The sequence below is a fragment of the Caulobacter sp. 17J80-11 genome (genome assembly GCF_014349105.1).
Classification (GTDB): domain Bacteria; phylum Pseudomonadota; class Alphaproteobacteria; order Caulobacterales; family Caulobacteraceae; genus 17J80-11.
This window is the reverse complement of the sequence record NZ_JACSJI010000001.1, coordinates 109,175-162,473: the sequence shown is the minus strand read 5'-3', so window position 1 is coordinate 162,473 and position 53,299 is coordinate 109,175. Positions and strand designations below refer to the sequence as shown.

General features: G+C 70.8%; 61 protein-coding genes, 1 other RNA gene and 1 pseudogene (2 of these 63 cut by a window edge). 38 read left to right on the top strand and 25 right to left on the bottom strand.

Translation table 11 applies throughout. From position 1 onward, the window contains the following. The 5 genes from H8B08_RS00855 to H8B08_RS00835 form a co-directional block, all read right to left on the bottom strand. Positions 1-374, bottom strand: partial view of a TIGR00282 family metallophosphoesterase gene (locus tag H8B08_RS00855; RefSeq protein WP_187448331.1) — the 5' portion only. 463 nt of this gene lie to the left of the window's left edge; 374 of the gene's 837 nt are visible here — the first part of the coding sequence; the start codon lies at positions 372-374; its stop codon lies off the left edge, out of view. Continuing rightward, a complete protein-coding gene (locus tag H8B08_RS00850) occupies positions 375-965 on the bottom strand; it encodes a 5-formyltetrahydrofolate cyclo-ligase (protein WP_187448330.1) in 591 nt (196 codons plus the stop codon). Between the two features lie 51 nt (positions 966-1,016). Next, positions 1,017-1,180: non-coding RNA, 6S RNA (gene ssrS, locus H8B08_RS00845), on the bottom strand. 182 nt (positions 1,181-1,362) lie between these two features. After that, positions 1,363-1,689: a cell division protein ZapA gene (locus H8B08_RS00840; protein ID WP_163259276.1), complete on the bottom strand. Its 327-nt coding sequence runs from the start codon at positions 1,687-1,689 to the stop codon at positions 1,363-1,365. A gap of 4 nt (positions 1,690-1,693) precedes the next feature. After that, complete coding sequence (locus H8B08_RS00835) at positions 1,694-1,960, bottom strand: DUF4164 family protein (RefSeq protein ID WP_187448329.1); 267 nt, start codon at positions 1,958-1,960, stop codon at positions 1,694-1,696. 157 nt (positions 1,961-2,117) lie between these two features. Here H8B08_RS00835 and tkt point away from each other — a divergent pair, with 157 nt between their 5' ends. Next, entirely contained in the window at positions 2,118-4,070 is a 1,953-nt protein-coding gene (tkt, locus tag H8B08_RS00830; RefSeq protein ID WP_222934261.1) for a transketolase, read from the top strand. Positions 4,071-4,147: 77 nt separating this feature from the next. Then, on the top strand, positions 4,148-5,347 hold the full coding sequence (purT, locus tag H8B08_RS00825) for a formate-dependent phosphoribosylglycinamide formyltransferase (RefSeq protein ID WP_187448327.1): 1,200 nt from the start codon (positions 4,148-4,150) through the stop codon (positions 5,345-5,347). Here the strand turns inward: purT and H8B08_RS00820 are convergent. Beyond that, entirely contained in the window at positions 5,322-6,305 is a 984-nt protein-coding gene (locus H8B08_RS00820) for a S41 family peptidase (RefSeq protein WP_187448326.1), read from the bottom strand. The genes purT and H8B08_RS00820 overlap by 26 nt on opposite strands. Positions 6,306-6,376: 71 nt before the next feature. After that, positions 6,377-7,348, bottom strand: coding sequence for a bifunctional helix-turn-helix transcriptional regulator/GNAT family N-acetyltransferase (locus tag H8B08_RS00815; protein ID WP_187448325.1), 972 nt, complete (start codon positions 7,346-7,348; stop codon positions 6,377-6,379). A 296-nt stretch (positions 7,349-7,644) separates the two neighbouring features. Here H8B08_RS00815 and gap point away from each other — a divergent pair, with 296 nt between their 5' ends. The 4 genes from gap (at position 7,645) to H8B08_RS00795 (ending at position 11,734) form a co-directional block, all read left to right on the top strand. Next, a complete protein-coding gene (gene gap, locus H8B08_RS00810) occupies positions 7,645-8,652 on the top strand; it encodes a type I glyceraldehyde-3-phosphate dehydrogenase (RefSeq protein ID WP_187448324.1) in 1,008 nt (335 codons plus the stop codon). 72 nt (positions 8,653-8,724) lie between these two features. Next, complete coding sequence (gene pgk / locus H8B08_RS00805) at positions 8,725-9,918, top strand: phosphoglycerate kinase (RefSeq protein ID WP_187448323.1); 1,194 nt, start codon at positions 8,725-8,727, stop codon at positions 9,916-9,918. Between the two features lie 55 nt (positions 9,919-9,973). Beyond that, the gene (locus H8B08_RS00800) at positions 9,974-10,993 is read left to right on the top strand and encodes a class I fructose-bisphosphate aldolase (RefSeq protein WP_187448322.1); all 1,020 of its coding nucleotides are present in this window, start codon (positions 9,974-9,976) and stop codon (positions 10,991-10,993) included. Between the two features lie 114 nt (positions 10,994-11,107). Further along, positions 11,108-11,734, top strand: coding sequence for a DUF2799 domain-containing protein (locus H8B08_RS00795; RefSeq protein ID WP_187448321.1), 627 nt, complete (start codon positions 11,108-11,110; stop codon positions 11,732-11,734). 40 nt (positions 11,735-11,774) lie between these two features. Here H8B08_RS00795 and H8B08_RS00790 read toward each other — a convergent pair whose 3' ends face one another. The 3 genes from H8B08_RS00790 to H8B08_RS00780 all read right to left on the bottom strand — a co-directional run bounded on the left by H8B08_RS00790 (position 11,775) and on the right by H8B08_RS00780 (position 13,208). Beyond that, complete coding sequence (locus H8B08_RS00790) at positions 11,775-12,341, bottom strand: TspO/MBR family protein (protein ID WP_187448320.1); 567 nt, start codon at positions 12,339-12,341, stop codon at positions 11,775-11,777. A gap of 167 nt (positions 12,342-12,508) precedes the next feature. Continuing rightward, positions 12,509-13,009, bottom strand: a complete 501-nt coding sequence (gene bfr, locus H8B08_RS00785; protein ID WP_187448319.1) for a bacterioferritin — start codon at positions 13,007-13,009, stop codon at positions 12,509-12,511. Positions 13,010-13,022: 13 nt separating this feature from the next. Beyond that, on the bottom strand, positions 13,023-13,208 hold the full coding sequence (locus tag H8B08_RS00780; protein WP_163259265.1) for a (2Fe-2S)-binding protein: 186 nt from the start codon (positions 13,206-13,208) through the stop codon (positions 13,023-13,025). A 153-nt stretch (positions 13,209-13,361) separates the two neighbouring features. On the opposite strand from H8B08_RS00780, the gene thiE reads away from it, so the two are divergent. From thiE to H8B08_RS00760, 4 genes are all read left to right on the top strand, one after another. Then, on the top strand, positions 13,362-14,027 hold the full coding sequence (thiE, locus tag H8B08_RS00775; RefSeq protein WP_187448318.1) for a thiamine phosphate synthase: 666 nt from the start codon (positions 13,362-13,364) through the stop codon (positions 14,025-14,027). Between the two features lie 57 nt (positions 14,028-14,084). Further along, complete coding sequence (locus H8B08_RS00770) at positions 14,085-15,767, top strand: HAMP domain-containing sensor histidine kinase (protein WP_187448317.1); 1,683 nt, start codon at positions 14,085-14,087, stop codon at positions 15,765-15,767. A 118-nt stretch (positions 15,768-15,885) separates the two neighbouring features. Beyond that, complete coding sequence (gene efp, locus H8B08_RS00765; protein ID WP_187448316.1) at positions 15,886-16,452, top strand: elongation factor P; 567 nt, start codon at positions 15,886-15,888, stop codon at positions 16,450-16,452. Between the two features lie 54 nt (positions 16,453-16,506). Then, positions 16,507-17,313 (top strand): inositol monophosphatase family protein, encoded by an 807-nt coding sequence (locus H8B08_RS00760; RefSeq protein ID WP_187448315.1) that lies wholly within the window; start codon positions 16,507-16,509, stop codon positions 17,311-17,313. Between the two features lie 13 nt (positions 17,314-17,326). Here the strand turns inward: H8B08_RS00760 and H8B08_RS00755 are convergent, their stop codons facing one another. Both H8B08_RS00755 and H8B08_RS00750 read right to left on the bottom strand, forming a co-directional pair. After that, positions 17,327-18,301, bottom strand: coding sequence for a glycosyltransferase (locus tag H8B08_RS00755; protein WP_187448314.1), 975 nt, complete (start codon positions 18,299-18,301; stop codon positions 17,327-17,329). 80 nt (positions 18,302-18,381) lie between these two features. Further along, entirely contained in the window at positions 18,382-20,220 is a 1,839-nt protein-coding gene (locus H8B08_RS00750) for an ABC transporter transmembrane domain-containing protein (RefSeq protein ID WP_187448313.1), read from the bottom strand. Positions 20,221-20,325: 105 nt separating this feature from the next. Between H8B08_RS00750 and rpmE the strand changes: the two genes are divergently transcribed. The 3 genes from rpmE to H8B08_RS00735 all read left to right on the top strand — a co-directional run bounded on the left by rpmE (position 20,326) and on the right by H8B08_RS00735 (position 23,960). Continuing rightward, positions 20,326-20,550, top strand: a complete 225-nt coding sequence (gene rpmE / locus H8B08_RS00745; RefSeq protein WP_163259259.1) for a 50S ribosomal protein L31 — start codon at positions 20,326-20,328, stop codon at positions 20,548-20,550. A 137-nt stretch (positions 20,551-20,687) separates the two neighbouring features. Beyond that, complete coding sequence (locus tag H8B08_RS00740) at positions 20,688-22,328, top strand: murein L,D-transpeptidase (protein WP_255500603.1); 1,641 nt, start codon at positions 20,688-20,690, stop codon at positions 22,326-22,328. A 93-nt stretch (positions 22,329-22,421) separates the two neighbouring features. Further along, positions 22,422-23,960 carry a murein L,D-transpeptidase gene (locus H8B08_RS00735; RefSeq protein ID WP_222934243.1) on the top strand — a complete coding sequence of 513 codons (1,539 nt, stop codon included), beginning with the start codon at positions 22,422-22,424 and terminating at the stop codon, positions 23,958-23,960. Between the two features lie 6 nt (positions 23,961-23,966). On the opposite strand, the gene H8B08_RS00730 is transcribed toward H8B08_RS00735, so the two are convergent. Both H8B08_RS00730 and H8B08_RS00725 read right to left on the bottom strand, forming a co-directional pair. Continuing rightward, positions 23,967-24,482 carry a DUF1465 family protein gene (locus H8B08_RS00730; RefSeq protein WP_240454710.1) on the bottom strand — a complete coding sequence of 172 codons (516 nt, stop codon included), beginning with the start codon at positions 24,480-24,482 and terminating at the stop codon, positions 23,967-23,969. Between the two features lie 76 nt (positions 24,483-24,558). After that, positions 24,559-24,765: a DUF1192 domain-containing protein gene (locus H8B08_RS00725; RefSeq protein ID WP_163261878.1), complete on the bottom strand. Its 207-nt coding sequence runs from the start codon at positions 24,763-24,765 to the stop codon at positions 24,559-24,561. Between the two features lie 68 nt (positions 24,766-24,833). Here H8B08_RS00725 and H8B08_RS00720 point away from each other — a divergent pair, with 68 nt between their 5' ends. The 5 genes from H8B08_RS00720 (at position 24,834) to H8B08_RS00700 (ending at position 29,021) form a co-directional block, all read left to right on the top strand. After that, the gene (locus H8B08_RS00720; protein WP_255500602.1) at positions 24,834-25,820 is read left to right on the top strand and encodes an NAD(P)H-quinone oxidoreductase; all 987 of its coding nucleotides are present in this window, start codon (positions 24,834-24,836) and stop codon (positions 25,818-25,820) included. Between the two features lie 137 nt (positions 25,821-25,957). Further along, entirely contained in the window at positions 25,958-26,299 is a 342-nt protein-coding gene (locus H8B08_RS00715) for a hypothetical protein (RefSeq protein ID WP_187448312.1), read from the top strand. Positions 26,300-26,355: 56 nt separating this feature from the next. Then, positions 26,356-27,471 carry a 2OG-Fe(II) oxygenase gene (locus tag H8B08_RS00710; RefSeq protein ID WP_187448311.1) on the top strand — a complete coding sequence of 372 codons (1,116 nt, stop codon included), beginning with the start codon at positions 26,356-26,358 and terminating at the stop codon, positions 27,469-27,471. A gap of 37 nt (positions 27,472-27,508) precedes the next feature. Then, positions 27,509-28,282: a DUF72 domain-containing protein gene (locus H8B08_RS00705; protein WP_187448310.1), complete on the top strand. Its 774-nt coding sequence runs from the start codon at positions 27,509-27,511 to the stop codon at positions 28,280-28,282. Between the two features lie 88 nt (positions 28,283-28,370). Then, positions 28,371-29,021, top strand: a complete 651-nt coding sequence (locus tag H8B08_RS00700) for a cell cycle transcriptional regulator TrcR (RefSeq protein ID WP_187448309.1) — start codon at positions 28,371-28,373, stop codon at positions 29,019-29,021. Positions 29,022-29,025: 4 nt separating this feature from the next. Here the strand turns inward: H8B08_RS00700 and H8B08_RS00695 are convergent, their stop codons facing one another. After that, complete coding sequence (locus H8B08_RS00695) at positions 29,026-29,202, bottom strand: YdcH family protein (protein WP_187448308.1); 177 nt, start codon at positions 29,200-29,202, stop codon at positions 29,026-29,028. Positions 29,203-29,312: 110 nt separating this feature from the next. On the opposite strand from H8B08_RS00695, the gene H8B08_RS00690 reads away from it, so the two are divergent. The 3 genes from H8B08_RS00690 (at position 29,313) to H8B08_RS00680 (ending at position 30,661) form a co-directional block, all read left to right on the top strand. Continuing rightward, positions 29,313-29,903, top strand: coding sequence for a UbiX family flavin prenyltransferase (locus H8B08_RS00690; protein ID WP_370545365.1), 591 nt, complete (start codon positions 29,313-29,315; stop codon positions 29,901-29,903). Positions 29,904-29,905: 2 nt separating this feature from the next. Continuing rightward, a complete protein-coding gene (locus H8B08_RS00685) occupies positions 29,906-30,370 on the top strand; it encodes a TIGR02444 family protein (protein ID WP_187448607.1) in 465 nt (154 codons plus the stop codon). A gap of 66 nt (positions 30,371-30,436) precedes the next feature. Continuing rightward, the gene (locus H8B08_RS00680) at positions 30,437-30,661 is read left to right on the top strand and encodes a YdcH family protein (RefSeq protein ID WP_163261872.1); all 225 of its coding nucleotides are present in this window, start codon (positions 30,437-30,439) and stop codon (positions 30,659-30,661) included. Positions 30,662-30,853: 192 nt separating this feature from the next. Here the strand turns inward: H8B08_RS00680 and H8B08_RS00675 are convergent, their stop codons facing one another. After that, positions 30,854-31,447, bottom strand: coding sequence for a GGDEF domain-containing protein (locus H8B08_RS00675; protein ID WP_187448307.1), 594 nt, complete (start codon positions 31,445-31,447; stop codon positions 30,854-30,856). Positions 31,448-31,664: 217 nt separating this feature from the next. Between H8B08_RS00675 and purE the strand changes: the two genes are divergently transcribed. From purE to H8B08_RS18985, 3 genes and pseudogenes are all read left to right on the top strand, one after another. Further along, the gene (purE, locus tag H8B08_RS00670) at positions 31,665-32,156 is read left to right on the top strand and encodes a 5-(carboxyamino)imidazole ribonucleotide mutase (RefSeq protein WP_187448306.1); all 492 of its coding nucleotides are present in this window, start codon (positions 31,665-31,667) and stop codon (positions 32,154-32,156) included. A gap of 5 nt (positions 32,157-32,161) precedes the next feature. Beyond that, positions 32,162-33,244 (top strand): 5-(carboxyamino)imidazole ribonucleotide synthase, encoded by a 1,083-nt coding sequence (locus H8B08_RS00665; protein ID WP_187448305.1) that lies wholly within the window; start codon positions 32,162-32,164, stop codon positions 33,242-33,244. A gap of 11 nt (positions 33,245-33,255) precedes the next feature. After that, positions 33,256-33,342: pseudogene (locus H8B08_RS18985) on the top strand (hypothetical protein); the annotation flags it as partial. An 8-nt stretch (positions 33,343-33,350) separates the two neighbouring features. Here H8B08_RS18985 and H8B08_RS00660 read toward each other — a convergent pair. Next, positions 33,351-33,995 carry a COQ9 family protein gene (locus H8B08_RS00660; protein ID WP_187448304.1) on the bottom strand — a complete coding sequence of 215 codons (645 nt, stop codon included), beginning with the start codon at positions 33,993-33,995 and terminating at the stop codon, positions 33,351-33,353. A gap of 160 nt (positions 33,996-34,155) precedes the next feature. Between H8B08_RS00660 and rpsU the strand changes: the two genes are divergently transcribed. Next, positions 34,156-34,398: a 30S ribosomal protein S21 gene (gene rpsU, locus H8B08_RS00655; RefSeq protein ID WP_163261867.1), complete on the top strand. Its 243-nt coding sequence runs from the start codon at positions 34,156-34,158 to the stop codon at positions 34,396-34,398. Positions 34,399-34,540: 142 nt separating this feature from the next. Here the strand turns inward: rpsU and H8B08_RS00650 are convergent, their stop codons facing one another. After that, positions 34,541-35,953, bottom strand: a complete 1,413-nt coding sequence (locus tag H8B08_RS00650) for an ABC transporter permease (protein WP_222934258.1) — start codon at positions 35,951-35,953, stop codon at positions 34,541-34,543. Between the two features lie 5 nt (positions 35,954-35,958). Next, positions 35,959-36,879, bottom strand: a complete 921-nt coding sequence (locus H8B08_RS00645; RefSeq protein WP_187448302.1) for an ABC transporter ATP-binding protein — start codon at positions 36,877-36,879, stop codon at positions 35,959-35,961. 244 nt (positions 36,880-37,123) lie between these two features. Between H8B08_RS00645 and H8B08_RS00640 the strand changes: the two genes are divergently transcribed. Beyond that, complete coding sequence (locus tag H8B08_RS00640; protein WP_187448301.1) at positions 37,124-37,546, top strand: hypothetical protein; 423 nt, start codon at positions 37,124-37,126, stop codon at positions 37,544-37,546. 138 nt (positions 37,547-37,684) lie between these two features. Here H8B08_RS00640 and H8B08_RS00635 read toward each other — a convergent pair whose 3' ends face one another. Together H8B08_RS00635 and H8B08_RS00630 are read right to left on the bottom strand one after the other, a co-directional pair. Beyond that, positions 37,685-38,326, bottom strand: a complete 642-nt coding sequence (locus tag H8B08_RS00635; RefSeq protein WP_187448300.1) for a DUF2987 domain-containing protein — start codon at positions 38,324-38,326, stop codon at positions 37,685-37,687. A gap of 42 nt (positions 38,327-38,368) precedes the next feature. Beyond that, positions 38,369-39,421 carry an aldo/keto reductase gene (locus H8B08_RS00630; RefSeq protein WP_187448299.1) on the bottom strand — a complete coding sequence of 351 codons (1,053 nt, stop codon included), beginning with the start codon at positions 39,419-39,421 and terminating at the stop codon, positions 38,369-38,371. Between the two features lie 142 nt (positions 39,422-39,563). On the opposite strand from H8B08_RS00630, the gene H8B08_RS00625 reads away from it, so the two are divergent. The 10 genes from H8B08_RS00625 to H8B08_RS00580 all read left to right on the top strand — a co-directional run bounded on the left by H8B08_RS00625 (position 39,564) and on the right by H8B08_RS00580 (position 46,759). Next, complete coding sequence (locus H8B08_RS00625) at positions 39,564-39,803, top strand: aa3-type cytochrome c oxidase subunit IV (protein ID WP_187448298.1); 240 nt, start codon at positions 39,564-39,566, stop codon at positions 39,801-39,803. 91 nt (positions 39,804-39,894) lie between these two features. Next, a complete protein-coding gene (locus H8B08_RS00620) occupies positions 39,895-41,028 on the top strand; it encodes a Re/Si-specific NAD(P)(+) transhydrogenase subunit alpha (RefSeq protein ID WP_187448297.1) in 1,134 nt (377 codons plus the stop codon). Between the two features lie 61 nt (positions 41,029-41,089). Next, the gene (locus H8B08_RS00615) at positions 41,090-41,401 is read left to right on the top strand and encodes a hypothetical protein (RefSeq protein WP_187448296.1); all 312 of its coding nucleotides are present in this window, start codon (positions 41,090-41,092) and stop codon (positions 41,399-41,401) included. A 1-nt stretch (position 41,402) separates the two neighbouring features. Next, positions 41,403-41,726 (top strand): proton-translocating transhydrogenase family protein, encoded by a 324-nt coding sequence (locus H8B08_RS00610; RefSeq protein WP_187448295.1) that lies wholly within the window; start codon positions 41,403-41,405, stop codon positions 41,724-41,726. After that, the gene (locus H8B08_RS00605) at positions 41,723-42,019 is read left to right on the top strand and encodes a hypothetical protein (RefSeq protein ID WP_187448294.1); all 297 of its coding nucleotides are present in this window, start codon (positions 41,723-41,725) and stop codon (positions 42,017-42,019) included. Before H8B08_RS00610 ends, H8B08_RS00605 begins: the two co-directional genes overlap by 4 nt. A gap of 80 nt (positions 42,020-42,099) precedes the next feature. After that, positions 42,100-42,453, top strand: coding sequence for a hypothetical protein (locus H8B08_RS00600; RefSeq protein WP_187448293.1), 354 nt, complete (start codon positions 42,100-42,102; stop codon positions 42,451-42,453). Positions 42,454-42,537: 84 nt separating this feature from the next. Beyond that, complete coding sequence (locus tag H8B08_RS00595) at positions 42,538-43,956, top strand: NAD(P)(+) transhydrogenase (Re/Si-specific) subunit beta (RefSeq protein WP_187448292.1); 1,419 nt, start codon at positions 42,538-42,540, stop codon at positions 43,954-43,956. Position 43,957: 1 nt separating this feature from the next. Further along, positions 43,958-44,794, top strand: coding sequence for an alpha/beta hydrolase (locus H8B08_RS00590; RefSeq protein WP_187448291.1), 837 nt, complete (start codon positions 43,958-43,960; stop codon positions 44,792-44,794). A gap of 61 nt (positions 44,795-44,855) precedes the next feature. Next, positions 44,856-45,572, top strand: coding sequence for a hypothetical protein (locus H8B08_RS00585; protein WP_187448290.1), 717 nt, complete (start codon positions 44,856-44,858; stop codon positions 45,570-45,572). Between the two features lie 245 nt (positions 45,573-45,817). After that, positions 45,818-46,759, top strand: a complete 942-nt coding sequence (locus H8B08_RS00580; RefSeq protein ID WP_187448289.1) for a M23 family metallopeptidase — start codon at positions 45,818-45,820, stop codon at positions 46,757-46,759. Between the two features lie 4 nt (positions 46,760-46,763). Here H8B08_RS00580 and H8B08_RS00575 read toward each other — a convergent pair whose 3' ends face one another. Together H8B08_RS00575 and H8B08_RS00570 are read right to left on the bottom strand one after the other, a co-directional pair. Continuing rightward, positions 46,764-48,113 carry an AarF/ABC1/UbiB kinase family protein gene (locus H8B08_RS00575; RefSeq protein WP_187448288.1) on the bottom strand — a complete coding sequence of 450 codons (1,350 nt, stop codon included), beginning with the start codon at positions 48,111-48,113 and terminating at the stop codon, positions 46,764-46,766. 3 nt (positions 48,114-48,116) lie between these two features. Next, on the bottom strand, positions 48,117-49,910 hold the full coding sequence (locus tag H8B08_RS00570) for a M3 family oligoendopeptidase (protein WP_187448287.1): 1,794 nt from the start codon (positions 49,908-49,910) through the stop codon (positions 48,117-48,119). Between the two features lie 82 nt (positions 49,911-49,992). On the opposite strand from H8B08_RS00570, the gene H8B08_RS00565 reads away from it, so the two are divergent. Beyond that, positions 49,993-50,406, top strand: a complete 414-nt coding sequence (locus H8B08_RS00565; RefSeq protein ID WP_187448286.1) for an META domain-containing protein — start codon at positions 49,993-49,995, stop codon at positions 50,404-50,406. A gap of 123 nt (positions 50,407-50,529) precedes the next feature. Then, the gene (locus H8B08_RS00560) at positions 50,530-51,990 is read left to right on the top strand and encodes a sigma-54 dependent transcriptional regulator (protein ID WP_187448285.1); all 1,461 of its coding nucleotides are present in this window, start codon (positions 50,530-50,532) and stop codon (positions 51,988-51,990) included. Here the strand turns inward: H8B08_RS00560 and H8B08_RS00555 are convergent. Continuing rightward, positions 51,987-53,027, bottom strand: a complete 1,041-nt coding sequence (locus H8B08_RS00555; RefSeq protein ID WP_187448284.1) for a hypothetical protein — start codon at positions 53,025-53,027, stop codon at positions 51,987-51,989. The genes H8B08_RS00560 and H8B08_RS00555 overlap by 4 nt on opposite strands. Positions 53,028-53,076: 49 nt before the next feature. Beyond that, positions 53,077-53,299, bottom strand: partial view of a hypothetical protein gene (locus H8B08_RS00550; protein WP_187448283.1) — the 3' portion only. 122 nt of this gene lie beyond the right edge of the window; only the last 223 of its 345 coding nucleotides appear in the window; the start codon falls outside the window, past its right edge — the gene reads right to left on this strand; its stop codon occupies positions 53,077-53,079.

Here is a 53,299-nt window from a genome sequence, read left to right as displayed (position 1 = left end):
TCCATGTGCACGCGGCCGAGCGCGTTGATCACCAGCACCCGCTTGCCCGACTGGGTCTCGTACAGGTTCGCGCCGCGCCCGGGCGCATGCGACAGGCGCGGATAGTTGGCCGGGCGGATCAGACGGGGCTCACGCACGATGTAGGTGAGCGCCTCCTTCTGGTCCCAGGAATGGTTGCCGAGCGTCAGGCAGTCGGCCCCGGCCTCGAACAGGTCGCGCGCGGTGGCCTCGGTGATGCCGAAGCCGGCCGCCGCGTTCTCGGCGTTGATCACCACGAACTCGAGGCCCAGGCGGCGACGCAGGGCGGGAAGGTGGTCGGCGAGACCCTCGCGGCCGGAGCGGCCCACGACGTCTCCGAAAAAAGCGATACGCATTCAGTCGTCCTCTCGGACCGCAATATAGCCGAGCTCGGTGACGACGCCGTCCAGTTTCTGGTCGTGCGCGTCCAGCGGCGTTTGGTCGATCTCCTGGGCGGCGTAGGCCAGGCCCACCGCCACCACGGGCTTGAACGCGCGCAGGGCCTCCAGGGTCCGGTCGAAATGACCCGCGCCGTAGCCCAGCCGCCCGCCGAAGCGGTCGAAGGCCAGCAGGGGCACGATCACCAGGTCGGGGACCACGACGGGGGCGTCCTCCAGCGGCTCGTGCACCTTGAAATGCCCGGGCGCGAGCTCGGCCTCGGGGCGCCACAGGCGGAAGGTCAGCGGGTCGTGCGAGCCGCGCGGCGGCGTGGCCGGCAGGGCTGCGCGCGCGCCCAGCCGCATCAGCCGGCGCATCAGCGGGCGCGGGTCGATCTCGGTGCGGAACGGCCAGTAGCCGGCCACCACCGCGCCCGGCGCGGGGATCCAGAAGGCCGGAAACAGGGCCGCCGCGGTCTCGCCGGCCATCGGGTTCAGCGCGAAGGCGCGCGCCCGCGCCTCGGCGGCGTCGGCCCTGGCGGCGGATTTCGGGTCGGGGAAATCGGTCATCGGCGCGTTCGGCGAAGCTGTACGCCCGGAACGCACCGGGAAGAAGAGGGTGGCGGCGCCGCGTAGAACCGTGAAGGCAGTTTCAATCCCCTCGGACCTGGATAGCCAGGTGGGCGCCGTGTGCGCGGGTCCACGGACCCGAACAGGGACAGCTCCCTTCGAGGATGATTAAGGTCCCCGGGATGTGAAGCCTTCGACGCGAGCCGCAGCAAGACCCGCCGGATGTCCAAGGTAGGGGGCGGGGGAAACGATCACAACCCTGCGCGCTGTCGCAATTGAACTTCCGTCATCCCGGCCGCAGCGCAGCGAAGAGCCGGGCTCCAGCAAGCGCATGCTTGTTGCAGGCCCCCGCGCAGCGTCGAGGTCGAACTTTCCGGGATGACGGGCCTTTTTGAAACTACTCCGCCAGCAGCTTCTCGAGCCGCCCGGCCGCGGCGTTCAGGGCGTCGGCGGCGCGCTTTTCCACGGTTTCGGAGCCGGCCATGGTCCGGTCGTGCTCGGCGCGCAGGCGGTTCAGCTGGGTGCGGATGTCGCTGAGCTCGTCGGCGACCAGCAGGGCGGCCATCAGGAACAGGCGGATGTCGCCGACGTGGCCGACGTCCTGGGCCACCTGGCGGACGTTGTCGTCGAACTGGCGGGCCAGGGCGCGGACGCGCTCCTCCTGGCCGTCGGCGCAACCGACGTTATAGGGGCGCCCGTTGATCTCGACGGTGACGGTGGCCACGGGACTATTCCTCGGCGGTCAGGATCAGACGGACGTGTTCGGCGGCGCGACCCAGCGCCGCGGACGCCTCGGCGGCGGCGTCCTCGAGATCGCGGGCGCGGGCCCTGGCGCGATCGAGGTCCTCGGCCAGGCGTGCGCGGTCCTGATCGAACAGATCGCCCTCGCCGCCACGGCTCTGCGCCTTGAGCGCACGGAAGCGCCCCTCCAGCGCGGTGAGCGCCTGGTCAAGCCGGCCGGCCGCGGCGTCCAGTTCACTGGTCGAGTCCGCCATCACGCCCCTCCACCCAAATCCTGACACGAATCTGTATAGAACGCGCGCCGTGCGTCAGGTAAAGCGCGCGCGCCCTGTTTTCCTCGTCTCCGGAGTCCGTTTCATGGCCGACGACCTCGTCCGCGCCCCCGCCCGCACGTCGGTTTCGACGCAGCGCATGGCCGACGCCATCCGCGTGCTGTCCATGGACGGCGTCGAACAGGCGGCCTCCGGCCACCCCGGCATGCCGATGGGCATGGCCGACGTCGCCACCGTGCTGTTCACTCGCTTCCTGAAGTACGACGCGCGCAAGCCCGAGTGGCACGACCGCGACCGCTTCGTGCTGTCGGCCGGCCACGGCTCCATGCTGATCTACTCGCTCCTGCACCTGACCGGGGTGAAGGAAGTGACCACCCAGGAGCTGAAGAACTTCCGCCAGTGGGGCTCCAAGACCCCGGGCCACCCCGAGTACGGTCACACACCGGGCGTCGAGACCACGACCGGCCCGCTGGGCCAGGGCCTGGCCACCGCCGTCGGCATGGCCATGGCCGAGCGCCACCTGGCCAACCGCTTCGGCTCCGAGCTGGTCGACCACCGCACCTGGGTGATCGCCGGCGACGGCTGCCTGATGGAAGGCGTCAGCCACGAGGCCATCGGCCTGGCCGGCCGCTTCAAGCTGAACAAGCTGACCGTGCTGTGGGACGACAACGAGATCACCATCGACGGCGACGTCCGCATCTCCGAGACCGGCGACCAGCTGGCCCGCTTCAAGGCGTTCGGCTGGGCGGTGAAGCGCATCGACGGCCATGACGAGGGCCAGATCCGCCGCGCGATGATCTGGGCCACCCGCCAGGACCGCCCGACCCTGATCGCCTGCCGCACCCGCATCGGCAAGGGCGCGGCCACCATGGAAGGCAGCCACAAGACCCACGGCGCAGCGCTCGGCGCGGCCGAAGTGGCCGCCACCCGCCAGAAGCTGGGCTGGACCCTGCCGCCGTTCGAGCTGCCGGAAGACATCGTCGACGCCTGGCGCAAGGCCGGCCGCAAGGGCGGCCGCGCCCGCCGCGCCTGGGAGGACCGCCTGAAGGGCTCGGAGAAGTCGGCCGAGTTCCTCCGCGCCATGAAGGGCGACCTGCCGGCCGAGGCCTTCGCCGCCATCGACGCCGAGATCGTCAAGCAGACCGAGGCCAAGCCGGCCGCCGCCACCCGCGTCTCCTCGGGCTCGGCCCTCGAGAACCTGACCCCCTACATCCCCGAGATGATCGGCGGCTCGGCCGACCTGACCGGCTCGAACAACACCTTCGTCAAGGGCATGAAGGCGTTCGACTATCCGGACTACAGCGGCCGCTACGTCCACTGGGGCGTGCGCGAGCACGGCATGGCCGCGGCCATGAACGGCATGGCCCTGCACGGCGGGATCATCCCCTACTCGGGCACCTTCCTGGTGTTCTCCGACTACAGCCGCCCGGCCATCCGCCTGGCCGCGCTGATGGGCGTGCGCGCCATCCACGTGCTGACCCACGACTCGATCGGCCTGGGTGAGGACGGCCCGACCCACCAGCCGGTGGAGCACCTGGCCGCCCTGCGCTGCATCCCGAACCTGCTGGTGTTCCGCCCGGCCGACGCGGTCGAGGTGATGGAGTGCTGGAAGGCCGCTCTGGAAGCCAAGACCTCGCCGTCGGTGATGGCCCTGTCGCGCCAGAAGACCCCGGCTGTGCGGACCGTTCGGGCCGAAGAGAACCTGTCGGCCCGCGGCGCCTACGAACTGGCCGCGGCCGAGGCCGGTCCCGCCCAGGTCACCCTGTTCGCCTCGGGCACCGAAGTGGCCATCGCCATGGCCGCCCGCGCCCAGCTGGAAGCGGAAGGCGTCGGCACCCGCGTGGTCTCCACCCCCTGCTGGGAGCTGTTCGAGGCCCAGCCGGCCGCCTACCAGCGCAAGGTGATCGGCAAGACCACCGTGCGCGTCGCGGTCGAAGCGGCGGTGAAGTTCGGCTGGGAGCGCTTCATCGGCGACGACGGCGTGTTCGTCGGCATGAAGAGCTTCGGCGCCAGCGCGCCGTACGACCGGCTGTACCAGGAGTTCGGCATCACCCCGGAAGGCGTGGTCGCCGCGGCCAAGTCGCAGCTCTGATCCCGACGTCCTGATCAACGACCAGGGCCCGTTCCGTCCAAGGCGGACGGGCCCTTTTTCTGTCAAAGGATATTCCCATGCGCCTCGGCACGCCGCTGTCGCCCACCGCCACCAAGGTCATGCTGCTGGGCTCGGGAGAGCTCGGCAAGGAAGTGGCGATCGAGCTGCAGCGCCTGGGCGTCGAGGTGATCGCGGTCGACCGTTATCCGAACGCGCCGGCCATGCAGGTGGCTCACCGTTCGCACGTGATCGCCATGACCGATCCGGCCGCCCTGCGCGCCGTGATCGAGCAGGAGCGTCCGCACCTGGTGGTGCCGGAAATCGAGGCGATCGCCACCGACGTGCTGGCCGAGGTCGAGGCCGCGGGCCTGGCCACGGTCATCCCGACCGCGCGCGCCACCCAGTTGACCATGAACCGCGAGGGTATCCGCAAGCTGGCGGCCGAGGAGCTGGGCCTGCCGACCTCGAGCTTCGCCTTCGCATCGAGCCGCGACGAGCTGGCCGCCGCCGCCCGCGACGTGACCGGCTTCCCCTGCTTCGTGAAGCCGGTGATGTCCTCCTCCGGCAAGGGCCAGAGCTATCTGGAAAGCCCCGAGGACGTTGACGGCGCCTGGACCTATGCGCTGGCCGGCGGCCGGGTCGAGCAGGCCCGCGTCATCGTCGAGGGCAAGGTCGAGTTCGACTACGAGATCACGCTCCTGACCGTGCGCGCGAGGAACGCCGCCGGCGAGATCGAGACCCGCTTCTGCGCGCCGATCGGCCACCGCCAGGTGAAGGGCGACTATGTCGAGAGCTGGCAGCCCCAGCCGATGAGCCCGAAGGCGCTGGAACGCGCCCAGGACATCGCCGCCGAGGTCACCGGCGCGCTGGGCGGCCAGGGCGTGTTCGGCGTCGAGCTGTTCGTGAAGGGCGACGAGGTCTGGTTCTCGGAGGTCAGCCCCCGCCCGCACGACACGGGCCTCGTCACCCTGGCCAGCCAGACCATGTCGGAGTTCTGCCTGCACGCCCGCGCCATCCTGGGCCTGCCCGTCGACACCTCGCAGCGCGAGCCGGGCGCCAGCGCCGTCGTCTACGGCGGCATGGAAGCCGAGGGCGTCGCCTTCGAGGGCGTGGACCAGGCCCTGGCCGTCCCGGGCGCGGATCTGCGCCTGTTCGGCAAGCCGGAAGCCTTCGAGCGTCGGCGCATGGGCGTGGCCCTGGCCCGCGGCGCCGACGTCGATCAGGCCCGTGAACGCGCCCGCGAGGCGGCCGCTAAGGTGAAGCCGGTCCGGGGCTGACGCGGCCGGCCGCGACCTCGACGGCCCGGGCCAGGGCCGGATCGCGCCCCGCCTGACGGTCGCCGCCCGTCGTGACCGCCTCGACGTCCGGTCTCACGCCCTGCCCCTCCAGCCGCACGCCCGCCCCGGTGCGGGCGTCGCCGATGCTGACGCTGAGCTCGCCGCCGTCGGGCAGGAGGTACTCCCGCGACGCCAGAACGGCTCCGCCGGTGCGTACGCCGACAATCGCGCCCCGCCTGCTTTCCTGGATCGCGGCGGCGAACAGCTCGGCGGAGCTGTTGGTGCGCAGGCCGACCAGGACCGCCATCGGCCCCGGGCGCGGAGTTTCGCACGCCCCGACGCGCTCGGACTCGACGAAGCCCCGGCGCGAGGTGGTGCGCACGACCACCCAGCCCTCCGGCGCCAGGCAGGCCAGGCTGCGACGCAGTTCGGAAATGTAGCCGCCGTGGTTGCCGCGCAGGTCTACGACCAGCGGCGCATCCGCGGGCACGCGCGAGATCTGCTGGGCGAGCCAGTCGGCGGAGCCCTTGTCGAAGGCGTCGAAGCCCACGACCCAGGCGCCGTCGCGCAGCTCAGCCGGGCGACGGCCGGACCGGGGCCCGGTCTGCGCCGCCGCCGAGGCCCCGGCCGACGAGGCGGCGCGGCGCTTCAGGAAGTCCGGACTGCTGGCGAAGGCGTGCCGGTCCTTGAGCCGGCCGAGCATGTCCCCGATCACGGCGTAGAGCGCGGGCTCATCGGCCGCGGCTTCGGCCTTCGGCCGGTACTCGGCGCGGACGGCCTTCCAGTCGATGCCGTGGAAGCGGCGGTCGTAGTAGTCACGGTCGACGCGACGCCAGACCGTGTCGAACACCTTCAGGTTCGCCGCCGCATGAGCGTCGACCGGCGACCGTTGGGCCGCGAGCGCCGGGCTCGCGGACAGGACCGCCGCCAGAAAGGCGGCGCAGAACGCGCGACGCATGGGACCACCCCCTCGCGCGCGAACCTAGCGCGCAGGGCGGCCCCGCCCCCGCCGACACGACGTCGCAGTCGTCAGGCGGCCGCCGCCTCGACGGGCGGCCGGTAGCGCATGGCCACGTCGCAGCGTTCGTAGATGGCGCCGTAGTCGCGCATGATCGCCGCGTCGTGCACGAAGCCCACCTTCTCGTAGAGGTGGATGGCGGGCGCGCACCGGGCGTTGGTCAGCAGGTAGAGCTTCTCGGCCCCCAGCTCCGCGGCGCGGCGAATGGCGGCGCGCAGCAGGAACTCGCCGGCTTTCAGCCCGCGCGCCCGCTCCAGCACGCCCATCTTGGTCAGCTCGAACGCGCCCTCGCCGGACCGGCGCAGCGCGCACGTGCCGACGATCACGCCGTCGGCCTCGACGAACAGGATGTCGCCGCCGGGCGCGAGAATGTGAGTCTGAGGGTCTTCGAGCACCGCGCGGTCGGTCGGCTCCAGCGCGAACATGGCCTGGATCCACTCGGCGTTGATGTCGTGGAACAGCGGGGCGAGGTCGTCCGACCAGGCGTGGATCCGGAGCCCCGGCGCGGCGCGTGCGGCCCGGCGGTCCAGCGTCTCCTGATCGAGCGCGGCCTCGATCGCGCCCAGTTGGTCCAGCAGCGGGCCGGACAGGCCGGCGCACAGTTCGCGCACGGCCGCGTCGATGCCCGGCCAGACCTCGCGCTTGGACCGCGCCATGGCCGCCCGCCCGGCTTCGGTCAGGGCGACGGTCTTGTGGCGCTGGTCGCGATGGGCGCGGCTGGTCTCGACCAGGCCGACCTCGATCAATCGCGCGATGCTGCGGGTCGCGCCCGGCTGGCTGATCCCGACCGCGTCGGCCAGTTCGTTGACCGTCAGCGGTCCCTCGGCGTCCAGGGTGGCGAGCAGCGGGTACTGCGCCGGCTGGATCGGCAGGCCGGTCTTCTCGACGACGCGGGCCACGTCGGCCTGCATGCGCTCGCCGATCCGCTTCAAGCGGCTGCCGAGAAACAGGTGCCCCCGCCGGCTCACGACGTCGTCGCGCATGCCCGCCCTCCAAATTACATATCACGTTATATAACCACACATGGGAAAGGCAAGCGAACACGGATCTATTCGTTTGCAGTAAATTGCATTCACGCAAGGACCACAGCAGCATCGCCTAGGCGCGACCATGTCGACCGGAACGCGCCAAACCTTTGCAGGCAAATGCAAAACCGTAGCAATTGGACACCGGTGTTGAGCCGCCGCAGGGGTTGACTTGACCGCCCCCGAGGGCGAAACGCCCGCCGACCTTTCCGCGCGCGCATGTCGCGCGTCTTTCCGCCCCAGAGGACCCACTCATGACCCTTCGCGTCGCCATCAACGGTTTCGGCCGCATCGGCCGTCTCGTCCTGCGCTCGATCGTCGAGCACGGCCGCCGCGACATCGAAGTGGTCGCCATCAACGACCTGGGTCCGGTCGAGACCAACGCCCACCTGCTGCGCTACGACAGCGTGCACGGCCGCTTCCCCGGCGTCGTGACCTCGGGCGAGGACTGGATCGACGTCGGCCTCGGCAAGATCAAGGTCACGGCCATCCGTAACCCGGCCGAGCTGCCGCACAAGGAAATGGGCGTCGACATCGCCTTCGAGTGCACCGGCATCTTCACCTCCAAGGAGAAGGCCTCGGCCCACCTGGAAGCCGGCGCCAAGCGCGTGCTGGTCTCCGCCCCGTGCGACAACGCCGACAAGACCATCGTCTTCGGCGTGAACCACGACGTGCTGACCGCCGCCGACACCGTGGTGTCGAACGCCTCGTGCACCACCAACTGCCTGGCGCCGGTGGCCAAGGTCCTGCAGGACCTGTGCGGCATCGAGCGCGGCTACATGACCACCATCCACGCCTACACCGGCGACCAGCCGACGCTGGACACCATGCACAAGGACCTCTACCGCGCCCGCGCGGCGGCCCTGTCCATGATCCCGACCTCGACCGGCGCGGCCAAGGCCGTCGGCCTGGTGCTGCCGGAGCTGAAGGGCAAGCTGGACGGCTCGTCGATCCGCGTCCCGACCCCGAACGTCTCGGTCGTCGACCTGAAGATCGTCCCGGGTCGCGAAGTGACCAAAGACGAGATCAACCAGGCCATGATCGCCGCCGCCGAAGGCCCGATGAAGGGCGTCTTGGCCGTGACCAACGACCCGATCGTGTCGATGGACATCAACCACATCGCCGCCTCCTCGACCTTCGCCCTGCCGCAGACGCAGGTGATCGAGGGCAAGCTGGCCCGCGTGCTGAGCTGGTACGACAACGAGTGGGGCTTCGCCACGCGCATGAGCGACACCGCTCTGGCGATGGCCAAGTTCCTCTAAGCCGCTTTTCGTATCCGTTCCCTCGCCCCGACTTTCCGGTCGGGGCGAGCCGCTTTTCAGGGCACGCCCACGATGACCTTCCGCACCCTCGACCAGGCCGGCGACCTCTCGGATAAGACCGCCCTCGTGCGCGTGGACTTCAACGTGCCCATGCAGGACGGCGGGGTCAGCGACGACACCCGCCTGCGGGTGGCGATCCCGACGATCCGCAAGCTGCAGGAAAAGGGCGCCAAGGTCGCCCTGCTGGCCCACTTCGACCGCCCGAAGGGCGAGCGCGTGCCGTCCATGAGCCTGGCCCCGGTGGCCCCGGCCCTGTCGGCCCTGCTGGGCGAGCCGGTCGCCTTCGCCGACGACTGCGTGGGCGAGCCGGCCAAGGCCGCGATCGCGGCGCTGGCCCCCAAGGGCGTCGTGCTGCTGGAGAACGTCCGTTACCACAAGGGCGAAGAGAAGAACGACCCGGCCTTCGCCGCTCAGCTCGCCGAACTGGGCGACATCTATGTCAACGACGCCTTCTCCGCCGCCCACCGCGCCCACGCCTCGACGGAGGGCGTGGCCCGCCTGCTGCCGGCCTACGCGGGCGAGAGCATGCGCCGCGAGCTGGACGCGCTGAACGCCGCGCTCGGCCAGCCGCAGCGCCCGGTGCTGGGCATCGTCGGCGGCTCCAAGGTCTCGACCAAGCTCGACCTGCTGAAGAACCTGGTCGGCAAGCTGGACCGCCTGGCCATCGGCGGCGGCATGGCCAACACCTTCCTGTTCGCGCAAGGCCACGACGTCGGCGGCTCGCTCTGCGAGAAGGACCTGGCCGACACCGCGCGCGAGATCATGGCCGAGGCCTCGAAGGCCGGCTGCGAACTGCTGCTGCCGGTCGACGTGGTGGTCGCCGTCGAGGTGAAGCCGGGCGCTGCTGCGACGGTTCGCGCCCTCGACGGAATCGGCGCCGACGAAAAGATCCTGGACGCCGGCCCCCAGAGCGTGGCGCGCCTGATCGACGCGATGAAGAGCTCCAAGACCCTGATCTGGAACGGCCCGCTGGGCGTGTTCGAGGTGCCGCCGTTCGACGCGGCCACCGTGGCGGCCGCCAAGGCCGCGGCGGAACTGGCCAAGAGCGGAGCAGTTACCGCTGTGGCGGGCGGCGGGGACACGGTCGCGGCCCTGAATCACGCGGGCGTGGCCGACGATTTCACCTTCGTGTCCACGGCCGGGGGCGCCTTCCTGGAGTGGATGGAAGGCAAGGCCCTGCCGGGCGTCGAGGCGCTGCGCGGCTAAGTCGCCGGACGGGCGACGGCCGAACGAACTGAACGATTATCGAGGGACTACGACTATGGACCTGCAAGCTCTGAACGCGGTGGCGGAAGCCATGGTGGCGCCCGGCAAGGGCATCCTGGCCGCCGACGAATCCACCGGCACCATCAAGAAGCGGTTCGACGCCATCGGCGTGGAGAACACCGAAGAGAACCGTCGCGACTACCGCGAACTGATGTTCCGCGCGCAGGGCATGCAGCACGTGTCGGGCGTGATCCTGTATGACGAGACCATCTGGCAGAACGCCGCCGACGGCACGCCGCTGGTCGAGCTGATCGCCGCCGCCGGCGCCGTTCCGGGCATCAAGGTCGACAAGGGCGCCAAGCCGCTGCCGGGCTTCCCGGGCGAGACCATCACCGAAGGCCTCGACGGCCTCGGCGAGCGCCTGGTGAAGTACTACGAGCGCGGCGCCCGCTTCGCGAAGTGGCGCGCGGTGATCGACATCGCCGACGGCATCCCGACCTGGGGCGCGGTGAAGGCCAACGCCCACGCCCTGGCCCGCTACGCCGCCATCTGCCAGGCGCACCAGATCGTGCCGATCGTCGAGCCGGAAATCCTGATGGACGGCGCCCACTCGATCGACCGCTGCGACGAGGTCACCCGCTGGGTGCTGACCACCGTGTTCCAGGAGCTGTTCGAGCAGCGCGTCGCCCTGGAAGGCATGGTGCTGAAGCCGAACATGGTCATCTCCGGCAAGAAGGCGCCGGTGCAGGCCTCGGTCGAGGAAGTCGCCCTGAAAACCGTCGCCGCCCTGAAGGCCACCGTGCCGTCGGCCGTGCCGGGCATCGCCTACCTGTCCGGCGGCCAGACCGACGAGCAGGCCACCGCCCACCTGGACGCCATGAACAAGATCGGCGGCTTCCCGTGGAAGATGACCTTCTCCTACGGCCGCGCCCTGCAGGCCGCGCCGCAGAAGGCCTGGTCGGGCAAGAAGGAAAACGTGCCGGCCGCCCAGGCCGCCTTCCTGCACCGCGCCCGCATGAACGGCCTGGCCGCTCTGGGCCAGTGGGAAGCCGGCATGGAGAAGGTCGCGGCCTAAGGGCCCCGCTTTCATCCAGGCGCTTTGTAGGGCCGCGGTTCACGCCGCGGCCCTTTTTGCGTCTGCAGCTTAGCTGTGGTCTTTTCCCGCCGGGGACATGGGGGGAGCGTTTCCATGCGTCGTCTGTTGATCGTGCCGGCCCTGCTGCTGCTCGGCAGCTGCGCCACGCTGGACAAGAACGAGTGCCTGGCCGGCGACTGGCAGGGGATTGGCCTGCGCGACGGCGCGGCTGGCGCGCCGATGAGCCGGGTCGACGACCACGCCAAGGCCTGCGCGCCGCACGGGGTGAAGCCCGACGTCACGGCCTGGAAGCGCGGCCGCGAGCAGGGGCTGCTCGACTACTGCCAGCCGCAGCGGGGCTTCCGGGTCGGCGCGGCCGGCTCGAGCTATGCCGGCGTCTGCCCGGCCGACCTGGAGCCCGACTTCCTCGCCGGCTACTCCGACGGCAAGCTGATCTACGCGGCCAAACAGGACGTCGATCGCGCCAGCTCCGACGCGAGCTCCGCCTATTACGAGGCCGAGCGGCTGGAAAAGGAAATGCGCCAGCAGGAGGGCCGGCTGGCCGACCCGAAGCTGACCGCCCAGGAGCGCGAGTCGATCCGCGCCGGCCTCAAGCGCCTGCGCAACGACCGCGAGCGGGCGCTGGACGCCATGGAGCGCGCCAAGCGCGACGAGAGCCGCGCCCAGCGCGACCTGGACGAGCTGCGCGCGCGCTTCGCCTCGGTCTACGGCGACGTCTGAGTGATGCGCATTGGCCGCTGAAACCGGCGGCTATCGCGCTCTAATGGACGGTATGACGGGTCGGCGTCTGCGCCGGCCGGTTCTTGCGCCACAGCTCTTCGGTCAGGACGTTGGCGAAGCTGATCCACCCCGCATACGGCCCGACCATGGCCGCGGCCTTGCCGTCGACCTTGCGCGCGGCGTTCACATAGGCCGCCGTCGCCCCCAGCGTGGTCAGGGCGGTCAGCAACTGCGCCAGCCGATGGCGGGGGCCCCAGGCCATCCACAGCGCCTGCAGGCCCTGGATCGCCGCCCACAGCGCAAACGCGCGGTCGCGCTCCGGCCCGCGCGCGTTCCAGATCCGCAGGCCCGACCAGGTCAGCATGGAGAACAGGGCCGGCCAGACCAGGCCGAACACCTGGCGCGGCGGCTGCATCGCCGGCTTCTCCAGCGCGTCGTAGTCGGCCTTCACCTGGGGATTGCGCGGGGTCGGCGCGTTGCGGCCGGCGATGGCCGCCGACAGGGCGACGGCCCCGACGCACAGCACCACGCCCAGCGCCACGTGGCCGGCGCTGCGATCGCGACTGTTGAGGAAATCAGCCAAGGCGTCCCGGCCCGCCTGCAACATGGAACTCTCCGTCCGTAGAGGAGAGGAAACAGGTTGCTCCGGCGGCGGTTCCGGCGACGCCATAGAGCGCGACAGCCGAAAGTGGACGCCGGTTTCGGCGGCCGTCGCGCTCCAACTCCAGGAATTTGGAGCCTTCCCGAAGCGGGAAGGCTCCGGGCCGTCTTGGGTCAGTTGCCGGTGGCCGAGGAGTCCGTCTGGATCTGGCCCATGGCGCTCTGCAGGTAGTTCTGCTCGCCCAGCGACTCCACCAGCGACAGCTGGGTCTCCAGGAAGTCGATGTGCTCTTCGGTGTCGGCCAGAATGTCGGTCAGCAGCCGGCGGCTGACGAAGTCCGAGGCCGCCTCGCAGGCGCGCACGCCGTCGACCAGAAGGGCGCGGCCCTCGACCTCCAGCGCCAGGTCGGCGCCCATGCACTCGACCGCGGTCTCGCCGATGCGCAGCTTGTGCAGGTCCTGAAGATTGGGCAGGCCTTCGAGGTAGAGCACCCGCTTGATCAGCCGGTCGGCGTGTTTCATCTCGCCGATCGACTCGTCGTAGATGATCTTGCCCAGGTGGTGGAAGCCCCAGCTCTCGAACATCCGAGCGTGCAGGAAGTACTGGTTGACCGCGGTCAGCTCGTTGGTGAGCACCGCGTTCAAAAGCTTCACAATCGCCGGATCGCCCTTCATCAGCCCCGCCTCCTCATTCGGCGGCGAAGCGCAGAGCCTCCTCGGACTCTTGAATCATCCGCCGCATGTCGCACACGCATTTGGCGCACTGAGGCGCGGCGTTGCAACGATCGAAAACCTGTTTCGGACGCACGGCGCCCGCGTCGATGGCCGCGCGGACCTCGCGTTCACGGATTCCGTTACAGTTGCAGACGTACACGGGGCGGACCCACTGATTGAGAACGACTCTCGATAGCACAACTCCGCACACCTGCAAATCGTTCTCAGTCGCGACCAGCCGCCGCAGCACGGCCCCCAGCGCCTTGACCCCAGCCTCTTGACCCCCGGGCCGCGCGCGCCCATTCCCGCGCCGATGACCGAGCCGCTCTGCCGCCTTTACCTGATCACCCCGCCCGCCCTGCCCGACCTGGCGGGCTTCCTGCGCGATCTGGAGGCGGCGCTGGGCGCCGGCGACGTCGCCGCGCTGCAGATCCGGCTGAAGGGCGCCGCCGACGACGCCGTCGCCGAGGCGACCCGGGCGATCCTGCCGCTGGCCCACGCCCACGGCGTGGCGGTGATCATGAACGACCGGCCCGACCTGGCCCGCGCGCTCGGCTGCGACGGCGTCCACATCGGCCAGGGCGACGCGTCCTTCGCCGACGCGCGCAAGGCCGTGGGTCCGAACGGCATGGTCGGGGTGACCTGTCACGACAGCCGTCACCTGGCCATGGAGGCGGCCGAGGCCGGGGCCGACTACGTCGCCTTCGGCGCGTTCTTTCCGACCACGACCAAGGAGGCGCCGACCCGCGCCGACCCGGAAATCCTGTCGATCTGGCAGGAGACCATGGAGGTCCCCTGCGTGGCGATCGGCGGCGTCACGGTCGAGAACTGCCGCCCGCTGGTGCGCGCGGGGGCCGACTTCCTGGCGGTCAGCGCCGGGGTCTGGGCGCGGCCGGACGGCCCCGCGGCCGCGGTGCGCGCCTTCCTGGCCGAGATCGAGGCCGGCCTGAAAGAACGGAACCCGTTCAATCAAAATTAGAATCCTCGTGTTCTGTTAGCCGGCCAAGATCGGAGTCTGGCGAGGAGGCCGGACCTAATGGCCGAGGCCTACGCAGCAACCACCCATCAGGCGCCGGAAGCGGCCGCGGGTCCCCGTTCGACATCGGAGCTCCGCTCCGCGCGCGTCACCGCATGCCTGGTCGCCGCCGTGCTCGTCCTCGTGCTGGGCGTCGCCGCGATCCTGACCACGCGCATGACCGGCCTGGTCGCGGCGCTGTGGGGCGCCGGCGGCGTGGCCGTGGCCGGCTGGCTGCGCGGCCCGCGCAGCACCGAGTTCGACGCGGCCTACGCCCTCTTCATCACCGTGGCCTTCGCCACCGCCAACGTCCTGGTCGGGAATTCGCTGACCCAGACGGCGATGTTCACCGTCGCCAACATGCTGGAGGTCGCCACCGCCGTGTTCCTGGCCCGCCGGGTGGCGCCGCAGGGGTTCGACCTGTCCAGCCTGAACGGCCTGGCCCGCTATCTGCTCGCCGTACCGCTGGTCTCGCCGCTGCCCGGCGCCCTGCTCGCCGGCGCCGGCCTGGCCGCCGCCGGGCTCGGCGAGTTCCGCCACTCGGTCGAGACCTGGTGGTTCGGCCACGCCCTGGGCCTGGCGGTGGTCGGCACCGTAGGCCTTTCGGTCACGTCCGAGCGTCTCCAGGAATGGCGCCGGCCGCGCCGCCTGCTCGAGGCCGCCGCCATCCTGCTGGGCATGGCCGTGGTCACGGCCGTCGCCTTCCTCCAGTCGAAGTTCGCGATCGGCTTCCTGATCACCCCGATGCTGCTGCTGGCGGCGGTTCGCCTTCGCCTGTTCGGAGCGGCCAGCGCCATCCTGATCGTGGCGCTGGGCGCGATCGCCGGCGTCATGCTCGAGACCGGCCCCGTGGTGCTGGGCGCCTTCAGCATGGTCGAGACCAAGCTGCGCGTCACCCAGCTCTACGTCCTGCTGGGCTGCGTGCCGATCCTGCTCGTCGCCGCCCTGCTGGACGAGCGCGACCGCCTGGCCGCGGCCGCCCAGGCCGGCCAATTGCGCGCCGAGGCCGCCAGCGCCGCCAAGTCGCGCCTGCTGGCCAACGTCAGCCATGAGATCAAAAGCCCGGTCGCCGGCGTGATCGGCATCGGCGAGCTGTGGGCCTCCGGCCAGCTCGGCCCGGTGTCGCCGACCCAGGCGGAAATGTCGGAAATGCTGGTGCGCACCGCCCGTCAGGTCGAGGCCCTGGCCAACGACCTGCTGGACGTGGCCCGCGCCGAGGCCGGCCGCGTCGCCGTCACCCTGCGCTCGGTGGACCTGGACGGCCTGGCCGAAGACGTGCGCCGCGCCGTGGCCGTGCGGCCGGAATCCGCGGGCTTGCGCTTCGTGGTCGAACCGGCCCAGGACCGCCTGGTGGCGCTGGCCGACTCCGTGCGGCTGTCGCAGGTGGTGACCAACCTGGCGACCAACGCCGTGAAGTACGGGCGCTCCGGCGGCGTGGTGATCTTCCGCCTGTCCCGTCCGGACGCCGAGACCGCCCGCATAGAGGTGATCGATCGCGGCCCGGGCATCTCGCTGGAGAAGCAGACCGAGCTGTTTGAGCCGTTCAACCGGCTGGGCATGGAAAAGTCGGAGATCGAGGGCCACGGCATCGGCCTGGCGTTGGCGCGCCGGCTCGCGGAACTGCAGGGCGGCCGCATCGGCTTCGAGAGCCGGCCGGGCGACGGGGCCCGCTTCTGGGTCGACCTTCCCGCCGCCCAGGCCTGAGCCGCGGCGCAGCGGCTACGCCTGTGCTCGCCGCCCCCGAAAATCCGGCTTCCACTTTTCCCGTTCGCACTCTAGGTTCCGCGGCCGAATTTCAGCCCCTTTCGCGGGACCGCTTCCCATGAAGATCAACGCCAACGCCATCAAACCGGGCATGGTGCTACAGCACGACGGCGGCCTGTGGGTCGCGGTGAAGACCGCCCACGTGAAGCCGGGCAAGGGCGGCGCCTTCGCCCAGGTCGAACTGAAGAACCTGATCACCGGCACCAAGCTGAACGAACGCTTCCGGTCGGAAGACACGGTCGAGCGCGTCCGCCTGGAGCAGAAGGACTACACCTTCCTCTACGACCAGGGCGACGTCCTGGTGTTCATGGACAAGGTCTCCTACGAGCAGATCGAGCTGCAGAAGGACTGGGTCGGCGAAGAGCGCGCCCAGTTCCTGCAGGACGGCATGGAAGTGACCATCGAGTCGCATGAAGAGCGCCCGATCGGCCTGTCGCTGCCGGAATACGTCACCCTGGAAGTGGTCGAGACCGAGCCCACCGTGAAGGGCCAGACCGCCTCGTCGTCCTACAAGCCGGCCATCGCCAACAACGGCATGCGCATCATGATCCCGCCGTACATGACCACCGGCGAGCGCATCGTGGTGTCGACCGAGTCCGGCGAGTACGTCCGCCGCGCGGACTAACCTTTTTACCGCTCGCCCCGTCCCGGACGGGGCGAGCGGAGTTTGGATGCTGACGTGAGCACGCCCTCCGCCCTGCTTCAGGTGATGATCGACGCGGTCCGCAAGGCCGCCCGTCCGCTCGCGCGCGACTTCGGCGAGGTCCAGGAGCTGCAGGTCTCCCGCAAGGGACCGGGCGACTTCGTCACCGCGGCCGACCTGAAGACCGAGGCCGCCCTGTTCGAGAGCCTGCTCAAGGCGCGTCCGGGCTACGGGTTCCTGGGCGAGGAACGCGGTCTGGTCGAAGGCACCGACAAGACCCACACCTGGATCGTCGACCCGATCGACGGCACCACCAACTTCGTGCACGGCATGCCGCACTTCGCGGTCACCGTGGCCCTGGAACGGCGCGAAGCCGACGGCCGCACCGAGATCGTGGCCGGCGTCACCTTCAACCCGATCCTGAACGAGCTGTTCTGGGCCGAGCGGGGCAAGGGCGCCTTCCTGAACGACAAGCGCATCCGCGTGGCCGGCCGCAACCGGCTGGACGACGCCCTGATCGGCACCGGCGTTCCGTTCGTCGGCCGTCCGGGCCACGGCCAGTTCCTGAAGGAGCTGCACCAGCTGACCCAGCGCGTGGCCGGCGTGCGCCGCCTGGGCTCCTCGGCTCTGGACTTCGCCTGGGTCGCCGCGGGCCGCTACGACGCCTACTGGGAGCGCAACCTGAAGCCCTGGGACGTGGCGGCGGGGATCCTGCTGGTCACGGAGGCGGGCGGCAAGGTCACGACCATCGACGAGGACGGCGACCCGAAGAGCGGCGTCTCCATCTGCGCCGCCAACCTCGACCTGCACCCGCAGCTGATCGAGAAGCTGCGCGCCGCCTGAGCGCGCTCTGACGCTAAGCCCTGCGCGCCGCCGCTCCGAAGAAGGCGGCGCGCCGGTCGTCTGGCATGTTTTCGACCGTCCTAACGCCGCGGCGCATGCCGCCGGCGAACCACAGCCAGGCCAGCGCCGCGGTCACGCCGCAGCGACGCATGAGGGCGCGCCGGAGCTCGCCGGCCGCCCAGACCCCGCATCGCCAGGCGTTGTCCTTCGCCTGATCCCGCCAGGCCGTGTACGGGCCCGGCCAGCCGAGCGCGTTCACGAGGCTCGCCGACACGCCCAGCCCCTCGCTCATCCTCAACAAGTAGGACCGGGTCATGCGGCTGGCGGGGATCTGGTGGCGGAGCACGCAACCGGGCGCATACCAGAGCGCGTAACCCGCGCCCCGCACCCGCTGGGAGATCTCCACGTCGCCGCCGGAGATCAGCTGCGCGCCGCTCCTGTCTGCGAGCAGGGGCTGGCGCGTCCAGCCGCACGCCTCGAGCGCGGCGCGGCGCAGCAGCATGCCGGCCCCCGCCAGGTTGTCGACCTCGCAGGGGACCTCGCCGTGGTCCTGCTCGGCGAAGCAGAAGCCGAATCCCTTCAGGAACGCCGGCGGCGGCGCCTCGAAATCGAGCACGATCTTTCCGCCGAACCCGCCCGCCTCGGGATGCGCCGCGATGGCGGCCGCGGCCTGCGCGATCCAGTCCGGCGCGAGCAGGTTGTCGTCGTCGACGAAGGCGATCCAGTCGGCGTAAGCCTCCCGCGCGCCCCGCCGGCGGGCCGAGGTCAGGCCGGGCTCCGACTCCAGCACCCGCCGCAGCCCAGGCACGCGCCCCCGCCAGGCGTCGACCACGGCGGGCGTGTCGTCGGTGCTGGCGTTGTCCACGACCAGCACCGACCAGGGGATCGGGGCCTCCCGCTGATGCGACAGCGCCGCCAGCGTCGCGTCCAGGTGCTGGGCGCGGTTGTAGGTGCAGACGACGACCTGCAGGGACACCGGAGCGGGCATCGAATCTCCTGGGCGATCCGCACCAACGGCTCAGCCCCGCCCCCCGTTTCCTCCCCTGGGGTTTTTACCCAGGGGAGAGTTCAGGCCCCCTGGAACTGCAGTTCGGCCAGGCGCGCGTAGAGGCCGCCGCGGGCGACGAGGTCGGCGTGCGTGCCCTCCTCGACCACGCGGCCCTGGTCCATGACCACGATGCGGTCGGCGCGCAGGACGGTGGCCAGCCGATGGGCGATGACCAAGGTGGTACGGCCCTTCATCGCCTCGTCCAGCGCCTGCTGCACCAGCCGCTCGTTCTCAGCGTCCAGGGCGCTGGTGGCCTCGTCCAGCAGCAGGACCGGCGCGTCGCGCACCAGGGCGCGGGCGATGGCCAGGCGCTGGCGCTGGCCGCCGGACAGCGAGCGGGCCCGCTCGCCCAGCGGCGTCTCCAGGCCTTCCGGCAGCGCTTCCAGGAAGGCCAGCGCCTGGGCCTCGGCGGCGGCGGCCACCGCCTCGTCGCGCGAGGCGGCCTCGCGGCCGAAGCGGATGTTGTCCAGCGCCGAGCCCGAGAACAACGGCGCCTCCTGGGCGACCAGGGCGATGCGCTCGCGCACCGCGCGCGGATCGGCGTCGCGCAGGTCCACCCCGTCCATGCGGATGCGGCCCGACTGCGGATCGTAGAAGCGCAGCAGCAGGCGGAAGACGGTGCTCTTGCCCGCGCCCGAGGGGCCGACCAGGGCGACCGTCTCGCCCGGGCGGACGTCCAGGGTGAACCCGTTCAGGGCCGGCAGGTCCGGCCGGCCGGGATAGGCGAAGGTGACGTTCTCGAACGCCGCCTCGCCGCGCGGCTTCACCGGCAGAGCGACCGGCTGGGCCGGGGCGGCGATGGAGGGCCGCTCGCGCATCAGCTCGTCGATTCGCTCCATGGCCCCGGCGGCCTTCTGCACGTCGCCCCAGGCCTCGCCCAGCGAACCGACCGAGCCGGCCGCCAGGAAGGACAGGAAGACGAACTGGGCCAGGGCGCCGGCCGACATGTCGCCGGAGATCACCGCGCGCGCCCCCAGCCACAGGATCACGGCGATGCCGCAGAACATCAGGGTGATGACCAGAGCGGTCATGGAGGCACGGGCCCGGATGCGCTTGAGCGAGGCGGAGAAGGCGCCCTCGACCGCCGAGCCGAACTGGGCGGTGGCGCTCTTCTCGCGGCCGAAGGCCTGCACGGTCTCCAGCGCGTCGAGGCTTTCGCCGGCGTAGCCGACCGCGTGGGCGAAGCGGTCCTGCGACTGGACGGTCAGCTTCTTCACCTGCCGGCCGACCAGGAACATGGGGGCCAACACCACCGGCCCCAGCAGCAGCACCAGCGCGGTCAGGCGCGGGCTCACCCAGAACAGCACGGCGACCGCGCCCAACAGCATGACCATGTTGCGCAGCGCCACCGAGATCGAGGTGCTGAGCAGGGTCTCCACGATCTGGATGTCGGTGGTCATGCGCGACAGGACTTCGCCCGTGCGCATCTTCAGGAAGAAGGCCGGATCCAGGGTCATGACGTGGGCGTAGACCGCCTTGCGCAGGTCCGCGACCGTGCGCTCGCCCGACTTGGTCACGTAGAAGTACCGAAGCGCCGTCGCCAGGGCCAAGGCGATGGCGACGGCGCCTAGCAGCAGGAACCAGCGGTCGATTCCCCCGCCTCCGGTCGCGAAGCCGTGGTCGACCAGCAGGCGCGAGGCGCCGGTGAGACCGAGCGTCGCAGCCGACGAGCAGAACAGGAACAGCAGGGCCAGGCCCGTGTCGGTCTTGTGCCGCAGCATGAAAGGCAGCAACCGCCCCAACGGGCGCACGTCGCGCTTCTTCTCGCGCCGGCGGGCCTCGTCGGCGATCTGACCTACAACCATCGCGCCGGGATTGGGCCGGCCCCGGGCCTCGGACGCGGCCTCGGTGGAACTCATGTGCGCCTCTTGCCTTTCTGAGCAGGCTGCGTGTATAGAGCCGCGCTCCCGCCGGGACCACCGGCGGGTTTTCCATTTACGCGACTATCTTTGGGCGCCGCGCCGATGAAACAGGACATCCACCCCGACTATCACTTCATCACCGTGGTGATGACGGACGGGACGACCTATCAGACGCGTTCGACCTACGCCAAGGAAGGCGCGACCCTGAACCTCGACATCGACCCGAAGACCCACCCGGCCTGGACCGGCGGCAACCAGACCCTGCTGGACCGGGGCGGGCGCGTGTCGCGCTTCACCAACAAGTTCGGCGGCTTCCTCAAGAAGTGACCCGGCCGCATCAGCGGACGAAGAAAGAGCGCCGGTCGTCGACCGGCGCTTTTGCTTTTTGGGCCTCACAGCCTAACGTTACCGCGCATTAACGCGGCGGTCATAATGAGGCCGCGCTTCCGGGATTTCGGATGGGAATGATCCGAGCGCTTCTGATCTCAAGCGCCGCCGCCGCGCTCGTCGCCGGCACGGCCCACGCCCAAAGCCAGTCGCAGAGCCGGGCTCCGGCGCCGGCGGGCCAGCCCGCTCCCGCAGCGCTAAAGCCGGCCGCGCCGACGGCCAGGCCGGCCGCCTCGACCCCGCCGATGGTCGTGCCGCAGGCCCCGCCCGCGCCGCCCGTCCCGCTGCCCCGCACCGCGGTCGACGCCTACCTGCCGGCGGTGCCGGCCGAGGTCGCCGCCGACGTGCGGCGCTTCTACGTCGCGCGCAAGGACAAGACCGCCTGGAACAAGGCCAGCGAGGCCGAGCTGCTGGCGGTCCTGAACGAGGCCCAGAAGCACGGCCTCGACCCGAAGAGCTACGTGCCGGTGCTGGGCAAGACGCGCGACCTGGATCGCGACGCGCGGCTGACCGGCGCGGCCCTGCTCTACGCCAAGACCCTGGCGTTGGGCCGGGTCGACCCGTCGACGGTCGAGACCCTGTGGGAGCTTCGCCGCAACAGCCTGGACGGCGCCACGGGGCTGCAGACCGCGCTGAACGGCGACGGCGTGCGCGCCTGGCTGGACAGCCTGGCTCCCAGCGACCTCGGCTACACCAACCTGTCGGCCGGCTATCTGAAGTACCGCGACCTGGCCGCCAAGGGCGGCTGGCCGAAGTTCGAGCCCGGCGCGGTGATCCGCCCCGGCGACGCCGACCCGCGCCTGCCGGCCCTGGTCGCGCGCCTGGTGGCGGAAGGCGACCTGGCCGACACGATGGAGGTCGAGACCTACGACCCGGCCCTGGTCGAGGCCGTCCAGCGCTTCCAGGTCCGCCACGGCCTGGGGGGCGACGGCGTGATCGGGGGCGACACCCAGTCCGCCCTGGCCGCCACCGCCGAGGACCGCGCCCGCCAGATCGCGCTGAACCTGGAGCGCCGCCGCTGGCTGCCCCGCCAGCTGGCGTCCGAGCGCATCGAGGTGAACACGGCCGCGGCCATCATGGTCTACTGGCGCGACGGCGCGCCCTACCACGCCAGCCGCGTGGTGGTGGGCACCTCCCGCAACCAGACCCCCAGCCTGGAGAAGGAGTTCAGCTCGCTGGTGGCCAACCCGCCGTGGAACGTCCCGGCCGGTATCGCCGCCAAGGAAATCCTGCCCAAGGGCGCCGGCTATCTGGCCGCCGAGAACATGTACGTGACCGAGGACGGTCGCGTCGTGCAGCGCCCCGGGCCGAACGCCGCGCTCGGCCAGGTGAAGTTCGAGCTGCAGGACTCCTACGCCATCTACCTGCACGACACGCCCACGAAGAGCGCCTTCGCCAGCCCCAAGCGCCACCGCAGTCACGGCTGCGTGCGCGTGGAGAACGCGGTCGAGTTCGCGCGCCTGCTGCTGGAGCCGGATCCGACCGCCCTGCAGCAGTTCGACGAGCTGCAGACCTCCGGCGAGACCAAGCGGGTTCAGCTGTCGCGCTCGATCCCGGTGCGCCTGCTCTACTGGACCACCTTCGTCGACGGTCAGGGCCGGGTGGCCTTCCGCCCGGACGTCTACGGGCGCGACGCCAAGCTAGCCCAAGCTCTGGGCATCGACGTCTATCTGCCGGGCGGCACGACCGTGCAGGACCCGACCGACGTCGGCCCGTAAGTCGATCGCTGGGACTCCGACGATATTCACTTAGGGGTCGCCACCTATCGTGACGCTACGCGTTCAGGACGGGTAGTTCTGTACGAGTAGAGGATGCCGCGTCCCCTGATGTACGCCGCCTGCGCGGCGGTGATTTTCACCACCAGCGCCTGCGGCGCCGACGCCCTGGGCCAGTCGGGCGAGCGTTCAGCGCCTGCGCTTTCTCCCCTCGAGATGGAAGCCGCCCTGCAGGGGCGGGAGATGTCGGTGCGGAGCTTCTACGCCGCCCGGCAGAACCAGGCCGCCTGGACCGAGGCCGACGCCACATCCCTCATCGAGGCCATCGGCAAGGCCGACCGCCAGGGGCTCGATCCGGCGCCTTACCTGAAGCTGATCCCGCCCGCCGAGGCCGGTCTGGCGGCGCGCGACGTCGGCCTGACCCGCGCCGCCCTGGCCTACGCCGGCGCGCTGTCGTCGGGCGTGGTCGATCCGACCACGGTCAATCCGATCTGGGAGCTGGACGGCAACCGGCTGAACCCCGCCCCCGGCCTTTCCGCCGCCCTGAGCCGCGGCGAGGTCGGCGAATGGCTGGCCTCGCTGGCGCCCCAGGACAAGGAATACGTGGCCCTGTCGGAAGCCTATGTGAGCTACCGCAAGCTCGCCGAGACGAGCGACTGGCCGCGCGTGCCGGCCGGCGCGAAGCTTGCCCCCGGCGGCCGCGACACGCGCTTGGGCGCCCTGCAGGCCCGCCTGGCGGTCGAAGGCTATCTGCCCGCGTCGGGCGCCCAAGCGCCCGCCCCGGCCAGCTACGGTCCCGATCTGGTGGCCGCGGTGACGCGCTTCCAGACCGACCACGGCCTGAACGCCGACGGCTTGATCGGCGACGACACCGCCGAAGCCCTCTCCGAGAGCCCGGGCGACCGCGCCGCCCGCATCGCGGTCAATCTGGAACGCCGCCGCTGGCTCAGCCGCGTCGTCCCGCAGACGCGCATCGACGTGAACACGGCCTCGACCGTCCTGACCTACTGGCGCGACGGCGTTCCGGTGCATGTGGCCAAGGTCGTGGCAGGCCGGCCCAAGGACCCCACGCCCTCGCTGGGCTCCCCGTTCAACAGCCTGGTGGTGAACCCGCCCTGGGTGGTGCCGGCCTCGATCGCGAAAAAGGAGATCGCCCCCAAGGGCCGCGGCTACCTGCGCAGCCACGGCATGTCCTGGCGCGACGGCCAGATCGTCCAGCGGCCGGGCCCGAAGAACTCGCTGGGGCAGGTGAAGTTCGACATGGACAACCCGCACTCCATCTACCTGCACGACACCCCGTCCAAGGACCTGTTCGCCGAGAACGAGCGCCATCTCAGCCACGGCTGCGTGCGCGTGGACGGCGCGGTCGAGTTCGCGCGGGAGCTGGCGGAGGAGAGCGGCAAGGGCGCGGAATTCGACGCGGCCCTGGTGTCGGGCAAGACCGAGCGCGTCGACCTGGGCCGGAGCGTGCCGGTGCGGCTGCTCTATCACACGGTGTTCGTCGATGCGGACGGGCGCGTGGCCTTCCGGCCCGACGTCTACGGGTGGGACGACGACCTGGCGCGCGCGATGGGCGTGAAGGGCCGCGATCGGCTGGCGACGGCGCGGGACGTCACCGCCCCGCTCGGCCCGTAGGAACGCTTAGCCCCCGAAGGCGGCCTGCAACCGTCCGAACTGGGACAGCACCGGGTGGGCGGCTTCCTCGACGGGGCCATCCACGAACATCTTGCGGTCCAGGTAGAGCACGCGGTCGTAGAGTCGCTCGGAGCGGTCCAGCAGGTCGCGCAGGTCGGCCGGCAGGTCCTCGACGTGCGCGCCGGGCTCGGCCTGGCACACGGCCTGGGCGCCCAGGCGATAGCGCGGCAGGCAGGCTTCGCGGGCCTCCATGTCGCCCTCGCGCACCGCGCGCTGGACCAGCAGCCAGGAGGCGACCTGCATCAGCCGGGTGGTCAGGCGCATGCTCTCGCCCGCGTAGGCCAGGGCGGCGGAGCGGGACAATAGCTTGGAGTCGCGGCGGCCGTCGCCGTCCAGGTAGGCGGCGGTCTCCTCGACCAGCTCCATGCCTTCGCGGAAGGTGCGGTCGAACAGTTCCGAACAGGCGAAGTCGTGCACCGTTTCGGCTTGGGCGACGGAGATGTCCGCGTCCTGATCGATCAACTCATTGCCCCCTGTGCAGCCGAGACGAGACCCGCGCCTCGTCACGGCCGGCGCGCTGCAACGGCCGTGCCAACCGTTAAGAACCCTTGAACGAAAACAGCGCGTCGGCCGCGCTCTTCTTCGCCTGCTTGCCGTCCAGCGCCGCGCGCGAGCGCGCCGCCTCGGCTTCCAGCACGGCGATTCGCTCTTCCAGTTCCTCGACCCCGTAGAGGTCGAGATCCTCACGCTTCAAGTCCGCCAAGGCCGCGCCGCGGCCTGTCGGGCGGGGAAGGTCTTCAAACATACGCCCTCCTCTTTGCTCGGCCCGGAACGAAGGCCTATGTGAACCCCGCTCTTAATGGGAAAGCAAGCATGAGGGCTGAGGTGATGCGCGCGATCGAGGTGCGCGGCGGCGCGGGCCCGGCCGAGGCCCTGACCCTGGCCGAAGTTCCCGTGCCGCGGCCGAAGGCGAACGAAATCCTGATCCGGGTGCACGCGGCCGGGGTGAACCGCCCGGACCTGTTGCAGCGCCAGGGGCTTTACCCGCCGCCGCCGGGCGCCCCCGACGTGCTGGGCCTGGAGGTCGCCGGCGAGGTGGCCATGGTCGGCGAGGACGCCGTGCGCTGGCGCGTCGGCGACAAGGTGACGGCGCTGCTGGGCGGCGGCGGCTACGCCGAGTTCGCCACGGTCGACGCCCGCCACGCCCTGCCGATTCCGAACGAACTTTCCTACGTCGACGCCGCCGCCCTGCCCGAGACCGTGTTCACCGTCTGGACCAACGTGTTCGAGCGCGGCGGGCTGAAGGCCGGCCAGACCCTGCTGGTGCATGGCGCCACCTCGGGCATCGGCGTGACCGCGATCCAGATGGCCAAGGCCGCCGGGGCCAAGGTGATCGCCACCTCGCGAGGGGCGGAGAAGGCGGCGCGGGCCAAGAGCCTGGGCGCCGACCTCTCGATCGATTCCAGCGCGAGCGACTTCGTCGCCCCCGTGCGCGAGGCCGGCGGCGCCGACGTGATCCTCGACATGGTGGGCGGGGACTTCGTGTCGCGGAACCTGGAGTGCCTTAACACCGACGGGCGGCTGGTGCAGATCGCCTTCCAGGCCGGCGCGACGGTCGAACTGGACCTGCGCCGGATCATGCTCAAGCGCCTGACCGTGACCGGCTCGACCCTGCGCGCGCGCGACCCGGACGAGAAGGCCCGCCTGGCCGCAGCGGTCGAGGCCCACGTCTGGCCGTGGGTCGAGGCCGGGCTGCTGAAGCCGCCGATCGACGCGGTGTTCCCTCTGGAGCGCGCCGCCGACGCCCATCGCCGGCTGGACGAGGGAACCCACGTAGGCAAGGTCGTGCTGACCGCCTGAGGCGGATTTCCGACGGAGCGTTACAGCCGAGCTTTTCGTGTTAACCTTCGCGCTCAGAGTGCACGGAGGGGATCATGGCTCGGTCGAGCGATCCGCGTGCGTTTGTTCGTCGGCACGCGGCGGCGTTTCTGATTTCAGTGTTTCTGGCGACTCCGGTCCTGGCCCAGCCTTCGGGCAAGGGCACGTGGGAAGCGGAAAGCGGCGACTTCGTCGAGGTCCACAACGGCACCTACTCGCTGGCGGTCAGCGAGCAGGGCGACGGCGGCTCGGTGTTCAGCGAAGGCAAGGTGGTCGATCGCAAGCCCACGGCCGACGGCGGCCTGGAGCTGACGTTGAAGCCGAACACGATCGGCGGCGCCAGCCGGGCCGAGTACGCCACCATGGTGCTGGTGATCTCACCCGACGGCGCCCAGGCCGAGCTGTTCACGGTCCACGGCGGCGCGCGCCACAGCGTCATCAGGCTGGCCACCAAGCCTTAGCGTGTTGCGCCGGCGGCGCTCGCGGCTAGTCTCGCGGACCTGTCCGCGGAGAGCTCATGAGCCCCGATCCTCGCACGACGCTGTCCCCTGGCGATCCGGCGCCCTGGTTCCGGGTCGCCTCGACCAGCAACCCTCGCTACGTGTTCGACACGGTCGCGGGCCGCTACGTCGTGCTGGCCTTCCTGGGCTCCGCCGCCTCGGCCGAGGCGCGGGCGGCGCTGGCCGCCGTCGAGGCGCGCCGGCCGCTGTTCGACGACGAACGGGCCTCCTTCTTCGGCGTCAGCACCGATCCTGACGACCAGGCCCAGGGCCGCCTGGTCGAAAGCCTGCCCGGCGTGCGCTTCTTCCTGGATTTCGAGCGCGCCGTCAGCCGCCTCTACGGCGCGGCCGGCGAGGACGACGGCTACCGTCCGTTCTGTCTGCTGCTCGATCCGATGCTGCGTGTGCTGGCCAGGGCGCCGCTGGAGCGGATCGGAGCGGTCGCGGACCTGCTGGCCACCCTGCCGCCCCCGGAGGACCACGCCGGGGCCGAGATCCACGCCCCGGTGCTGATCCTGCCCCGGGTGTTCGAGCCCGAGTTCTGCCGCCGGCTGATCGAGATCTACGAGCAGGGCGAGGCGCAGGACTCCGGCTTCATGCGCGAGATCGACGGCAAGACCGTGCTGGTGCTGGACCACGCCTTCAAGCGGCGCACCGACCACGAACTCCAGGACGCGGCGGTCATCCAGGCGGCCAAGGCCCGTATCCAGCGCCGGATCGTCCCGGAGATCGCCAAGGCCTTCCAGTTCCAGGTGACCCGCATGGAGCGCCACCTGGTGGCCTGCTACGACGGGGAGACCGGCGGCTGGTTCCGCCCGCACCGCGACAACACCACCGCCGGCACCGCCCACCGGCGTTTCGCCGTAACCATCAATCTGAACGCCGAAGCCTACGAAGGCGGGGAGCTGATGTTCCCGGAGTTCGGCCCGCGCCGGTACAAGGCCCCGACCGGCGGGGCGGTGGTGTTCGGCTGCGGCCTGCTCCACACCGTGGCTCCCGTCACGCGCGGACGGCGCTACGCTTTCCTGCCGTTCCTCTACGACGAGGCCGCCGCCAGGCTGCGCGAGGCCAACAACGCCCACCTGGGCGAGGGCGTGGGCGCCTACCGGTCAGGCGACTCGCCGGCCGCCTGACCGGGAACGCCGCCGCCCGCCCGCGCGCTAGGGCCTCATGGCGGACCTGCGCGTCGGCACTTCCGGCTGGACCTACAAGGACTGGATCGGCCCATTCTATCCGGAGGGCACGAAGGCGGCGGGCCTGCTGGCCTGGTACGCGTCCCGCTTCGACACGACCGAGATCAACGCGTCCTTCTACCGGGTCCCCAGCGAAAAGGCGGTGGCGACCTGGCGCGAACGCACGCCCGAGGGGTTCCTGTTCGCCTGGAAAGCCTCGCGGTTCATCACCCACACCAAGCGGCTGAAGGACGTGGGCGAAAGCCTCGGCTTCATCTTCGGGCGCATGGACGGGCTGGGCGACCGGTTCGGGCCGGTGCTGTTCCAGTTGCCGCCCAACCTGAAGCGCGACGACGAGCGACTGGCCGGCTTTCTCGCCCTGCTGCCGAAGGGGCGCCGCTGCGTCGTCGAGTTCCGCCATCCCAGCTGGTACGAGGCCGCCGTCTTCGAGCTGCTGCGCGCGCACGACGCGGCGCTGTGCGTCTCGGATCACCACCACGCGCCCGCGCCCTGGGAGGCCACGGCCAGCTTCGTCTACGTCCGCGGCCACGGTTCCAGCGGGCGCTATGTCGGATCGTATGCGGACGAGACTTTGACGGACTGGGCGCGGCGGCTGAAGGCCTGGCGCAAGCGCGGCCTGGACGCCTACGTCTACTTCGACAACGACGTGAAGAGCGCCGCCCCGAAGGACGCCGAACGCCTGTTAAATCACATGGATTCCCGCGCGAAGACCGCCGTTCGCAGTTCCCTTCGGCAACGAAGCGGCCTATAGATCGTTCGATCCGCGCCCGGCCGAAAGGCCGGGCGCCGCCGTTTCCAGACCCCCGCTCGCGCGGCAGAACAACGAAAGAACTCGCGCCATGGCCGAGATCCTGATGCCCAAGGCGACCGCCGTCTGGCTGGTCGACAACACCTCGCTCTCGTTCGAGCAGATCGCCGACTTCTGCGGGCTGCACCCGCTGGAAGTGAAGGGCATCGCCGACGGCGAAGTGGCGCGCGACATCCGCGGCGCCGACCCGATCGCCAACGGCCAGCTGTCGCGCGAGGAGCTCGACAAGGCCCAGGCCGACGAGAACTACCGCATGAAGGCCCTGGTCAGCCGTCACGCCGACCTGTTCGCCAAGTCGACCCAGAAGAAGGGCCCGCGCTACACGCCCGTGTCGCGCCGTCAGGACCGTCCGGACGCCATCGCCTGGTTCATCCGTCACCACCCGGAAGTCGCCGACGCCCAGATCGCCAAGCTGCTCGGCACCACCAAGGCCACCATCGAGAGCGTGCGCGGCCGCACGCACTGGAACGCGGCCAACCTGAAGCCGGTGGACCCGGTCACCCTGGGCCTGGTCAGCCAGCTGGAGCTGGACGACGTGGTGCGCAAGGCGGCCGAGAAGAAGGCCAAGGAAGACGCGCGCACCGGCGGGGCCACCCTGCGCCCGGCGGCGGAGTCGACCTCGGTGTTCGGCGAAGAAGAATCGCCGGCGTCCGAGCCTGAGGACGCCGGCGACGAGTGGTGAAGATCTAGCTTGAAGAGCGGGTCTGCAGAGTCTGGATCTCCTCCTTCAGCCTGAGCTTCTGACGCTTCATTTCGTGAACTCGTATGGAATCCGCGTTCGGCCTGGCCATCTCCTGCTGGATGGCCAGGTCGAGCGACTGGTGCCGATTACCGAGTTCACGGATACGAGCGTCTATCGCCATGGCTTGCGCCTCCTAAAAAGGTACGGAACATCTCCAGACCACACCCGTGAGGCTCGGGTGTTGAATCACATTGCGTTTCCACACTTCACGGAATCCGGAGCGAAATTTCTGTGGGTGAACCTGCGCGGATCATCGTGGGCATATCCGGCGCCTCGGGGGCGGCCTACGGCGTGCGGGTGCTGGACGCCCTCGCAGAGCTCGGCGTGGAAAGCCATCTGGTGGTCACCAAGGCCGCCGCGCTGACCCTGGCCAGCGAGACCGATCTGTCCATCGCCGACCTGCAGGCGCGCGCCGCGGTCGTGCACAAGCTCTCCGACGTGGGCGCTTCGGTCGCATCCGGATCGTTCCGCGCCCTGGGGATGATCGTCGCGCCCTGCTCGGTGCGGACCATGAGCGAGATCGCCACCGGCGTGACCTCCAACCTCCTGACCCGCGCCGCCGACGTGACCCTGAAGGAGCGCCGGCCGCTGGTGCTGATGGTGCGCGAGACGCCGTTCCACCTCGGCCACCTGCGCACCATGACCGCCCTGGCCGAGATGGGCGCGGTGATCGCCCCGCCCCTGCCCGCCTTCTACGCCCGCCCGACCTCGATCGAGGAGTTGGTCGACCAGTCGGTCGGCCGCGCGCTCGACCTGTTCGGCCTGGACTGGAAGCCGGTGAAGCGCTGGGGCCGCGATCTCGGTCCCGTGAGCGAGATGTGAGCATGCGTCTGTGGGACTGGGCCGTCGCCGCCTATGCGCGGCCGGGGGTGAGCGAGCGGTGCCTGTTGCTGCAGGACACCCACGCCCAGAACGTGCCGCTGCTGCTGTGGGCGGCCTGGTGCGCCGGCGAGGGCCGCGCCCTGGACGAAGACGCGCTCGAAGCCGCGGTCGACACCGTGCGGGCCTGGGACGGCGCGGCGGTCTCGCCCTTGCGCGCCGTCCGGCGCACCCTGAAGGGGCCGATCCCCGACATGACCGACGCGGCGCGCGAGGCTGTGCGCGAGCAGGTCAAGGCCGCCGAGCTGGCGGCCGAGCGCGCCCTGCTGGACGACCTGGAGGCGCTGTCTTCGGCCGCGGCCAGCGGAACGAAGCCTTACGCGCCGGCCCTGGTCGCCGCTTCCAAGGCCTGGAGCCGCGTGACTCCGCGGGCGGATCTCGAAGGTCTCGCCGCCCAGCTTCCGGCCTGACCCGCCCTCGGGTATAATCCAGGTTTCTCGCGCCGGGGTCGCGCGCGAGGGGACCTAAGTCTGCGCATGAACGACGACGATTCGACCGCCCGGGCCGGTGACCCCCACATCCGCTCCCGGGTGCAAACCCTGCGGCAAGAACACCAGGATCTCGACGCATCCATCAGTGCGCTCGAGACCATGCCCCTGCCCGACCAGCTGCTGATCGCGCGCCTGAAGCGCAAGAAGCTGGCCCTGCGCGACCAGATCGGCGTGCTGGAAGACCAGATCCTGCCGGACATCATCGCCTGATCCCCCTCCTCCCCTGTGAAGCGCAGCGGAACGGGGGAGCGGAACCGCCGAAGGCGGTGGAGGGGCGAACCGCGGGCGCGGCTCTCCGCGGAGAGCTTGATCCGAATTCCTTGAACGTCGAGGGGGGCGCTCGCCCCCTCCACCACGCTTCGCGTGGTCCCCCTCCCCCGCTTGGCAGGGGAGGAGAATTCGTCACCGGCTCCGCTTGCGGACGAACATGGCCGCGTCGGCTTCGGCCAGCCACTGCTCCGCGTCCGTCTGGTCGACCAGGGCGCGCACGCCGAACGATCCGCCCAGCGGGACCGGCATGCCGCTCCAGTCGAAGCCGCCGGCGGCGATCAGGTCGGTGAGCACGGCCGCCTTGGCCTTGGCCGACGCCTCGTCGGCGTAGAGCATCAGCACGCCGAACTCGTCGCCGCCCAGCCGGCCCAGCCAGTCGCTGTCGCGTAGGTTGGCGGTGAGCAGTTCGCCGATCCACTTCAGCGCCGCGTCGCCGGCGGCGTGGCCGAAGCTGTCGTTGACCGACTTGAAGCCGTCGAGGTCGAGATAGAGCAGCGAGGCCTTGGTGCCGTAGCGCCGGCTGGCGCCGATCACCCGCTGAAGCTCGCGAATGAAGGCCCGGCGGTTCAGCACCGGCACCAGCGGGTCGTGGTCGGCCAGACTTTCGGCCGTCTCGGCCCGCACCTTCAGCTCCGCCACCTCGGCGCGCAGCCGCTCGACCTCCGCCCGCAACGCGCGCACGTCGTCGGTGTCGACCGGCTGACTGCGAACGCTCTCGGACGTCATCAAAGGCTCCCACACGCGAGTCACGAACGCCGCGCCGGATGATGCTAGCGCCGGTTTCAGGCGGTGGGGAGCCCGCTCAGCCGCTCCTTTCAACGTCAGATCGCGTGCGCTGCGACGAAAACCGCGTCCATTCGACCGGCGCACGCCCTCCCTTGTTGCGGGCGCGACCCGCCTGCCTATACTCCGCGGCTTTTCCGGGCCGGGGGAAGGCACGCGAATGAGCAAGACCACGCCGCCGGTGGCGATCATCATGGGCAGCCGCTCGGACTGGCCGACCATGAAGGGCGCCGCCGACATGCTCGACGCCCTGGGCGTCCGCTACGAAGCCAAGGTGGTCTCCGCCCACCGCACGCCCGAGCGCCTGTTCGACTTCGCCAAGACGGCCAAGGCCACGGGCTACAAGGTGGTGATCGCCGGCGCCGGCGGCGCGGCGCACCTGCCGGGCATGTGCGCCTCCATGACCGAACTGCCGGTGCTGGGCGTGCCGGTGCAGTCCAAGGCGCTGAGCGGGCTCGATTCGCTGCTCTCCATCGTGCAGATGCCCGGCGGCGTGCCGGTCGGCACCCTGGCCATCGGCGAGGCGGGCGCGAAGAACGCCGGCCTGCTGGCGGTGCAGATCCTGGCCCTGGCGGACGCCGGCCTCGCCCTGCGGCTGGCCGCCTGGCGCGAACGCCAGACCGAATCGGTCGCTGAAACCGTCGAGGACTGAAGTAATTGGCTGATTTCCCGCTTCCGCCGGGTTCGACCATCGGCATTCTGGGCGGCGGCCAGCTGGGCCGCATGCTGGCCATGGCCGCGGCGCGCCTCGGCTTCGACGTCGCCATCCTGGAGCCCGGCCCGGTGTCGCCGGCGGGGCGCGTGTCGTCTCTGGAGATCTGCGCCGACTATGACGACGAGGACGCGCTGGAGCAGCTGGCCGCCAGCTGCGACGTCGTCACCTTCGAGTTCGAGAACGTGCCGGCCGCCGCGCTGAAGACCCTGGCCGGCTTCGGAACCGAGGTCGCGCCCGGACCGAAGGCGCTGGCCTTCACCCAGGACCGGGTCGAGGAGAAGCGCTTCCTGGTCGCCCACGGCGTCGACACCGTCGCCTTCGAGGCGATCGATTCGGCCGAGGACATTCCCGCCGCCCTGGAGCGGCTGGGCGCGCCCGCCCTCCTGAAGACCCGCCGCGAGGGCTACGACGGCAAGGGCCAGGCCTGGGTGAAGGACGCGGGCGAAGCCGCCGCCGTCTTCGCCGCCATCGGCGCCAAGCCGGCCATCCTGGAAGCCCGCGCCGACTTCGTGCGCGAGCTGTCGGTGATCGCCGCGCGCGGCCGCGACGGCCAGGTGGCGGTCTATCCGATGGGCGAGAACCGCCATGCCGGCGGCGTGCTGCGCACCACCACCGCCCCGGCCGCGGTGCCGGACATCACCCGGGACCGGGCGATCGAGATCGCCGGCCGCATCCTCGAGGGCCTCGACTATGTCGGCGTGCTGGGCGTGGAGCTGTTCGAGCTCGCCGACGGCCGGCTGCTGGTCAACGAGATCGCGCCACGCGTGCACAACACCGGCCACTGGACCCAGGACGGCTGCCTCTGCGACCAGTTCGAGCAGCACGTCCGCGCCGTCGCCGGCTGGCCGCTGGGCCCGACCGAGGCGCGCTGCGCGGTGGAGATGGAGAACCTGCTGGGCGCCGACGCCGAGCGCTGGGCCGAGATCGCCGCCGAGCCAAACGCGGTGCTCCACCTCTACGGCAAGGGCGACGCCCGCCCGGGGCGCAAGATGGGTCACGTGAACCGGGTGAAGCCGCTGCGGTAAGCGGGACCGAAATCCTCGTCCTTCGACAAGCTCAGGATGAGGATTTCTACTTCGCGCTCAGTCGCCCTCATCCAGAGCTTGTCGAAGGACGAGGGCGTCGCGCGACCTAAGCCCGCCCGTACCGCATCCGGCCCAGCGCCTCGGCGACCTGGCGGGCGGTTTCGGACGGCTTGATGCCAGCCTTCCACTTCTCGAACTGCATGACGTTCTCGATGCGGGCGGCGACGTATTCGTCGGCCGCCTTCTCGCCGCTCTCCAGCAGCACGGCGAGCGCCGAGACCAGGATGCCCGAGAGGATGGCGCGCTTGGAGTAGTGGTTCTCGTCGGTGGCCGTGTCGCCGGCCCAGCGCCAGATCGCGTCGGCGCTCTCCCAGACCAGCTTCAGGGCCAGCGGCGTGTTCAGCGGGAAGGCCAGGAAGGCGGTCCAGCGGTGCACGGCCGCCTCCTCGGCGGCGGCGGCGCGCAGGCGCGCCTGGACACCGCGGAAGATGCGCTCGCGGATCTTCAGGCTCTTGGGGTCTACATCGGCCAGGGCGGCCATGGCCTGGGCGTCGTGACGGCGAGACAGCAGGGCGGCCAGGTCGCGCGCGCCGTGCGGAATCACCAGCTCGCGTTCGCCGCGGGTCAGGCCGCAGTCGCGCCCGGCCGCGTCGGCCAGCGAGACGTTCCAGCCCAGCCCCGGCGCCCGCGCGATGGCGGCCTCCAGGAGCTCCTGTTCCTTGCGTTCGGCCCAGCCGCTGTCTTCGATCATGGGCGCCAACATAGGCCGCCGCGCGGGCGCGAGCCACGCCTAGACTCAGGGGAGTCTTTCACGTATATCCGCCCGCCTGCACGGAAGGCCGCCTTCCGGGTTCGAGGTTCCGTTGCCCGCCATGACTGCACGGCGAGGCGGGTGATCGTAAGGAGAGACCGTGGTCCAGATTTTCGTCCGCGACAACAATGTCGACCAGGCCCTGAAGGCGCTGAAGAAGAAGATGCAGCGCGAGGGCTCGTTCCGCGAGATGAAGCGCCACGTGCACTACGAAAAGCCGTCCGAAAAGCGCGCCCGCCAGAAGGCGGAAGCCGTGCGTCGCGCCCGCAAGCTGGCCCGCAAGCGCCTGCAGCGCGAAGGCCTGCTGCCGGCCCCGAAGCCGCGTCCGGGCGGCCGTCGCTAATACGCGTGAGGTCGAGCGCGGGGTCTCCCGCCGCTCCTTGACGTAGCCGAGACAAAGAAGGCCGCCTCCTCCGGAGGCGGCCTTTTCTGCGTCTGAAACGTGGTGGCTGAAGGCGGGCGCCGGTCTGGCGCCCGCCTCGTCGTCAGCCTCGCCCGGTCATCAGGGCGAACACGCCGCGCCAGTCGAACTTGCCGCTCGACAGGGCCCCGGCCCGGAAGGCCTTGCCCCCCAGCCAGACCATCAGCGCGCCCACCGCCGCCATGCCGGCCAGCGCGATCACGACCTCGATCAGCGGCGGGTTTGAAGGCGCCCGCGCGCTCATCAGGAACGGCGCGAAGAACGGCACCATGGACATGGTCTTGATCAGCGGCAGGTCCGGGGTGCGGACGGCCATTTGCATGACGATGATCGGCACGCTCAGCACGATCATCACCGGCCCCAGCAGGGTCTGGGCGTCGCGCGGCGTCTCGCAGAACGCCCCGATGGCCGCGAAAACCATGGCGTACATCAGATAGCCGCCGACCAGGTACAGGGCGAGGTAGAAGATCAGGCCGCCGTCGAGCAGCACGGAGCCCAGGTCGTCGGCCAGGCCCGGCAGCAGCATGCGCAGCGCGTAGGCGCCCAGGCCGAACCACACGCCCAGCACCGTGGCTGTGATCATCGCCACCCCCAGCACCTTGCCGCCGAGAATCTCGGTCGTGGAGGCCGAGGACATCAGCACCTCCAGCACCCGGTTCGACTTCTCCTCCATGACGCTGTTCATCAGGATGCTGGCGCCGCTGATCACCGACGACCACAGCAGCATCCCCAGCACGAAGCCGACCACGCCCGGCAGCCGGTCGCGCAGGGAGACTTCGCCGCCGCCCGCCGACTTGGGCGAGAACACGTCCAGCTTGGGCTTCAGCTCGGCCAGCGAGGTCGCCGTGGCCGGATCCAGCCCGGCGGCGATCAGCCGGTCGCGGCGGATGACGTCGCGGAGCGCGTCGCGCACCGCGGTCTCCACCGCCTCGTCGGACACGCGTTCCGACCACAGCCGCGCCTTCAACTCGCCGTCGCGGCGCTCCAGCAGCACCACGGCCGACAGCTCGCCGCCGGTCAGGTGCGGACGCAGCGCCTTTTCAGCCGCCGCGAGGGTCGGCGCGGACGCCACCTCCGGCGGGGCGGCCACGACGCGCAGGTCGCGCTTGGGCGGCGCGTAGGCCGCGCCGGCGCGCGGCGCGACCCGCTTCAGCGCCGCCAGCCCGGCCTCCAGGCCGTCGCGGTCGACGGCCTCGCGCACGGCGTCGGCCCCCGGCTCGCCGGCCTCGCTGACCGCGGCCTCGCGCATGGCCTTGGCCTGGGCCGTCACATAGCGAGCGTCCAGCGCGGCGGTCAGGGCGGCCTGCTGGCCGCCGGCGAAGTCGACGATGGCGACGGTGCGCGTCGGCGAGGCGTTCTTGATCATGGCCGGCATCATGCCGCCCAGCAGCATCAGCGCCGGCAGGGCCAGCATCGACAGCCAGAACCCCACGGTCCGCGCGTAGGCGAAGTACTCGCGACGCGCGATCAGCAGCATGCGTTTCACGCGCGACCTCCGGTAAGAACGATGAAAGCGTCGTGCAGGGTCGGTTCCTTCATTTCGAACCGGCGCACGTCCAGGCCGCGCGCGAAGGCGGTCTTCAGCGCCTCCTGCGGGGCCGCGCCCGGGGCCAGGGTGGCCCGGTAGGTCGCCGTGCCCGCGGCGGGATCGCCCGCCGCCTCGACGGCGGCGACGCCGGGCAGGCCGGCCACCGCGTCGGTCGCCAGCGCGCCCTCCAGCTCCAGGAAGCGCGGCGCCCGCGCCCGGGCGGCCTCGACCGTACCCTCGAACACCTTCTCGCCGCGGGCCAGCAGCACCACCTGCCGGCACAGCCGCTCGGCGTGCTGCATGACGTGGGTGGAGAACAGCACCGTCGTGCCGCGATCGGCCAGGTCGCGGATCACGTCCTCCAGGCCCTGCTGGTTGACCGGGTCGAGGCCGGAGAACGGCTCGTCCAGGATCACCAGATCCGGCTCGTGGGCGATGGCCGCCATCAGCTGGACCTTCTGGGCCATGCCCTTGGACAGGGCCTTCATCGGCTTCTTCATGGAGGCGCCCAGGCCCTGGGCCTCCAGCAGCTTCTTGGCGCGCTTGCGGCCCTCGCCCAGCGGCACGCCCTTCAGGCCGGCGAAGAAGGCGATGGCGTCGACCGGCGTCATCTTCCGATAGAGGCCGCGCTCCTCAGGCAGGAAGCCGATGCGGTCGCGCACCGCGTTTCCGCCCTCGCCCCCCAGCACGGTGATCTGGCCCGCGCTCGGCGGGCTGAGCCCCAGAATCATCCGGATGGTCGAGGTCTTGCCCGCCCCGTTCGGGCCCAGGAAGCCGCAGATCGATCCGCGCGGGACTTCGAAACTCAGGTCCTTCACAGCCTCGAAGCGCCCGTAGCGCTTCGACACGCCCTCCAACTTCAACGCGACGTCCATGCCCGTTTCACCCCCCGAGCCTTCTCGTTTCGAATGAATTCGAAACAGGAGGCTCATTCCCCCGGATTCAGAGCGCGACGGCCGCCGAAACCGGCTTACACTTTCGGCTGTCGCGCTCTGGTCGAGCTTCCCTCATAACAGGGTTCGCGTCCGGCCGTCTCCCGCCCCTCGCGCTCGCCGCGCGAACCGTGTTGACGCGGCCCCCGCGGGCCGCCACGGTCGCCCCAAGTCGGGGGAAGTTTTCATGCTCAGAACGGTTCTGTCGGTTCTGGCCGGTGTCGTCGTCGGCGTCTGCCTGGCGCTGCTGCTGAGCGCGGTGGCCGACTACGTGTTCCCCTGGCCGCCGGACGTGGACCGCACCGACCCCGCGAGCCTGAAGTCCCTGGCCGGACGCCTGCCGGCCGGCGCGGCCTTCTTCACCGCGGTCGCCTGGGGCGTCGGGTCCTTCGTGGCGTCGCTGATGGGCATCAGGATGTCCCATGAGGGCGTGGCCTGGCCGGGTTGGGCCGCGGCCGGCGTGGTGCTGGTCAGCGCGCTCGTGGCCACCCACGGCGTGCCCTACCCGCTCTGGTCGGTGGTGCTGACCCTGATCGCCATCCCGGCCGCGGGCTACGGCGCCGGCTGGATGCTGCTGCGCCAACACGGTCAGCCGCACTACGAAGGCTAGCGCGGCGCTCTGGAGCGCGAAGAGAGCCGCCATGAACGGTCAGATTGGAACCTGGGTCGCGATAGGGCTTCCGATTCTCATCGGCGTCGTCACGGCTATCGTCCTGGCTCTGTACGCCGAGCGGAAGAAGCCGGACGCCTAGGCGATCACCAGCCGCTCGGGCGCGGTGGTGAAGCGCAGCTTCGCCGCGCCCTTCAGGACGGTCGGATCGAACACCGCCGCACCCTTTTCGACCGGCAGCGCCCTCGCCGAGCCGTCGGCGAACACCGCCTGGCCGCCGGCGCCGCCGTAGATGCGGACCTTCTGCAGCTTGGGCACGGCGAAGCCGATCAGACCGGCCGCCTTCTTGGCCCCGCGCGCGGCCTGGGCCACCGATGCGGCCAGGTCGGCGGCGTTCATTTCGGCCGCCGGCCGCACGTTCGGTTCGATCGACAGGGACAGCGCCAGCTTCGCGCCCTCCGGCGCGTCGATCACCACCTTGGCCGTCTTCGACTGCAGCTGGGCCAGGGTGGGCAGCCGCTCTAGCCGGCCCTTCGGCCCGAGCGGCACCGGCGTCTGGGCCGCCCTGTCCACGATCGAGACCTTCACACCGGTCGCCGGCTTGCCGTCACGGGCGAGATAGTAGGCCAAGGCGAAGCGGTCGCGCTCGGCGGCGGGCAGCTTCAGATACTGCTCGAGGTACGGAAACCCCTTGTCGATCGGGGCTTCCTCGGCCGCCGCCGGACCGGCGACGGCTAGGGCGGACAGGCCGGCCAGCAGGGCGCGACGGGACAGGCGCATGGGAGAGCTCCGGGAAAAATCGCGGTTCTCCCAAGGCCTAGCTTACTCTCCGCTGCGCTGGAAGGGCTGCGGCACGCGTCCGGCGCCCTGACGCTCGACCATCCAGCCCGGATACTCGGCCGGCAGGCGGCTGACCTCGTCCAGCCTGGACAGCTCCTCGGCCGACAGGGTCAGGTCGGCGGCGGCCAGGTTGTCGTCCAGCTGCTCGACCGTCTTCACCCCGATGATCACGCTGGTCACGAACGGCCGCGACAGCGCCCAGGCCAGGGCCACCCGCGCCACCGACGCCCCATGCCTCTCGGCGATCTCGCGCATGGCCGCCACGCAGGCCCAAGCCCGGTCGCGGTCCACCGGCGGGAAGTCGAAGGTGGCGCGCCGAGCGTTCTCGGGGTTGGGCGCGCCGGGGCCGAACTTGCCCGACAGCAGGCCGCCGGCCAGCGGCGACCAGACCATCAGGCCCAGCTGCTCCTCCTGCATCAGCGGCACGAGCTCGCGCTCCAGATCGCGGCCGGCGATGGAATAATAGGCCTGGATCGTCTCAAACCGGGCCCAGCCGCGTCGCTCGCTGACGCCCAGCGCCTTGGCGATGCGCCAGGCCTGCTGGTTGGAGACGCCGACATAGCGGACCTTGCCCTGGGCGATCAGGTCGTCGAGCGCGCGCAGGGTCTCCTCGACCGGGGTGATCAGGTCGGTGGCGTGGATCTGGTAGAGGTCGATATGGTCGGTCTGCAGCCGGCGCAGGCTGGCCTCGACCGAATCCATGATGTGCCCGCGCGAGGCGCCGCGGTCGTTGGGCCCCGGCCCCATCTCGCCAAAGACCTTGGTGGCGACGACTACGTCCTCGCGCCGCACGCCCAGGTTCTTCAGCGCCTGGCCCAGCAGCTGTTCGGAGCGCCCGAACGAATAGACGTCGGCCGTGTCGATGAAGTTGACGCCGGCGTCGAGCGCCCTGCGGACCACCGCGTCCACGCCCGACTGCTCCAGCTGGCCGATGGCCTTCCACATGCCGGCCGACTGGCCGCCGCCGAAGGTCATGGTGCCCAGGCAGATCTCGGAAACGTACAGGCCCGTGCGGCCCATCCGATTGTAGCGCATGATCCCATCCCTCCAGCGAACAGCGGTCGCCATATAGGGTGGGGCGCATCGTCGCGGGAGGGCTCAATGAGAAGCTTGAGCGCGGACGCTTCCTGACTATAGTCCGCGCCCGATCGATCACCCGCTTACGGAGACCGCCCCCATGGCCGGCCCCGCCCACGATTACCACCGCGGCGATATGGACATCTCGGAGCAGAAGTCCACCTACGCCCTGTTCACCGCCCTGGCCAAGTGGGGCTCGCTGTTCACCGCGACCGTCCTGCTGTTCCTGACCGTGTGCTTCGCGGTCGGCGCCGGCTTCATCCCCGCCGCGATCGCCGCGGGCGTGCTGCTGGTCGGCGGCTGGTGGTACCTGCGCAAGAAGCCCTTCACCGAGCACTGAGCGGGAGCGCGACCGCGCTCCCAATTCGGCGGTCTGGACGACCCGCGTTCGGCTGCCTAACGTCGCCTCACGAGTCGAGCGGGGGACGGGCGTGGGATTTGCTATCGCCGTGACCAAGGAACGGCGCGCGGGTGAAACGCGCGTCGCCGCCACGCCGGACTCGGTCAAGAAACTGATCGTTCTCGGCGCCGAGGTGCTGGTGGAGACCGGCGCCGGCCTTTCCGCATCGATTCCCGACGCGGCCTACGTCGAGGCCGGGGCGAAGATCGTCCCCGACGCCCGCGCGGCCGCGGCCGCCGCCGACCTGCTGTTGAAGGTGCGCGCGCCCGAGGCCGACGAGATCGCCGCGCTGAAGGGCGGCGCGAGCGTCGCGGCCATGCTGGACCCGTTCCGCGAGCGCGACACCGTCAAGGCCCTCGCGGCCAAGGGCGTCGCCGCCTTCGCGCTGGAGTTCGTGCCGCGCATCACCCGCGCCCAGGCCATGGACGTGCTGTCCTCGCAAGCCAACCTGGCCGGCTATCGCGCGGTGATCGAGGCGGCTTGGACCTTCGGCCGCGCCTTCCCGATGATGATGACCGCGGCCGGCACGGTCGCCGCCGCCAAGGTGTTCGTCATGGGCGCCGGCGTCGCGGGTTTGCAGGCCGTCGCCACCGCGCGCCGGCTCGGCGCCGTGGTCACCGCCACCGACGTGCGCCCCGCCGCCAAGGAACAGGTCGAGAGCCTGGGGGCCAAGTTCGTCGCGGTCGAGGACGAGGAGTTCAAGGCCGCCGAGACCTCCGGCGGCTACGCCAAGGAGATGAGCGACGCCTACAAGGCCAAGCAGGCCGAGCTGGTCGCCGCCCACATCCAGAAACAGGACGTGGTGATCACCACCGCCCTGATCCCGGGCCGCCCGGCGCCCAAGCTGGTCAGCGCCGCCCATGTCGCCTCGATGAAGCCGGGCTCGGTGATCGTCGACCTGGCGGTCGAGCAGGGCGGCAACTGCGAGCTGGCGCGCCTCGGCGAAGTGGCCGAGACCGACAACGGCGTGAAGATCGTGGGCTGGCCCAACCTGCCCGGCCGCGTGGCCGCCGACGCTTCGGCGCTCTACGCCCGCAACCTGCTGAGCTTCACCGGCCTGCTGGCCAAGGACGGCGCCCTGGCGCCCGACTTCGAAGACGAAATCCTCAAGGCCGCCTGCGTGACCCGCGGCGGCGAAATCGTTCACGCGGGGCTCAAAGGATGAGCCGCGCGCGCCCCCACACCGGCGACGCCGTCGCCGTGTCAGTCTGAAGGCTTACACTCCCATGTCCCGCGAACATCCGCACTTCCACCTCGGCTTCATCCGCGCGCAGACCCTGCGCCGGTACCTGAAGTGGGTCGCCGTCGTCGTGCTGGCCGCCACCGTGCTGAGCGCGGTCACCGACCTCGCCACCGTCGCGATCGAGACCGAGTCCCCGGACCGGCTGGGCGCCATGCTCGACAGCCTGTCGAACGCCTTCTTCATGCTCGCCATCGTGCTGTCGGCCGGCGGCGTGCTGTGGCTGCTGGTGTCGATCGACGAGCGCCTGGAGCGCCTGGTCGAGATCAACGTCGCCGCCCGAAAGGACAAGGACTGACATGGAGCACGCCGTCGACCCGACCGTCTTCCGCCTGGCCATCTTCGTGCTGGCCATCTTCGTCGGCTACTACGTGGTGTGGAGCGTCACCCCGGCGCTGCACACCCCGCTGATGGCGGTGACGAACGCCATTTCGTCGGTGATCGTGGTCGGGGCCCTGCTGGCCGCGGCGGCGACGGCGGGCCAGGCGGGCGGGACGGCGGCGTGGATCTCCAAGGGCGCCGGCGCGGTGGCGGCGGCTTTAGCCAGCGTCAACATCTTCGGCGGCTTTCTGGTCACCCAGCGCATGCTGGCCATGTACCGCAAGAAAGACGCCCGAAAATGATCACCGAGCTGGTTCTGAACGCCTTCACCTGGACGTGCTGGATCGCCGCCTTCGGCGCGGTCGGCGCCTACGCCTACAGCTTCATCAAGCACCGGCCGCACAGCCGGCTGTGGAACTCCGCGGGCCTGCTGCTGACCGGCATCGCCCTGACCCAGGTCCCGCTGTTCCTCCGCGAGGGCGCGGCCGGCCCCGGTCCGGGCGGCCTGCACGCCGGCCTGGCCATCGGGTTCCTCAGCCTGGCCGTGCTGCTGCAGGCGGTGACCGCTCTGCGCCGCCGCAAGCGCGCGACGTGAGGCGCCATGGAACGGGCGCCGTCGTCGGGCTAGGTCGCCGGCATCTCTTCCTCCGAAAGGACGACGTAACAGTGACTTCCGTGATTTCCCGCGTCTTCGTCGCCACCCTGACCGGCGCCGCCCTGGTCGCCGGCGCCGCCTCGGCCGACGCGCCGAAGCCCGGCATGCCCTACAAGGTGACGGCGTCGAAGGACACGTTCTACGCCCTGCACTGCAAGTTTCCGGCGACCAAGGTCGACGGCATCATGTCCAACAGCGTGTCGGTGAAGACCAAGGGCCCGAACGCAGGGACCATCCCGGCCCCGTCGGGCGCGCGTTGCAGCCTGACCAAGCTGGCCGGCGCCGGCCCGGTCGTCCTGACCATCACCAAGGGCGGCGCCAAGAGCGTCACCGCGGAGAACGTCGGTCAGGAAATGAAGCTGACGGTGTTCTGAGTTTAAGCCGGGCGTCGTGCAGGGCGACCTGCGCGACCCTGGGCACACATTGACGACCAGGACGAGGTTCGGGGGGACCTAGACATGAACGCCAGCATCGCCGCGCTCGCCTACCTCGTCTCGGGCGTCCTGTTCATTCTCAGCCTGCGCGGGCTCTCCAGCCCGGAGACCAGCCGCAAGGGCAACACCTACGGCATGGTCGGCATGGCCATCGCCATCGGCGTGACCCTGCTGACGCTGTGGGGCCAGGGCGCGCTGGACGCGGCCACCGCCGGCATGATCGCCGGCGGCGTGGCGGTCGGCGGGGTGATCGGGGCGGTGATCGCCCGGCGGGTGCCGATGACGGCCATGCCGCAGCTGGTCGCCGCCTTCCACTCGCTGGTCGGTCTCGCCGCCTGCCTGGTGGCCGTGGGCGCGATCTATTCGCCGGGCGCCTTCGGCATCCTGGCCGGCGACGGCGGGATCAAGCTGCAGTCGCTGGTCGAGCTGTCGCTGGGCGTGGCCATCGGGGCTATCACCTTCACCGGCTCGGTCATCGCCTTCGCCAAGCTGAACGGCAACATGAGCGGCGCGCCGATCCTGCTGCCGGCCCGCCACCTGCTGAACCTGGCGCTCGGCGCGGCCCTGACCGCGCTGGTCGTCCTGCTGGTCATGAGCCACGGCCAGGCGGTCTGGGCCTTTTGGGCGATCTTCGGCCTGGCGCTGGTGCTGGGGATCACCCTGATCATCCCGATCGGCGGCGCCGACATGCCGGTCGTGGTGTCCATGCTGAACAGCTATTCCGGCTGGGCGGCGGCGGCGCTGGGCTTCACGCTGGAGAACATCGCCCTGATCATCACCGGGGCCCTGGTCGGCTCCTCGGGCGCCATCCTCAGCTACATCATGTGCAAGGGGATGAACCGGTCCTTCGTGTCGGTGATCCTGGGCGGCTTCGGCGCGGACAGCGGCGCGGCCGCCGCCGGCGGCAAGGTCGAGACCCGGCCGGTGAAGCACGGCTCGGCCGACGACGCCGCCTTCATCATGAAGAACGCGTCCAAGGTGATCATCGTCCCCGGCTACGGCATGGCCGTCGCCCAGGCCCAGCACGCGCTGCGCGAAATGGCCGACGAGCTGAAGGAAGAAGGCGTGGAGGTGAAGTACGCCATCCACCCCGTCGCCGGCCGCATGCCCGGCCACATGAACGTGCTGTTGGCCGAGGCCAACGTGCCCTACGACGAGGTGTTCGAGCTGGAGGATATCAACTCCGAGTTCGCCACCGCCGACGTCGCCTTCGTCATCGGCGCCAACGACGTGACCAACCCGGCCGCCAAGACCGATCCGTCCTCGCCGATCTTCGGCATGCCGATCCTGGACGTAGAGAAGGCCCGCACCGTGCTGTTCGTGAAGCGCGGCATGGGCTCGGGCTACGCCGGCGTGGAGAACGAGCTGTTCTTCCGCGACAACACCATGATGCTGTTCGGCGACGCCAAGAAGATGGTCGAGGGCATCCTCAAGGGGCTGTGACGTGGGGCTCGCCGGCAAGATCGTGATCTGGACCGCCACGACCCTCGCCGGCCTCTACCTGCTGCTGCTAGCCGGCGGCTACGTCTTCCAGCGCTCGCTCATGTATTCGCCCGATCCGGTCGAGCGCGCGCCCGCGGTCGACGGCGTGCCGATCCAGGTGGTGCATGTCGACACCGCTGACGGCGAGCGGCTGGTCGCTTGGTACCTGCCGCCCAAGGACGGGCGGCCGGTGATCCTGTTCTTCGACGGCAACGGCGGAAGCCTGAGCATCCAGAAGGGCCGCTGGCGGCGCATCGCCAAGGCCGGGGTCGGTTTCCTGGCCCCCGCCTATCGCGGCTATTCCGGCTCGACAGGCCGGCCCAGCGAGGCGGGCCTGCACGAGGACGCGCGGGCCGCCTACGACTGGCTGGCGAAACGCTACGCCCCCGACCAGATCGTGGTTCACGGCTTCTCCCTGGGCAGCGGCGTGGCGGTGAAGCTCGTCACGGAGCGGCCCGTTCGCGCGCTGGTGCTGGAAGCGCCCTACACCGCAGCGGTCGACGTCGCCGCCGACCGGGCGCCGTTCGTGCCGGTGCGCCTCTTGATGCGCGACCAGCTGCGCTCGCGCGACTGGATCGGCCAGGTCCGCGTGCCTGTGCTGGTCGTGCACGGCGACCGGGACAGCGTCATCGACTTCCGCTACGGCGAGCGGCTCTACGCCCTCGCCCGCCAGCCGAAGCGCTTCGAGCGCATGCACGGCAGCGATCATTCGACCCTGGTCCGCGACGGCATCTACGACCGGATCTGGAGCTTCCTGGGTGTCACGCCGGCCGATCAGGAAAAGCGCGCGGCCGCCTGACGGCTGTGCAGCCGATCGCGCCGCCGGGCGTTTAAGCTGGGCAGCAGTTCGCCGGGACCGGATGCGCCCACGCACGCCCAGGATCAGCCTCGCCCTCGGCGCGCTCTTGGCGGCGGTGCTGGCCGCCTTCGCCCTGCCCGCCGCCGCGGCGCCGGCCGGCGACGAGCTTGAGGCCGATGTCCAGGCCGCCGAGCAGGACGTGGTCGCCTGCTTCCGCAGCTACGGCCTGGAGCCGCCCTGGGACCGGCTGGTCGACGAGGTCACGGTCTTCCCGAGCCCGGACGAGGCCCGCCGCGTGCTGGCGCGACGCCACCACATCCCGGTCGAAGAGATTCCACCCACCTTCTCCGGCACGGTGGAGGGGCGGACTCTCTATGTGATCAGCCGCGACGCCTACGAGCGGCTGTGGCGCAGCCTCTATCCGGCCGCGCCCTGGAGCGAAGCGACCTATCGCCAACTGATCGCCCACGAACTGACCCACAAGGCGCACGAGAACTGGGCGCGCGCCCGGTTCGGCACCATCGACGCCATGGGACCGGCCTGGTTCTACGAGGGCTTCGCCGTCGCCTGCGCCGGCCAGTTCCCGGACCAGGGCCCGCTCATGTCGCCCCAGGCGCTGCAGGCCGAGATCGGCGGCGGCCGCACGCCTGCCGGCTCCTACCCGGAGTACGGGCGCATCGTCCGCGCGCTGGCGGCCGCCTACGGCATGGAGGCCGTGCTGGACGAGGCCGCCCGGCCGGGCTTCCCGGATCAGCTGTGGACCCGCGCGCGCCGCTAGGCCCTGGCCGACAACATGTCGCAGTTTTGGAAAACAACGACCTGATCATTTCAGGCATACGCGCGCGCGGCGGGGCGCCAAACGCCGGCACTCCCTGAAAGATCCGAGACTGAGACAACTCGCCGCCTGTGAGCGACCGGCGTTATCGGCGACATTCACCTCATCAACTGACCGAAATAGTCAGCAACAGACTGAGACGACCACCGGTCCTCTCGGCGAGTCGTGTCCCGGAGTTGAGCGTATTTATGACGTCGCGTGTCAAAGCCTGCGATAATTCCAAGCAGAACATGGTGAGCGCCAGCGCGCTGTTCGGCGCCGGCGTGGTGCTCCTCGCGGGCTCCCTGACCGCCGCCGTCGCGGCCGGCCCGGCGGAGGCCAAGCCGCTGAGCCAGCCCTACTATTCCTACAGCACCAAGTCGTACGCCCAGCCGGTCACCGCTGCCGCGAACGCGCAGGCCCAGGCTCAGGCCCGGACCTACGCCGCGCCGGCCAAGGCCCTGGGCGACCGGGTGGCGCGCGCCGCCAACCAGGCCTACACCCCCGCGCCGGCCTCGACCACGCAGTACGCGAGCGCCGCGCGCTCCGCGCCGACCTACGCCAAGCCGGAAGCGACCTCGACGCCGTACACCGACGCCTGGAACAGGGCCCAGGAAGCGGCGAAGGCCACCGGCGACAAGCTGGCCCCGACCATGGTGTTCTTCTCGTCGCCGATGCGCGGCTTCGCGATGAACTCGCTGTTCGGCATGCGCACCCTGGGCAAGCGCACCCGCCCCCACGAAGGGGTGGACTTCGCCGCCCCGATGGGCTCGCCGGTGGCGTGCGCCGCGCAAGGCCGCGTGCTGCGCACCGGCAACAGCTCCAGCTACGGCCGCTTCGTCGAAGTGGAGCACGCCAACGGCGTGACCTCGTTCTACGCCCACCTCAGCGCAATCAGCGTGCAGCAAGGCGCCGCGCTCGGCGCCGGCGACACCCTGGGCAAGGTCGGCACGACCGGCCACTCGACCGGCCCGCACCTGCACTTCGAGATCCGCCGCAACGGCCAGCAGGTCGACCCGACCGGCTTCCTCGGCCGCCAGTTCCCGAGCCAGCCGGTGCAGTCTTCCGGCGCCTTCCTCTACAGGATCGTGCACAACGACGGCGGCGGCGCCGCGCCGACCAACATCCACGGCGTCGTGGCCGCCGAGTAAGCGGTCAGGCGAGGCCCACGGCCTGGAGCGTCGCCGCCTGGCGGCGCGCCAGGGCCTGGGTCTCGAACCCCTCCAGCGAGCGCTCGAACAGGGCCCGCCAGTTCAGCTCCGCGCCCAGGTGCAGGAAGGCCGCGCCCAGGCCGATGGCGGCGCGGTCCATGAACACGAACTCCCGCGGAATGGTCACCGGCCCCTTCTCCTTCAGGGCCTGTTTGACCAGGAAGGCCTCGCGCCGGCCGTATTCGCCCGGCGACACGCCGTCAGCCACCGTGCGAACCCGATCGTCCAGCAGCGGCCCATAGATGAACCGGGCCCAGACGTTCAGCACGTCGATCAGGTCGTTGGTCAGCCCCTTGAAGCCCCAGCCCTCGTAGGCCGCCGCCTGGGCTTCGCGATCGCCGGCGATCAGCGCCCGGTAGAGGTCGACCACCCCGCCCACGAAGGCCGGCGGAAAGATCCGTACACAGCCGAAATCCAGCAGGTTCAGCCGGTCGGCCTCGCCGGCGAAGGTGTAGTTGCCCAGGTGGGGATCGCCGTGGATCACGCCCAGGTGGGTCATCGGCGACCACCACGCCTCGAACAGCAGGCGCGCGATGCGGTTGCGGGTCGCCTGCGGCGCGGCCTTGAAGCTGAGCAGGCCCCGCCCCTCCAGCCATTCCATGGTCAAGAGCCGCCGGGTCGACAGGCTGAACACCGGCTCGGGCACGGCGATGTCGTCGTGGCGGTCGAAGAAGGCCCGGTAGAGCGCCATGTGGCGGGCCTCGCGCCCGTAGTCGAGCTCCTCGCGCAGACGGTCGGCCACCTCCTCGGCGATCTCGCTGGGATCGATCGTGCCGTCCAGGCGCTTGAACAGACCGAACACGAAGCGCAGCTGGCCGAGGTCGCTCTCCACCGCCGACTGCATGTCCGGGTACTGGAGTTTCACCGCCAGCGCCCGGCCGTCCAGGCCGGTGGCTTTATGGACCTGGCCCAGCGACGCGGCGGCCGCGGCCTCGCGCTCGAACCCGCCGAACTTCGTCTCCCAGTCGGGCCCCAGCTCGGCGGCCATGCGCCGGCGCACGAAGCTCCAGCCCATGGGCGGGGCGTTGGTCTGCAGCTCCTGCAGCTCCTTGGCGAACTCCGGCGGCAGCAGGTCGGGCACGGTGGCGAACATCTGCGCCGCCTTCATCAACGGCCCCTTCAGCCGCCCCAGCGCCTCCTTCACCAGGCGCGCGTTGCGCTCGCCGGCCGCATCGCCGCCGAACAGCAGGTTGGCGCCATAGCCCGCCCCGGCCACGCCCAGGCCTGCGCCGACCCGGGCGAAGCGGCTGACCCGGCCGGTCAGGCGGTCGCGTTCGGGATCGTCGCCGGCCATGGCTCAGACCAGCTGTTCGAAGCGGTCGATCAGGCCTTCCAGCCGCGCGCAGCCCGCCTGCCAGAACGCCTTCTGACGCGGATCCAGGCCGAAGGGCTCGAGCGCCTCGACGTAGGTCTTGGCCCCGCCGCCGGCCAGCAGGCCTTCGTACAGGGGCGCGAAGCCGGCCGGATCCTGGCGGCGCTTCTCCATCAGGGCCGAGACCAGCAGGTCGCCGAAGGCGTAGGCGTAGACGTAGAAGGGCGCGTGCACGAAGTGGCTGACATAGGCCCAGTAGTGCTCGTAGCCGGGGTTCAGCGTCACCGCCGGGCCCAGGCTCTCGCCCATCACCTCCAGCCACAGCTTGCCGATCTGTTCGGCCGAGACCTCGCCCTCGTGGCGCGCGGCGTGGAAGCGGGTCTCGAACCGGTGGAAGGCGATCTGGCGCACGACCGTGTTCAGCCCGTCCTCGATCCGCCCGGCCAGCAGGGCCCGCTGCTCGGCCGGCGTGGCCTCGCCGAGCAGCTTCTCGAACACGAGGCCCTCGGCGAAGATCGAGGCGGTCTCGGCCAGGGTCAGGGGCGTGTCGGCCAGAAGCGTCCCCAGCGGCTGGGCCAGGGTCTGGTGCACGGCGTGGCCCAGCTCGTGAGCCAGGGTCAGCACGTCGCGCCGCTCGCCCATGAAGTTGAGAAAGACGTAGGGGTGGCGGTCGGCGGTCACCGGGTGGGCGTAAGCGCCCGAAGTCTTGCCGGCCCGGGGCCGCGCGTCGATCCACGGTCGCTCGAAGAAGGTCGAGGCGCGACCGGCGAACTCGGGGCCCAGCCGGCCGAAGGCGTCCAGCACCACGCCCTTGGCCTCGTCCCAGCCGTAGCTGCGCGGCGCGGCCTTCTCCAGCGGCGCGTTGCGGTCCCAGTAGTCCAGCGTCTTCTTGCCCATCACCCGGGCCTTCAGCGCGTAGTAGCGGTGCGACAGGCGCGGATAGGCTTCGGCCACGGCCTCGGCCATGGCGTTCACCGCCTCGGCGTCGACCTCGTTGGCCAGGTGGCGCGAGGCGGCCGGGTCGGCGAAGCGGCGCCAGCGGTCCTCGACCCGCTTCTCCTCGGCCACGGTGTTGAGGCTGAGCGCCAGCACCGGCGTGGCCTGGGCCAGGGCGTCGGCCAGGCCGTCGGCGGCGGCTCTACGTTTCATCGGATCCGGATCGGACTGCCGGGTCAGAGCCTCGTTCAGGGTCAGGGTCTCGCGCCCGACCGGCACGCGCATGCGCGCGAGGGTCTCGTCGAACAGGCGGGTCCACTGGGCCACGGCCGGGGCGCGGTCGACCAGCATGCGCTCAAGCTCGGCCGACAGCTCGTGCGGGCGGTTCAGCCGCACCCGCCGCAGCCACGGCCGCCAGCGCGCCGCGCCGGGCACGGCGGCCAGCGCCGCTTCCAGTTCGGCCTCCTCCAGCTGGTTCAGCTCCAGGGTCAGGAACAGGGTGTCGGCCGAGATGGCCGAGACCTTGGCGCGGATGTCGGCCTCGAACTTGGCCAGGGACGGATCCTCGCGCGCCACCGTAGCGGCCATCGAGGCGTACGCTGCGATCGCACCCAGCCGCTCGGTGACCTGTTCGTAGAGCGTCACCGCCCGGTCGATCGCCTCGCCCAGGCGGGCCGGCTCGGCCCGCGCGGCGACGAAGCCGCCCTCCATCTTCGCCAGATCGGCGACCAGGACGCGCCCCGCCTCCAGGTCGCGGGCGACGGCGGGATCGTCGGGACCGGCGTAAAGGTCGGACAGATCCCAGACGGGCGGTTCGGCTTGGGGGCGCAGGGGAGCGTTCATGACCGACACATAACCACGCTCTCTGGAACCCTCCAGTCACCCTAGGGGTACTTGCACGCGTCTAGGCCGCTGGAGTGCCGTCATGCGTCCCGTCCTGTCCGCGTGCGTCGCCGTCGCCCTCTGGGGGTGCTCGGACGTGCGGGCCGGACCGACCAGCGACCCGCTCACCGGCGTGGCCTGGCGGTTGGCGGACCTGAACGCCCGCGGCGTGCTCGCCGGCTCCCGCATCACCCTGCGTTTCGGCGACGACGGGCGCGCGTCGGGCCTCGGCGGCTGCAACCGCTGGTCCGGCGACTGGCGCCGGCAGGGCAGCGTGCTCGCCATCACCCGCCTGGGCTCGACCCGGACAGCCTGCGACGCGGCGCTTGTCCACCAGGAGGACGTCTTTCTGTCAGCCCTGCAGGAAGCCGACGGCTACCGGCTGATCGACGACCGGGTCCTGCTCGTCACCACCCGCGACGGGCGTCAGCTGACCTTCGAACCTGTGACCGACTGACGTCTTCCCAATCCGGGAATCGGGGCCGCGGCTTAAACCCGATCTTCACCCCCGCCGCGTACAACACCGCAAAACGAGCCACGCCCGAAGAGGCGAGGCATCCAGGTGGTGGGTGGAGTCTCCATGGCTAAAACCGTTCTGGTCGTCGACGACGACCCGACGCAGCGCCGTCTGATCCAGGCCGTGCTCGACCGCGAGGGCTTCCAGGTCGTGCACGCCGAGAACGGCCGCCAGGCGCTGGATCGCCTGACGACCGGCGGCGGCGCCGACGTGGTCCTGCTGGACCTCGTCATGCCCGGCATGTCGGGCCTGGACACGCTGAAGGAAGCGCGCGCCTCGGGCGTGCGCACCCCGATCGTGGTGCTGACCGCGACCGGCGGCATTGAAACCGTGGTCAAGGCCATGCAGGCCGGGGCGCAGGATTTCTTCGTGAAGCCGGCCAGCCCCGAGCGCATCCTGGTCTCGATCCAGAACGCCCTGCAGACCGGCGACCTGGTCGCCGAAGTCGACCGGCTGAAGAAGCATGTCGGCGGGCGCACCAGCTTCGACGACCTGGTCGGCCAGTCTGCGCCCATGCGCCTGGTTAAGAAGCTGGGCGAGCGGGCCGCGTCCTCGGCCATCCCGGTGCTGATCCTCGGCGAAAGCGGCGTGGGCAAGGAAGTGATCGCCCGCGCCGTGCACGGCGCCTCCGACCGCGCCGGCAAACCGTTCGTGGCCGTGAACTGCGGCGCCCTGCCCGCCAACCTCGTGGAATCGATCCTGTTCGGCCACGAGAAGGGCAGCTTCACCGGCGCGACCGACAAGCACCTCGGCAAGTTCCAGGAAGCCCACGGCGGCGCCCTGTTCCTCGACGAGGTCGGCGAACTGCCGCTCGAAATGCAGGTCAAGCTGCTGCGCGCCCTGCAGGAGCGCGAGATCGACCCGGTCGGCTCCAAGCGCGCCGTGAAGGTCGATGTGCGGATCATCGCCGCCACCAACCGCGACCTGTCGCAGGCGGTGGCCGAGGGCCGCTTCCGCGAGGACCTGTACTACCGGCTCAACGTCTTCCCGATCGAGGCCCCGGCCTTGCGTGAACGCCGCGAGGACGTCCCGGCCCTGGTCGACCACTTCGTGCGCCGCTTCAACGTGGAGGAAGGCAAGCGCATCGCCGGCGCCAGCCCCGAAACCCTCGCCCTGCTGTGCGCCTACGACTGGCCGGGCAACGTCCGCCAGCTGGAAAACACCGTCTACCGCGCCATCGTGCTGGCCGACGGGGCCTTCCTGCAGCCGCACGACTTCCCGGCCGTCTCCGGCGTGAAGGCGCCCCTGGCCGCCGTGGACGAGGACGCGCCGGTCTCAGCCGCCGCGTCCGAGCACCCGGCCTCGATCCTGCCGCCGATGCCGGACGCGCCCGTGCGCATCCTGGGCGACAACGGCCACCTGCGCACCCTGGAAGAGATCGAGCGCGACCTCATCCAGCACGCCATCGAGGTCTACGCCGGCCACATGTCGGAGGTGGCGCGCCGCCTCGGCATCGGCCGCTCGACCCTGTACCGCAAGGTGCGCGAGCAGGGCCTCGAAGGCGTGCTGAAGGAAGTCGGCTAAGCGGTTCGGAACCGCCTGACCATCTCCCGTGTGGTCGCGAGCTCGCGTCCTCCGTTCTCGACGGAGGGCTCGATCTCGGTCGCCTCGTGCCATTCGTTCCAGGACGTGATCAGCACCCAGTCCGGGCCGGCGCGGATCGCCGCGTCCCACAGGGCGCGGTAGGTGGCGCCGTCGCGCCGTTTCAGCACCGGCCGGCGGCCCGGCCGATCTTCCACCCCGCGGTCGTCGTAGCCCGGCGACACGGGCACGCAGGCCAGGCCGCGGCCGGCCGCGGCGACTTCGCGCCGGTAACGTCGCCCCGCCGCGTCGGCCAGCCCCCACATTCCCACGTCGTAGACGTCCGGCAGGATGGAATAGGCGTGCAGGGCGTCGAACCAGGGCGCCCGCGCCGCCCGCGTCTCCGGGTAGGTGGCGGGGCCGATCACGAACAGGCGCGGTCCGCCCGCCGCCCGCAACCGCCGCACCGCAGCGGCCAGGACCAGCGGCTCGACCTGATCGCAGACCCGGTCGAACACGAACAGCACCGGACGGCCCTCGACCGTCAGCCAGGCGGGCGAGGTCATGTGTCGGCGCGCGAGCCAGTCCAGGTCCGCGGTGATCCGCGCCGCGGCCGCCTCGCCTTCGCGAGGGCCGTCGCCGCTGGTCTCGTAGTAGGCGCACACCCGGAACGGCGACCCGGCCGCCGCGCGCAGCAGCAGCTCGAGGTTGGCGTCTTCGTAGCAGCCGCGCCCCCACCAGCTGGCCACGAAGCCGCTGATCCCGGCCGCGCGCGCCTGCGCGATCTGCCAGGCGACGTCGGACGCATTCAGGCTGTCGTAGAGGCCGCGCTGCGGCGAATGTCGGGCGCCGGTCACGCCCGCTCCGTCGGGCCGGGCCTCGCCCCAGTGCCGGCGCGCGCCGGACGTCGCGGCCGGACCCCACCAGCCGTAGTAGAAGGCCAGCACCTCGCGCGGCCACGGGCGCGCGGGCGCACGCCAGGCGGCGACAGGAACGGCCGCGGCCGCGAGCAGCGACCGCCGGCTGACTGAAAGCGCCATGAACCCTCCGTGTCGCCGGAGGAACGCGGGAGTGCGCCGTCGGTGAGCGCTACTCTTCGAACTCGGGGTCGAGTTGACGCGCCGGACGCGGGCGGAAGCCGCGTCGGCTCCGGTTCGGCTTGTCAGGCCCGGACGTCTCGCCGGTCGCCTTGGCGGCGATCTGCTTGAGCTTGACCGCCTGCATCACCGACAGCGGCGCGTTCGGGTCGCCCTTCTCGGGGTCGCCGAACGCGCGGCCGTAGGTCTTCACCCGCTCGGCGACGGAGCCGAGG

Coding starts and splice junctions, on each gene's coding strand:
- H8B08_RS00850 (WP_187448330.1), bottom strand. CDS start 965: ATGACCGATTTCCCCGACCCGAAATCCGCCGCCAGGGCCGACGCCGCC.
- H8B08_RS00555 (WP_187448284.1), bottom strand. CDS start 53,027: ATGGCGCTTTCAGTCAGCCGGCGGTCGCTGCTCGCGGCCGCGGCCGTT.
- H8B08_RS00820 (WP_187448326.1), bottom strand. CDS start 6,305: ATGCGTCGCGCGTTCTGCGCCGCCTTTCTGGCGGCGGTCCTGTCCGCG.
- H8B08_RS00755 (WP_187448314.1), bottom strand. CDS start 18,301: ATGCCCGCTCCGGTGTCCCTGCAGGTCGTCGTCTGCACCTACAACCGC.
- H8B08_RS00575 (WP_187448288.1), bottom strand. CDS start 48,113: ATGGCCGGCGACGATCCCGAACGCGACCGCCTGACCGGCCGGGTCAGC.
- H8B08_RS00560 (WP_187448285.1), top strand. CDS start 50,530: ATGGCTAAAACCGTTCTGGTCGTCGACGACGACCCGACGCAGCGCCGT.
- H8B08_RS00585 (WP_187448290.1), top strand. CDS start 44,856: ATGCGCCCACGCACGCCCAGGATCAGCCTCGCCCTCGGCGCGCTCTTG.
- rpmE (WP_163259259.1), top strand. CDS start 20,326: ATGAAACAGGACATCCACCCCGACTATCACTTCATCACCGTGGTGATG.
- gap (WP_187448324.1), top strand. CDS start 7,645: ATGACCCTTCGCGTCGCCATCAACGGTTTCGGCCGCATCGGCCGTCTC.
- H8B08_RS00610 (WP_187448295.1), top strand. CDS start 41,403: ATGGAGCACGCCGTCGACCCGACCGTCTTCCGCCTGGCCATCTTCGTG.
- H8B08_RS00705 (WP_187448310.1), top strand. CDS start 27,509: ATGGCGGACCTGCGCGTCGGCACTTCCGGCTGGACCTACAAGGACTGG.
- H8B08_RS00740 (WP_255500603.1), top strand. CDS start 20,688: ATGATCCGAGCGCTTCTGATCTCAAGCGCCGCCGCCGCGCTCGTCGCC.
- H8B08_RS00725 (WP_163261878.1), bottom strand. CDS start 24,765: ATGTTTGAAGACCTTCCCCGCCCGACAGGCCGCGGCGCGGCCTTGGCG.
- H8B08_RS00795 (WP_187448321.1), top strand. CDS start 11,108: ATGCGTCGTCTGTTGATCGTGCCGGCCCTGCTGCTGCTCGGCAGCTGC.
- H8B08_RS00815 (WP_187448325.1), bottom strand. CDS start 7,348: ATGCGCGACGACGTCGTGAGCCGGCGGGGGCACCTGTTTCTCGGCAGC.
- H8B08_RS00770 (WP_187448317.1), top strand. CDS start 14,085: ATGGCCGAGGCCTACGCAGCAACCACCCATCAGGCGCCGGAAGCGGCC.
- H8B08_RS00640 (WP_187448301.1), top strand. CDS start 37,124: ATGCTCAGAACGGTTCTGTCGGTTCTGGCCGGTGTCGTCGTCGGCGTC.
- H8B08_RS00800 (WP_187448322.1), top strand. CDS start 9,974: ATGGACCTGCAAGCTCTGAACGCGGTGGCGGAAGCCATGGTGGCGCCC.
- H8B08_RS00750 (WP_187448313.1), bottom strand. CDS start 20,220: ATGAGTTCCACCGAGGCCGCGTCCGAGGCCCGGGGCCGGCCCAATCCC.
- bfr (WP_187448319.1), bottom strand. CDS start 13,009: ATGAAGGGCGATCCGGCGATTGTGAAGCTTTTGAACGCGGTGCTCACC.
- H8B08_RS00565 (WP_187448286.1), top strand. CDS start 49,993: ATGCGTCCCGTCCTGTCCGCGTGCGTCGCCGTCGCCCTCTGGGGGTGC.
- H8B08_RS00720 (WP_255500602.1), top strand. CDS start 24,834: ATGAGGGCTGAGGTGATGCGCGCGATCGAGGTGCGCGGCGGCGCGGGC.
- H8B08_RS00835 (WP_187448329.1), bottom strand. CDS start 1,960: ATGGCGGACTCGACCAGTGAACTGGACGCCGCGGCCGGCCGGCTTGAC.
- H8B08_RS00635 (WP_187448300.1), bottom strand. CDS start 38,326: ATGCGCCTGTCCCGTCGCGCCCTGCTGGCCGGCCTGTCCGCCCTAGCC.
- purE (WP_187448306.1), top strand. CDS start 31,665: ATGAGCAAGACCACGCCGCCGGTGGCGATCATCATGGGCAGCCGCTCG.
- H8B08_RS00790 (WP_187448320.1), bottom strand. CDS start 12,341: ATGTTGCAGGCGGGCCGGGACGCCTTGGCTGATTTCCTCAACAGTCGC.
- efp (WP_187448316.1), top strand. CDS start 15,886: ATGAAGATCAACGCCAACGCCATCAAACCGGGCATGGTGCTACAGCAC.
- H8B08_RS00605 (WP_187448294.1), top strand. CDS start 41,723: ATGATCACCGAGCTGGTTCTGAACGCCTTCACCTGGACGTGCTGGATC.
- H8B08_RS00595 (WP_187448292.1), top strand. CDS start 42,538: ATGAACGCCAGCATCGCCGCGCTCGCCTACCTCGTCTCGGGCGTCCTG.
- pgk (WP_187448323.1), top strand. CDS start 8,725: ATGACCTTCCGCACCCTCGACCAGGCCGGCGACCTCTCGGATAAGACC.
- H8B08_RS00680 (WP_163261872.1), top strand. CDS start 30,437: ATGAACGACGACGATTCGACCGCCCGGGCCGGTGACCCCCACATCCGC.
- H8B08_RS00675 (WP_187448307.1), bottom strand. CDS start 31,447: ATGACGTCCGAGAGCGTTCGCAGTCAGCCGGTCGACACCGACGACGTG.
- H8B08_RS00695 (WP_187448308.1), bottom strand. CDS start 29,202: ATGGCGATAGACGCTCGTATCCGTGAACTCGGTAATCGGCACCAGTCG.
- thiE (WP_187448318.1), top strand. CDS start 13,362: ATGACCGAGCCGCTCTGCCGCCTTTACCTGATCACCCCGCCCGCCCTG.
- H8B08_RS00570 (WP_187448287.1), bottom strand. CDS start 49,910: ATGAACGCTCCCCTGCGCCCCCAAGCCGAACCGCCCGTCTGGGATCTG.
- H8B08_RS00685 (WP_187448607.1), top strand. CDS start 29,906: ATGCGTCTGTGGGACTGGGCCGTCGCCGCCTATGCGCGGCCGGGGGTG.
- H8B08_RS00660 (WP_187448304.1), bottom strand. CDS start 33,995: ATGATCGAAGACAGCGGCTGGGCCGAACGCAAGGAACAGGAGCTCCTG.
- H8B08_RS00710 (WP_187448311.1), top strand. CDS start 26,356: ATGAGCCCCGATCCTCGCACGACGCTGTCCCCTGGCGATCCGGCGCCC.
- H8B08_RS00700 (WP_187448309.1), top strand. CDS start 28,371: ATGGCCGAGATCCTGATGCCCAAGGCGACCGCCGTCTGGCTGGTCGAC.
- H8B08_RS00650 (WP_222934258.1), bottom strand. CDS start 35,953: ATGCTGCTGATCGCGCGTCGCGAGTACTTCGCCTACGCGCGGACCGTG.
- H8B08_RS00645 (WP_187448302.1), bottom strand. CDS start 36,879: ATGGACGTCGCGTTGAAGTTGGAGGGCGTGTCGAAGCGCTACGGGCGC.
- H8B08_RS00625 (WP_187448298.1), top strand. CDS start 39,564: ATGGCCGGCCCCGCCCACGATTACCACCGCGGCGATATGGACATCTCG.
- tkt (WP_222934261.1), top strand. CDS start 2,118: ATGGCCGACGCCATCCGCGTGCTGTCCATGGACGGCGTCGAACAGGCG.
- H8B08_RS00630 (WP_187448299.1), bottom strand. CDS start 39,421: ATGCGCTACAATCGGATGGGCCGCACGGGCCTGTACGTTTCCGAGATC.
- purT (WP_187448327.1), top strand. CDS start 4,148: ATGCGCCTCGGCACGCCGCTGTCGCCCACCGCCACCAAGGTCATGCTG.
- H8B08_RS00580 (WP_187448289.1), top strand. CDS start 45,818: ATGACGTCGCGTGTCAAAGCCTGCGATAATTCCAAGCAGAACATGGTG.
- H8B08_RS00615 (WP_187448296.1), top strand. CDS start 41,090: ATGTCCCGCGAACATCCGCACTTCCACCTCGGCTTCATCCGCGCGCAG.
- H8B08_RS00735 (WP_222934243.1), top strand. CDS start 22,422: ATGCCGCGTCCCCTGATGTACGCCGCCTGCGCGGCGGTGATTTTCACC.